This window comes from Sphingomonas longa (assembly GCF_016892685.1).
GTDB lineage: Bacteria > Pseudomonadota > Alphaproteobacteria > Sphingomonadales > Sphingomonadaceae > Sphingomonas > Sphingomonas longa.
This window is the reverse complement of the sequence record NZ_JAFEMC010000003.1, coordinates 55271-110925: the sequence shown is the minus strand read 5'-3', so window position 1 is coordinate 110925 and position 55655 is coordinate 55271. Positions and strand designations below refer to the sequence as shown.

Sequence of the window (55655 nt, the reverse complement as noted above, 5' to 3'; positions counted from 1 at the left end):
GCTGGCGGGCGGGCGGATGCGGCGGGAGCGCGCGCGCTGGGTCGCGACGGTGGAGTTTCAGGTGCGCGTGTACCGGGCTCAGTGATTTCGGCGGTGGGGGTGGTCGCCCTCACCCTTCCGGCGCTTTGCGCCTCCCTCCCTCTCCCAAAGGGATAGGGAAACGAAGGAATATCTATGGCGATCGAGAAGGGTTCGGCGTTCCTGCTGAAGGTGGGGGACGGCGCGGCGGTGCCGGTGTTCGCGACGGTGGCGGGGCTGCGCACGACGCAGTTGTCGGTCAACGGCGAGGCGGTGGTCGTGACCAACAAGGACAGCGGCGGCTGGCGGCAATTGTTGTCGGGGGCGGGGGTGCGCAGCGTCAGCGTGTCGGGGGCGGGCGTGTTCACCGGATCGGCGGCGGAGGCGCGGATCAAGGCGAGCGCGCTGTCGGGCGCGATCGACGATTACCGGCTGAGCTTCGAGGGCGGCGACCATATGACCGGGCGCTTCCTGGTGACGCGGCTGGATTACGCCGGGGATTTCAACGGCGAGCGTTCGTACACGCTGTCGCTGGAGAGTTCGGGGGCGGTGGTGGTGGGCTGACGGTCGAGAGTGCGTGGCACTCGGCCTCACCCCGCGCCGCCGTTGGCGGCTTGCCCCTCTCCCAAGGGGAGAGGGGAGAAAGGAGATATCATGAACGATGCGAACCCGGTTCGGGGGGAGGCTTCGTTGCGCGTGCGCGGCGAGGGGGTGGTGTTGCGGCCGTCGTTTGCGGCGTTGGTCGCGGCGGAGGTGGAGCTGGGGCCGCTATTTGCGCTGGTGGAGCGGGCGGCGGACGGCCGGCTGGCGCTGGCGGAGATGGTCGGGCTGTTCTGGCACTGTGTGCGGGAGCGGCCGGAGTGGCTGACGCGCGAGGTGCTGGGCGAGGCGGTGGCGGAGAGTGGCTTGGCGAAGGCGACGCCGGTGCTGCGCGCTTTGCTGGGCCAGATATTGAGCGGGCGGTGACGTTCGCGGACGCCGCTGGGCGGCTGGCGGGGATGGCGGGCGCGGTGCTGGGGTGGTCGCCGGATGCGTTCTGGCGGGCGACGCCGGCGGAACTGGGCGCGGTGGTGCGGGCGATGTCGGGCGAGGCGGGTGCGGGTGGGGGCGAGCCGCCCGACGCTGGCCTGATCGCGCGGATGCGGGAGGCGTTTCCGGATGGATGAGCTGGACGAGACGGTGGTGGCGGTGCGCGCCGATACGGCGGCGTTCGCGCGGGACGTGGCGATGATGCGGGACGAACTGATCGATTGCATGGGCGATGCTGCCGAACGGGCGAGGATGCGACTGGAGATGTCGCTGTTGACCGCAGCACGGACCGGCTCATTTGCTTTCAACGACCTGAAGAACTTTGCAATCCAAGCACTGGATCAAATCGCGGCGCGAGCTTTGCGGATGGGGTTGGACAGTATCTTCGGTGGCGGTTCATCGGGACCTATCGGATCGCTGGGGTCGGTGCTGGGTGGACTGCTCGGTGCGCCGGGGCGGGCGACGGGCGGGCCGGTGTCGCCGGGGCGGGTCTATACGGTCGGCGAACGCGGGCCGGAGGTGTTCGTGCCGACATCGAGCGGGCGGATCGAGACGCTGTCCGGTGGTGCGACCGGCGGTTTCGGGCGGGAGGTTCGGGTGGCGATCAGCGTTCACGCCGGGGCGGGCGAGTCGGCGGAGGTGCTGCGGCGATCCGGACGGCAGGTGGCGCGCGCGGTGCGGGGGGCACTGGAGGGGTAGAGGGCTTTTCGTCCGGGGCGATGGTTCGGGGGCGCGGCAAGGTAGGCGTTCTCCGTCATGCCGGGCCTGTCCCGGCATGAGGGGGGCTGCGTGTCCGTGGGGCACGGCGCGGATCGCTATGGGGCGAGGCCGGAGACAAGGGGATTGTCGGCGGTCGACATCCTGTCGGCCAACTGGGCTCCCGCCTTCGCGGGAGCACAGGGGTGGAGCAGGGTCGCGGGCGTAGGCAGGGGCCTCACCCTTCCCTCTCCCGAGGGCAGAGGGAGATTTTGGCGTTCGCTCCTCTACACCTCCCCGGCGGAGGCCGGGGTCCAGCTTGGCGTTTGTGGTGAGACTCACTCGATTGGCGGCAACTGGGCCCCGGCCTTCGCCGGGGAGGTGCGAAGTTACGATCGTCCGGGTGTCGGGGCGGATCGAGTGCGCAGGCGCGACGAAGCACGACAAAGAGGGGGGCGAGCATGGGGCATTGGTTGTGCGCGAAGCGGGGCGTGCAGGCGGAGGGCGTGGTGACGCGGTTCGATGCGCGGTTCTGGACGGTGGATTTTCCGCGGCCGATGATGGCGGCGGTGACGACGGTTGCGGCGGATGGCCTGCGCGTCGATTGCACGTTCCAGCGGCAGGACGATCTGGCGGGGCTGATCTGGGCGAGCGAGGATCGCTGGGATCATCCGCTGCTGGCGTATCAGACCAGTCGCGATTTCCGGGCGTGCCGGTTGCGGTTCCGGTGGCGGTCCTTTGGCGTGCGGGCGCTGGATGCCGTCAATGGTCCGGTGCTCACGATCGAGGGGCGCGACGCGGGCGGCGTGGCGCGGGCCTGGTATGTGCGGTTGTGGAACTATGCGGTCGGTGCGGCGGAGGATGCGGTGGTGTCGCTGGACTTCGCCGATCTGGACGGCGGATTCCTGTTGCCGGGGGAGGCGGACCCGGTGTTCGCGGGCGATGTCGACCGGATGTTCGTGTCGCTGGTCGCGCCGGGCTATACCGGTATGGCGGTCGATCTGCCGGTGGCGGCGGAGGGCTGGGTCGAGCTGACCGACATCGCCTGCGACGGGCCGGGATCGGTACTGGCGATCGGCGAGGCGGTGGTGCCCGAGCATGAGCTGGGCATCGCGAGCGGATACGACGACAGTTACAACCTGACGCCGGCGCGGCTGCTGCGGAATGCGCTGCACCTGGGGTACCGTGGGGCGATCGTCCATTATGTCGGGATGAGCCATTATTTCCGGCTCTCCGGTGGTGTCGTGACGCTGACGGGTGGCGCGCTGAACAGACCGTGCGCGGCGTGGCACCGGGATTTCGCCAGACGGGCGAAGGCGCTGGGGTACGGCGTGATCTGGTCGCTGTCGTACGAGCTGTTCGACGCGCATTGTCCGGCGGCGTGGAAGCAGCGCGCGGCGGACGGCTCGCCGGCGCTGACCGGCTGGGTGCCGCCGTCGACGCTCCTGAGCCCGGCCAATGGCGCGGCGATGGCGTATCTGCAGGCCGTGGCGCGGGCGTTCATGGGGGTCGCGCTGGAGGCTGGGCTGCCGCCGAAGTTCCAGGTGGGGGAGCCGTGGTGGTGGGTGCAGCCCGCGAACCACGCGCCGTGCCTGTACGATGCGGCGGCGGTCGCGGCGTTCGCGCCGGTGCCGATCGTATCGATGCGGGGGCCGAAGACGGCGGCGGAGCGTGCGACGCTGGACCGGGCGGGGGCGTGTCTGGCGGCATCGACGGCGGCGCTGACGGCGGCGGCGCGGGATGCCGCGCCGGGGTGCGAGACGCATCTGCTGGCGTATCTGCCGACGATACTCGACCCGCTGTCGCCCGAGGCGAAGCGCGCGAACATGCCGGTGGGCTGGGCCAGCCCGGCGTTCGATGTCCTGCAGCTGGAGGATTACGACTGGGCGGCGACGGGCGACACCGCCTCGACCCGCGCGGGTGTCGCGGCAGCGGAGGCGCGGCTGGGCTATCCGGCGGCGCGGCAACATTATCTGTCGGGCTTCGTGCTGCGGCGCGAGGATGCCGGGCAATGGGCGGCGATCGATGCCGCGGCGGGGGCGGCGCAAGCGCGGGGCGTAGCGGCGACGGTCCTGTGGGCGCTGCCGCAGGTGATGCGCGACGGATTCATCCACTTTCGGGGAGACGAGGACGTGCAGGCGTTCGACGACGTGATGTTCCCGCTGGCGCTGGGACGCGAGGCGGAGGTGGCGCCGGGATTCTCCACCGCGATCCTGACCTCGGCGGGCGGCACTGAACAGCGCAACGCCGGCTGGGCGGAGGCGCTGACCCGTTACGATGTCGGGCCGGGGGTGCGGTCGGAGGCGGATATCGCGACCCTGCTGGCGTTCTTTCGCGCACGGATGGGGCCGGCGCGCGGGTTCCGGTTGCGCGATCCGTTCGATTTCGCGGGCACCGGCGAGCGGATCGGGGTGGGTGACGGTGCGATCCGGCGGTTCGCGCTGGTGAAGCATTATGGCGCGAGCGTGCGGCGGATCACGCGGCCGGAGGCTGGGAGCGTCGCCGTCGCAGTCGACGGGGTCGCGGCGGGGTTCGCGATCGAGGCCGGCGGCTGGGTGACGCTGGACATCGCCCCGGCGGCGGGCCGGGTCGTGACCGCCAGCTTTCGGTTCGACGTGCCGGTGCGGTTCGCGGAGGACCGGCTGAGCGTGCAGCGGCAGACGTTCGGTGCGGGGGCGGCGGCGTCGGTCCCGCTGGTCGAACTGCGCGAGGTGGTGGCGTGAACTGGCTGGCGGAGCCGTTGGCCACGGTGGCCTTGTGCTGGCGGCTGGAGCGGCGCGACGGGGTGACGATCGGGCTGACCGCGCATGACCGCGATCTGGCGGTGAACGGGCTGGTGCACCGCGCCGCGCCCGGGATGCTGCCCTCGGCGATCGTACGCAGCGATGGGCTGGAGCCGGATACGATGGACGTTTCGGGCGCGCTGACGGGCGCGGCGATCGGCGAGGCGGATTTGCTGGCGGGCCGCTGGGACGGCGCGCGGGTGAGCGTGTTCGCAGTCGACTGGAGCGGCGGTGGGGGACGCGTCGATCTGGGCAGCGGGACGATCGGGGAGGTGGCGATGGCGGATGGCGGCTTCACCGCGGAGTTGCGCGGGATCGCGGGGGTGCTCGACCGGCCGGTGGCGGAGGAGACGAGTGCGGCGTGCCGCGCGGAACTGGGCGATGCGCGGTGCCGGGTGGCGATGGCCGGTCGCGTGCGGTTCGCAAGGGTGGTGGCGAGCGACGGCGCGGTGGTGACGCTGGACGCGGCGGCGGAGGGGTGCGCGGGCGGGCGGCTGCGCTGGTTCGGCGGCGCGAACAGCGGACTGGAGGCGCGGATCGCGGGGGCGACGGGTCCGATCGTGACGCTGGTGGAGCTGCCGCGGCTGGCGGTCGCGGCCGGCGCGTTGGTCGAGGTGACCGAGGGTTGCGACAAGACGCTGGCGACGTGCGCGGCGCGGTTCGGGAACGCCGTAAATTTTCGCGGGGAGCCGCATCTGCCGGGGATCGACCTGCTGACGCGGTATCCGGGCGCGTGAGCCGGGTCGTGGACGCCGCCCGCAGCATGGTGGGCGTGCGGTTCCGGTTGCACGGGCGCGATCCGGCGACCGGGCTGGACTGCGTCGGGCTGGTGGCGCTGGCGACGGGGTGCGCCGCGCCGACGGGCTATCCGCTGCGGGGCGGGGAGCCGGGGCGGATCGCCGCGATGCTGGATGCGGTGATGGGACGGGGGACGCTGGCGCCGGGGGCGGTGCTGCTGACGCGGACCGGGCCGGGGCAACTGCATCTGGGCGTGTGGACGGGGAGCGGGCTGATCCACGCCGATGTCGGGCTGCGGCGGGTGGTCGAGCGGCCGGGGGCGGTGGCGTGGCCGGTCTTGGGGATCTGGCGGGGGGAATAGACGATGGCGACATTGGTGCTGACGGGGCTGGGGACGGCGATCGGCGGACCGGTCGGGGGCGCGATCGGCAGCTTGCTGGGCAATGCGATCGATCACGCGACCTGGGCGCGGCCGAGGGGGCGGACAGGACCGCGGCTAACCGAGTTGCGGGTGCAGACCTCCTCCTATGGAAGCGCGATCCCGCTGTTGTTCGGGACGATGCGGGTGGCGGGAACGGTGATCTGGTCGACCGACCTGATCGAGAGCCGCGGCCGCGCGGGTGGCGGCAAGGGCCAGCCCACAACGACGAGCTACAGCTATTCGGCGTCATTCGCGGTGCTGCTGTCCGCGCGGGCGATCCGGGGCGTGGGGCGGATTTGGGCGGACGGGAAGCTGCTGCGCGGGGCGGCGGGCGACATGAAGGCAGCGGGCGTCCTGCGGGTGCATTCGGGTGGGGAAGATCAGGCGGTCGATCCGCTGATCGCCTCGGCCGATCCGGTGACGCCGGCGTATCGCGGCATGGCCTATGCGGTGTTCGAGGGGCTGGCCCTGGCGGATTTCGGCAATCGCATCCCGTCGCTGACATTCGAGGTGATCGCCGACGAGGGGGCGGTGACGGTGGGCGCGATCGGGGCGGCGTGCGGGCCGGTGACGGGCGGCGGCACGGCGACGCTCGACGGGTTCGCCGCCAGCGGGACGGCGCGAGACGTGCTGGCGCTGATGGCGCAGGCGGGCAGCGGCTGGTGGGCCGCGGACGGCGATACGGTGCGCTGGCATCAGGACGGCGAGGCGGTGCTGGAGATCGCCGATCCGGGCGTCAGCGCGCCGGGGCTGGACGGGGCGGCGCGACAGCGAACGACCGCGCCCGCGGACACGGTGCCGGGCGTGGTCTCGGTCAGCCACTACGATCCGGCGCGCGACTGGCAGGCGGGGTTGCAGCGGGCGCGCGGTCTGGCGGGATCGCGGCGCGAGGAGCGGGTGGAGATGCCGGCCGCGCTGGGCGCGGATGCGGCGCGGACGCTGGCGGAGGCGATGCTGGCGCGGGCACGGACCGAGCGGGTGCGGCGGGTGGTGACGCTGGGGCTGGACGGGATGGCGATCGTGCCGGGCCGGATCGTGCGGGTTGCCGGTGAGACGGGGCGCTGGCGGGTGATGGAGGCGGCGGTCGAGGGGCTGGCGATGCGGCTGACGCTGGTGCCGGTCACGGCGGCGACGATGTCTGTCGCGGGGACGAGCGGGCGGGTGGCGGGGGCGGCGGATGAGCGGATCGGCGCGACGCTGCTGGTGCTGGCGGAGACGTTGCCGCTGGACGACACGCTGCTCAATCAGCCACGTCTGACGGTGATCGCGGCGGGCGAGGGGCGCGGGTGGCGGTCAGCGGCGTTGTTGTGGAGTGCCGACGACGGCGCGAGCTGGACGCCGGCGGGCGGTACCGCGGCATCGGGGATCGTCGGGATCGTGGAACAGGCGCCGGGCGAGGCGCCGGCGACGCTGTTCGACACCGCAGGCGCGATCGTGGTGCGGCTGGCGCGGGGCGACATGATGCTGACGGACGCGGACGAGGCGGCGCTGGATCGCGGTGCCAATCTGGCGGTGGCGGGCGACGAGCTGGTGCAGTTCGGGCGTGCCGAACCATTGGGGGAGGGGCGCTGGCGCCTGTCGCGGCTGCTGCGCGGACGCCGTGCGAGCGGACGGATGGCGACGGGCGACGCCTTTGCGGTGCTCGACGGGGAGACGGCCCGGACGATCGACCTGCCGATCGCGGCGATGGGGCGGACGGTGCGCATTCTGGCGACTGGACTCGGCGATGGCGCGGCGGTGGAGGGACGGCTGCGGTTGAGCGGTACGTCCGTGCGCCCGCCCTCGCCGGTAGGGGCTCGGGTGGAGCCTATGCCGGATGGCGGCGCGGTGGTGCGCTGGACGCGACGGAGCCGGCTCGGGTGGCGCTGGATCGACGGGGTGGATGTGCCGCGGGGGGAGGAAAGCGAGCGCTGGGCCGTGACGCTGGATCGTGGCGGCGCCGTCGAGGAGCGGGTTCTGGATACGGCGATGCTGACGCTGACCGCGGCGGAATGCGCGGGCGGCCCGACGATGGCGGTGCGGCAACAGGGTATGTGGGGAGACTCCGCGCCCCTAACGATCACCCTCGGCTGACGTTAAAATTGGGAGACTGACGATGGAAACGACCGCAAGACTGGGGATGCCGCTGATCGAGCCGGGACAGGCGCAGAAGGAGATGGTGCACAACGAGGCGCTGACGTTGCTCGATGCGGGCGTGCAGTCGAGCGTCCTGGCCGCCGGAGTCGACGTGCCGCCGTCGGTTCCGATGCCGGGGCAATGCTGGATCGTCGGGCATGTGCCCGAGGGCAGCTGGGCGGGGAACGCTTCGAGCATCGCGATGTGGACCGAAGGTGGCTGGCGGTTCCTTCGACCCACGGAAGGATGGTCCGTGTGGGATGCCAGCGCGCAGCAGGTCCTTCGCTACGTCGCGGGTTCCTGGGAAACCGGTATTATTTCGGCACGGCGCATCGTCATCGGCGGAACGCCGGTGCTGGGCGCGCAGCAGCCCGCTGTTCCGACGCCAAGTGGCGGAAATGTAATCGATATCGAGGTGCGTCGAGCGATAGCCGCAATGCTGGTGGCGCTCCGCACGCACGGGCTGATCGCCCCCTGAGCGAAAATTGGTGTTGCGCTGCGGCAACAGTCGCGGAACAATGTCGCCTTGTCTGGAAACCATCCGCGGGATAGTGAGTTTGCCCTGTCCGTAGTGACACTTTAAGAAAGGGGAATATGATGCGGAAGCTTGCCATCGTACTGGCACTTGCATCCACCGCACTCGCCGCACCTGCCATGGCCCGCGATAACTCGTGGTACATCGGCATCGAGGGCGGCGCGATGGTGGTCGAGGATATCGACTATGACATCGGGACGCTCAGCAATGCTGGCACCGTCGATCACAAGTATGGCTATGACGTCGACGGCGTGATCGGTTACGACTTCGGCGGTTTCCGTCTGGAGACGGAAGTCGGTTACCGCGTTGCGGACGTCGACAGCTATTCGTCGACCACCACGACGCCGTTTGCCAACCGTGCAGGCACCCGCCTGAACGCTCCGGCCGGCGTTTATGACTCGGCTGGCGGCCGCACCTCGGCGCTCAGCTTCATGGTCAACGCGCTGCTCGACTTCGGTGAAGACGACGGCATCCAGGGCTTCGTCGGCGGCGGTGTCGGTGTCGCTCGCGTGAAGCAGAGCCTCGCGCTGAACCAGAACCTCGACTCGGTGTCCGATTCGGACACGGTGTTCGCGTATCAGGGCCTTGCGGGCATCCGCGCGCCGCTGACCGATCACATCGACGTCAGCCTGAAGTACCGCTTCTTCAACGCCGAGAGCGTTGGGCTGGTGGACGTTGCGAACCGCAATCTCGATGGCCGTTTCCGTTCGCACAGCATCCTGGGCGGCGTGACGTACAACTTCGGTTCGCCGACGCCTCCTCCTCCCCCGCCGCCGCCGCCGCCGCCGCCGCCGCCTCCCCCGCCGCCGCCTCCTCCGCCGGAGCCGATCGCATGCTCGCCGGGACCGTTCATCGTGTTCTTCGAGTGGGACAAGTCGGACATCACGCCGGAAGCAGCGTCGATCCTCGACAACGCCGTGACCCAGTACCAGACCTGCGGCAACGCACAGGTCCAGCTGGCCGGTTACACCGACACCTCGGGTTCGTCGCAGTACAACCAGGGCCTGTCGCAGCGCCGTGCAGACGCGGTGAAGGCGTACATGTCCTCGCGTTCGATCCCGGACGGCGTCATCACGACGAGCGCGTTCGGCGAGACGAACCTGCGCGTGCAGACTGCCGATGGCGTCCGCGAAGTGCAGAACCGTCGCGTGGAGATCACTTACGGTCCGGGTTCGGGCCAGTAAGTCTCTCCTCTCGGAGCAAGATCGGGGAGGTCGGCGCAAGCCGGCCTCCCTTTTCTTTTGTGCCGGGTCTGTGGATTGTCGCTGGCATGCCGGAGATGGTTGGCTGCGGGTCGATTAGTAGGCCGGCCCCGTCTTCCCGAACTCGTTAGGTACTCACCCCGTCGGACATTGATCGGCCATGTGTCCCCGCGAAGGCGGGGATCCGGTACTGGGCTCCCGCCTTCGCGGGAGTACATGCGAGGATAGTTGAGACGTGTCCCGATCCGAAGGGGTGAGCATCGGCTCATTCCAAGGTGCATGGCCTAACGGGCATGGGGTATAAGCCTTGTGCCGATCGACCCGCCCCCCGGGAAACCCCCGTACGGGGTCCGGGGTGACGGTGTCGGGGCGCCTTTCATGCGCCTGCCGGACGGCGGTCGCGCTGAGCGTCTGACGACAGGAAATCGAACCGACCCGATCCTCCCTTGTGCGGAGACGGAGGGTGCTCGAGAGCGATGGACCCTTGAAGCGCTCCACCTTTAGCTGTTTGATGACGGAATTCCTGCGCAACCTCTTCTGCCATCCCAGTGAGGAGCTCAGTTGCGGTGTCTCCAGTCATCGACGGAGTGCGTTACCGAACTGGACCCCGGCCTTCGCCGGGGTGGTGGTTTGGTGACGGCCAGGAAAGCTCCTCCCGACGGTACCCTGAAGGAAGGGGCGTTTCGACGCTTCGGCTCGTCATTCAACCCCGCGTCTGTCAGTCGGGTCGCTCGGCCCGGCGGGCTTACAAACCGCTGCCACGAATGCTGCGGCGTACCGTCAGGCCGGCCGAAACTTCCCCGGAGGGAGATCGGCCAGCGTCCAGTCGCCGATGCTCCAGCGGATCAGGCGGAGCGTCGGGTGGCCGACGGCGGCGGTCATGCGGCGGACCTGACGGTTGCGGCCCTCGCGGATCGTCAGTCGCAGCCAGCAATCCGGGATCGCGGCGCGGACGCGGATCGGGGGATCGCGCGGCCATAGGTGGGGCCGATCGATGCGCTCGACCTCGGCCGGGCGTGTCTTGCCATCCTTCAGCGCGACGCCGCTGCGAAGGCGGTCGAGTGCGTCCGGCGCGGGTTCGCCCTCGACCTGCACCAGGTAAGTCTTGGCCAGCTTGAAGCGAGGGTCGGCGATACGCGCCTGAAGCCGCCCGTCGTCGGTCAGCAGCAGCAGGCCCTCGCTATCGCGATCGAGCCGGCCGGCGGGATAGATGCCGGGCAGGTCGATGAAGTCCGACAGCGTCCGGCGCGGCGTGTCGGTGCCGCGATCTGTGAACTGGCTGAGCACGTCATAGGGCTTGTTGAACAGGATCAGCCGGGTCATCGCCGCGGCTGTGCCATCGTGTGCTGGCGATGTCGCGTGCGATCGCTGTGGCGATGAGGCCGGTATGCCGGCGGCGTCAGGAGCCCCCCCCTTCTTTCCGAGCAGGGAGGGCGTCTCGGCGAATTGGACCACCAAGGTTTCACCCCACCCCAACCCTCCCCCGAAGGGGAGGGGAGTCAGCAGTTCGACCTCCCCGAAGGGAGATCGAGGACCGTCAGCTGACGACGAGCGCCAGCTTCCCGTCGCCTTCGTCGACATGGACGGTCGATCCGTCCCTGACGTCGCCGCGCAGGATCAGGTCGGCGAGCGGGTCCTGAAGGTGGCGCTGGACGGCGCGCTTCAGCGGGCGGGCGCCGTAGACGGGGTCGTAGCCGACGCGGCCGAGCCATGCGCGGGCGGCATCGGTCAGGTCGAGCGCGACCTTGCGATCCGCGAGCAGCTTGCCGACGCGACCGACCTGGATGTCGACGATCGGGCCCATATGCGCCTGCCCCAGACGGTGGAAGAGGATGATCTCGTCCAGCCGGTTGAGGAATTCGGGGCGGAAATGCCCGCGCACGATCTCCATCACCTGCGGCTCGACCGCCTCGACATCCTGCCCCTCGTCGAGGTTCGCGAGATACTGGCTCCCGAGATTGCTGGTCAGGATGATGAGCGTGTTGGAGAAGTCGACGGTGCGACCCTGCCCGTCGGTCAGGCGGCCGTCATCGAGCACCTGCAACAGCACGTTGAATACGTCGCCATGCGCCTTTTCGACCTCGTCGAAGAGCACCACCTGATAGGGGCGGCGGCGAACGGCCTCCGTCAGGACGCCGCCTTCCTCATAGCCGACATAGCCGGGAGGGGCACCGATCAGGCGGGCGACGGCGTGCTTCTCCATGAATTCGCTCATGTCGATGCGGACCATCGCGGCGGGATCGTCGAACAGGAATTCGGCGAGAGCCTTGGTCAGTTCGGTCTTGCCGACGCCGGTCGGCCCGAGGAACAGGAACGAGCCGAGCGGACGGTTCGGGTCCTGTAGCCCGGCGCGTGCACGGCGGACGGCGGTGGAGACGGCGCGCACCGCATCGGCCTGACCGATGACGCGCTGGCCAATGACCTCCTCCATCTTCAGCAGCTTGTCGCGCTCCCCCTCCAGCATGCGGTCGACGGGGATGCCGGTCCAGCGGCTGACGACGCCGGCGATGTCGTCGGCGGTCACCTCCTCGCGCAGCATCGCGCCCTTGGTCGCGCCGGCGGCTTCGGCCAGTTGCTTCTCTAGCTGCGGGATGGTGCCGTAGGACAGCTCGCCGGCGCGGGCGAGATCGCCCTGACGCTGCGCCTGATCGAGCGCGACGCGGGCGGCGTCGAGCTGTTCCTTGAGCTTGGACTCGGCGCCGATCTTCTCCTTTTCCGCCTGCCAGCGGGCGGTGAGTTCGGCGGATTGCTGTTCGAGATTGGCGAGATCGTGCTCGATCGTCTCCAGCCGGTCGAGCGACGCGGCGTCGGTTTCGCGGCGCAGGCCCTCGCGCTCGATCTTCAGGCGCAGGATACGGCGATCGAGCGTCTCGATCTCCTCGGGCTTGGATTCCACTTCCATGCGGATGCGGCTGGCGGCTTCGTCCATCAGGTCGATCGCCTTGTCAGGCAGGAAGCGGTCGGTGATGTAGCGGTTCGACAGCGTCGCCGCCGACACGAGCGCGCCGTCGGTGATGCGGACGCCGTGGTGGAGTTCGTATTTCTCCTTCAGGCCGCGCAGGATCGAGATCGTGTCCTCGACCGTGGGTTCGCCGACGAAGACCGGCTGGAAGCGGCGCTGCAACGCCGGGTCCTTCTCGACATATTTGCGATATTCGTCGAGCGTGGTCGCGCCCACGCAATGCAGCTCGCCGCGCGCCAAGGCGGGTTTGAGCAGGTTGCCCGCGTCCATCGCGCCTTCAGATTTCCCTGCACCGATCAACTGGTGCATCTCGTCGATGAACAGGACGATGTCGCCGTCGGCGGCCTTTACCTCGTCGATGACGCCCTTCAGCCGCTCTTCGAACTCGCCGCGGTATTTCGCGCCGGCGATCAGCGCGCCCATGTCGAGCGCCATCAGCGTCTTGTCCTTCAGGCCGTCGGGTACATCGCCATTGGCCATGCGCAGCGCGAGCCCCTCGACGATCGCGGTCTTGCCGACGCCGGGTTCGCCGATCAGGACGGGATTGTTCTTCGTGCGGCGGGCGAGCACCTGGATCGTGCGGCGAATTTCCTCGTCGCGGCCGATCACGGGATCGAGCTTGCCGTCGCGCGCCGCCTGCGTCAGGTCGCGCGCGAACTTCTTGAGCGCGTCGTAACGATCCTCCGCCCCGGCAGTGTCGGCGGTGCGGCCCTGACGCAGTTGGTTGATCGCGGTGTTCAGCCCCTCCGGCGTGACTCCGGCGCCCTTCAGCGCCTTGCCGGCCGCGGTGGTGAGCGACAGCGCGAGCGCGACGAGCAGGCGTTCGACGGTGACGAAGCTGTCGCCGGCCTTTTGCGCGATCTGTTCCGCCGTATCGAGAACGCGGACGGTGTCGTTGTCGAGACCGGGGCTCTGCTGCGCGCCCGAGCCGCTGACCGCCGGAATTTTCGCGAGCGTCGTGTCGGTGTCGGCCACCGCGCGCTTCGCATCGCCGCCCGCCGCCTGGATCAGGCCGGTGGCCATGCCCTGCTCGTCCTCCAGCAGCGCCTTCAGCAGATGTTCGGGGGCGATGCGCTGATGGCTCATGCGGATCGCAACGGTTTGCGCGGACTGGAGAAAGCCTTTTGCGCGGTCGGTGAATCGTTCGAGGTTCATGGATGATCCCTGTCTGTTGGCGATCACATGGTGTTGTATTCGGGCAACACAAGAGGGTGGATATACGAAACTGGACGCTCCATTGCGTCGTTCTAAACTGCGTTATAGGCTCCCGTCTTCTGCATTGGAGACCCTTTCCGACATGACCATCACATCCGTCGCGCTCGCGGGCGTGGCAGCGATCGCGCTCGCGAGTCCTGCGGTCGCGCAAATGGCGCAGCCGGTGCCGGCGGCGACGCTCGTGAAGGCGGTGAACCTGCCATATGAGGAATTCACGCTGCCGAACGGATTGCGGGTCGTGGTGCATACCGATCGCAAGGCGCCGGTGGTGGCGCTGTCGGTGTGGTACGATGTCGGCGCGAAGCACGAACCGGCGGGGAAGACGGGGTTCGCGCATCTGTTCGAGCATCTGATGTTCAACGGTTCGGAGAATGCGCCGGACGATTTCTTCGAACCGCTGAAGCAGGTCGGCGCGACCGACTTCAACGGCACGACCAATCTCGACCGGACCAACTATTACGAGACGGTGCCGACCGCGGCGCTGGAGCGGGCGCTGTTCCTGGAGAGCGACCGGATGGGCTATCTGCTCGGCGCGGTGACGCAGGCCAAGCTCGATGAGCAGCGCGGTGTCGTCCAGAACGAAAAGCGGCAGGGCGACAATCAGCCCTACGGTTTGGTCGACTACAAGATCACCGCCGGGTTGTTGGCGGTCACCCACCCCTATGGCCACGACACGATCGGGTCGATGGCGGATCTGGACGCGGCGACGCTGACGACGGTGCGCGACTGGTTCCGCAGCCATTATGGGCCGAACAATGCGGTTTTGGCGCTGGCGGGCGATATCGACGTTGCAACCGCGCGGCGGCTGGTCACGAAGTATTTCGGTGCGATTCCGAGCGGGCCGAAGACGGCGGCGCGGGTGGTGCCGGTGACGACGCTGACTGCACCGAAGGTCGAGACGATGAAGGACCGTGTCGCGGCGGTCATGATCTCGCGCAGTTGGACGGTGCCGGGGTCCAACGATCCGCAATCGGTGAACCTCGACATTGCGGCGAACGTGCTCGGCGGCCTCGCCAGTTCACGGTTGCAGGAGGCGCTGGTCCGGCAGGAGAAGCTGGCGACCAGCGTATCGGCGTACAATTACGGCTATAACCAGATTGGCCAGTTCACGATCCAGGTGGTCGTGAAGGAGGGCGTCGATCCGGCGAAGGTGATGCAGCGGCTGGATGCGATCACCGCCGATTTCCTGAAGAACGGTCCAACCGCGGACGAGGTGAGCCGCGTCGTCACGAACGAGGCGACGGGGCGCATCGCCTCGCTGGAATCGGTCAACGGTCAGGCGCGGGTGCTGGCGAGCGGTGCGCTATTGGCGAACGATCCCGGTTTCGCGAAGAAGGAGCTGGAGCGGCTGGCGGGCGCGACGCCCGCGTCGGTGAAGGCGGCGGCGGACCAGTGGCTGACCAAGCCGTCCTACACGCTGACCGTCGTGCCGGGACCGCGCGACGCGTATGAGGAGGCGAAGGTACCACCCCCCGCCACCGTGACCGCTGCGCCGGAGACGCCGGTGAAGGGAACACGCGGCGGCTTGCCCGCGCTCGGCACGATCGGCGAATTGAAGTTTCCGGCGGTGCAACGCGCGAAGCTGTCGAACGGGATCGAGCTGATCTATGCGCAGCAGGCGGCGGTGCCGATGACGCAGATGTCGCTGAGCTTCGACGCGGGTGCGGCGGCGGACGTGCCCGGCAAGTCGGGGACGCAGCAACTGACGCTGTCGTCGATGGACGAGGGCACGGCGACCCTGTCGGCGGCGCAGCTCGCGATCGCCAAGGAGCGGTTGGGCGCGAGCATCAACACCAGTTTCGGCGCGGATCGCACCTATGTGACGCTGGGCGTGCCAAGCGCGAACCTGTCGCCGGCGACGGCGCTGTTCGCCGACATCGTGCGTCGTCCCGCCTTTGCCGATGCCGAAGTCGCGCGAGTCCGCGACCAGCAGATCGCGCAGATCGCGCAGGAACTGACCAATCCCGGCGGACTGTCGCAACGTGCGTTGCCGCCGTTGCTGTATGGCGCGAACTCCCCCTATGCGCGCACCGCCGGCAGCGGCGACGCGCGTGCGGTCGCGGGCCTGACCCGCGCCGATCTGATCGCGTTCCAGCAGGCATGGCTGCGACCGGACAAGGCGAAGCTGTTCGTCGTCAGCGACCGGCCGCTGGCCGAGGTGCAGGCGGCGCTGGAGCCGGTCTTCGGCGACTGGAAGGCGAGCGGGACGGCGGGCGTGAAGCGGTTCGAGGGGGCGGGGACGCCGGCTGCTCCCAAGATCGTGCTGATCGATCGGCCCGACAGTCCGCAGTCGGTGATCGTTGCCGGTATCCCCAACGCGCTGACGGGAACGGAGGATCTGCTGCCGATCCAGACCGCCAACGACGCGCTGGGCGGAGGTTTCCTGGGCCGGTTGAACATGGACCTGCGCGAGGGCAAGCACTGGTCGTACGGCGTGTACGGCATTTTCCGTCAGCTGGAGCATGCCGCGCCCTTTTACGTGCAGGCACCCGTGCAGGCGGACAAGACCGGACCGTCGATCGCCGCGCTGCGCGGCGACCTGAGCGGCTTCGTGGGCGCGGAGCCGATGACGCAGGTGGAGTTCGACCGTGCGATCAGCGGCGCGGTGCGCTCGCTCAGCGGTAATTTCGAAACCGGCGGCGCGGTGCTGGGCGCGATGCAGAACAACGACCTGTATCGCCGGCCCGACGATTATTATGCCACGATCGCACAGCGGTACCGCGGCATGACGTTGCCGCAGCTGAATACCGCGATGAAGGCGGCACTGGACCCTTCCCGCGCGATCTGGGTCGTGATCGGCGATGCCAAGGTCGTGCGGCCGCAGCTTGACACGCTGGGCTTGCCGGTCGAGTCCGTGACGGCAGCGTCCGTAACGGGCGCAAAACAGGAGACGAAGTGATGGCTGGGGTGGACGGCACCTATGATTGCGTCGTGAAGTCGCCGCTGGGCGACCAGAAGATGACGCTGACCGTGAAGAGCGACGGCGGGACCTTCACCGGCGACGTGTCCGGCGCGATGGGCAGCATGGCCGTGAACGGGACGGTCGACGGCAATACCGTCGCCTGGAAGCAGAGCGTCAGCGTGCCGATGCCGATGACGCTGGATTGCGAAGGCACGGTCGACGGCGACACGCTGGTCGGGTCGGTCGGAGCCGGCGCGTTCGGCAGCTTTCCGATGTCGGGCACGCGCACCGCGTGATCGCCACCGCCTGATGCACTGTTTCGCGGCCCGCCCATCCTGTCAGGATCGGCGGGCCGTTTCCGTTGGAGGAATGACCGGATGATCCGTACCCTGCTGGCCGCGACCGCGATCGCGGCGATCGCCACGTCGCTGCCCGCGCAGACCAAGCCCGCTCCGCAATCCAAGGCCGCGCAGGCGAAGGCGCTGAAGGAGTTCGACGAACGTCCGGCCAAGTACGTGCCGGCGGTCGAGAAATACGGATACATCCGGCGCGTCGTCGACATCCCGATGCGCGACGGTGTCAAGCTGCACACGATCATCGCGATCCCGCGCGGGGCGAAGGACGTGGGCATGTTGATGACGCGCACGCCGTACGACGCGGAAAGCTCCGCCAGCGACCGGCCGGGCATCTACGCGTCCCTGCCCGGCGCGGCGGCGACGGGCGAGGATGCGATCACCGCCTCGGGCTATATCCGCGTGTTCCAGGACGTGCGCGGCATGCACGGGTCGGAGGGGCAGTATTCGATGAACCCGGCCCCGGTCGGCACGCCGTTCAACCCCACCAGGACCGACGATTCCACCGACACGTACGACACGATCGACTGGCTGGTGAAGAACGTCCCCGAATCGAACAAGCGGGTCGGCATCATCGGCATCAGCTATGACGGGTTCCTGTCGCTGATGCCGCTCATCAATCCGCATCCCGCGCTGAAGGTCGCGGTGCCGATGAACCCGATGGTCGACGGCTGGCGCGGCGACGACTGGTTCCATAACGGCGCGTTCCGCCAGACGATGATGGGATACATGCTGGGGCAGGAGGCGACGCGCGACGCCTCCGCCGAATGGATCCAGGACATCAGCGACGATTACGACTGGTATCTGAAGGGCGGCTCCGCTGGCGACATCGCAAAGAAGCAGGGGCTGGAGCAGGTCGGTTTCTGGCGCAAGGTCGCGGCACACCCCGCCTACGACACCTATTGGCAGTCGCAGGCGATGGATCAGGTGCTGGCGAAGCAGCCGCTAAAGGTGCCGGTGATGGTCGTTCACAGCCTGTGGGATCAGGAGGACATCTATGGCGGCCCTGCGGTCTACAAGGCGTTGGAGGCCAAGGACGCGAACAACGACATGGTGTTCCTGACGATGGGGCCGTGGTTCCACGGGCAGGGCGCCGGCGACGGCAGCGCGCTCGGCGGCGTAAAGTGGAGCGCCGACACGGCGTTGTGGTGGCGGCGCAACGTGCTCGCGCCGTTCCTCGCGCACTATCTGAAGAGCGACCAGCCGGCGATGGACGTCGCCCCGGTGACGGCGTTCCAGTCGGGCGCGAACGAGTGGCAGCGGTTGCAGGGATGGCCGGCAGCAGGTGCGGCGGCACCGGCGAAGCTGTACCTCAAGCCGGCCGGCGGGCTCGGCTTCGATGCGGCGACCGGCGGGGCGGCGACGGCGCAGTATATTTCCGATCCTGCCGCGCCGGTCGGGTACCGCGCGCGCCCACTGCCCAAGTCCGATTCGGGGAATGGCTGGCGCAACTGGCTGGGCGGCGACCAGCGAATGGTGTCGGGGCGACCCGATGTGCTCGTCTTCCAGACCGAGCCGCTGACGCAGGCGGTCACCGTCGCGGGCGTTCCTGAGGTGAACCTCAACGCCGCCACCACCGGCACCGACAGCGACTGGGTGGTGAAGCTGATCGACGTGTACCCTGATGGGCGCACCGGCGATGCGGAGATGGCGGGCTATCAGTTCGGCGTGGCGATGGACATCTTCCGCGGCCGCTATCGCGAAAGCCTGTCGGAGGCGAAGCCGATCGCCGCCAACGTGCCGCTGACGTACCGCTTCGCATTGCCGACGACGAACCACGTGTTCCGGCCGGGGCACCGCATCATGGTGCAGGTCCAGTCGAGCTGGTTCCCGCTCTACGACCGCAACCCGCAGACCTTCGTGCCGAACATCATGTTCGCCAAACCGGCGGATTACGTGAAGGCGACGCAGACGGTCACCGTCGGTGGGCCGGACGAGAGTTTCGTGACCTTGCCGGTGGTGCGGTGAGGGGAATGCCGCATTAGGTCCGACATTGCGAGTGTAGCGAAGCCATCCGGTGCGTCGTTCGGAACCCTGGATTGCGTCGCTATGCTCGCAACGACAGTGGCTTTGGGGTAGGTGCGGTGGAGCAGTTGCCTTAGGTGCGTTGCCACGCACAAGCGTTCCATCCGTCTTTCCCTCTCCCCGTTCGGCCTGAGCGCAGTCGAAGGCCATGCCTTGAACGAGGTGCTTAGACTGCGCTCAGCACGCGCGGTTTCGAGATCCCGTAACAAATGCGCGACGGGCATGAATAACGGCGGACAAGCCGACTGATCGTAGCGCGACTCCCGTCTTATCCTCCGTCATACCGGTGTTGTCTCGCTCGCCGTCCAGCCTCGCACCTACGGCACGATGGTTAAGTGGAACCATCGAGCTGGACGAGCCCGGCAAGGCGTCTGATCGTCGAGCAGCGGTAGTCCCGACGCGGAGGTATGTCCTTCCGCGGTGCCCCGCCCGCCTCAGCGCCAGACGCGCGTGACGTGGCCCATCTTGCGGCCGGGGCGGGGTGTGCCCTTGCCGTAGAGGTGCAGGTGCGCGCCGGGTTCGGCCAGCACGGGCTGCCAGGCATCGTCGCCGATCAGGTTCTGCATTTCCACGCGCGCACCCGTCAGCCCGGTGCTGCCAAGCGGCAGGCCGCAGATCGCGCGGATGTGGTTTTCGAACTGCGAGCATTCCGCACCCTCGATCGTCCAGTGCCCGGAATTGTGCACGCGGGGCGCCATTTCGTTGAACACCGGCCCGTCCACGCCGACGAAGAACTCGCACGCCAGCACGCCGACATAGTCGAGCCGCGCGGCAATGCGGCAGGCCAAGTCGGTCGCCTCCCCGACCTGCGCCAGCACGGCGGCGGGTGCGGGCAACGTCGACGTTCGCAGGATCGCGTCGTGGTGGACGTTGAGCGGCGCGTCGTAGCGCGCGGTCGTGCCGTCCTGTCCACGAACGATCAGGACCGAGAATTCATGCTCGAACGGCACGAACGCCTCCAGCACCGCGGGACCGCCGATCGCCTCCCAGGCGGCATCCGCGTCCGCTGGGGTGTGCAGCCGGACCTGACCCTTGCCGTCATAGCCGAAGCGCGCGGTCTTCAGGACGGCGGGGGTGCCGACGCTGGCGACGGCCGCCTCCAGCTCCTCGCGGCTCGCCACGGCGGCCCAGCGTGCGGGGCGACCGCCGACCTCCTCGACGAAGCGCTTCTCGGCGATCCGCTCCTGCGCGGCGGCGAGGGCGCGGGGGTGCGGATGCACGGGAACGCGCTCGGCCAGCCATTCGACGGGGCCGATCGCGATGTTCTCGAATTCGTACGTGACGACGTCGCAGGACGCGGCGAAATCGGCGAGGACGATGCGGTTGTGGTAATCGGCGCGCGTCAGGCTGGACGCCGTCTGCGCGGCGACACTCTGGCGGTCGGGGGCGAGGACGTGGGTGCGATAGCCGAGCTGCGCGGCGGCCACCGCCAGCATGCGGCCGAGCTGGCCGCCGCCGAGGATGCCGATCGTCGCGCCGGGTTGCAGCATCAGCCGACGGGGACGGGATCGGTCGAGACGGACTCGGTCTGCTTCGCGCGCCACGCCTTCAGCCGCTCGGCCAGCGCGTCGTCGTGTGTCGCGAGGATCGCGGCGGCGAGCAGCCCCGCGTTGATCGCCCCGGCCTTCCCGATCGCCAGCGTGCCGACCGGGATGCCGCCAGGCATCTGAACGATCGACAACAGGCTATCCATCCCCGACAGCGCCTTGGATTCGACGGGTACGCCCAGTACCGGTAGATGCGTCATCGCCGCGGCCATGCCCGGCAGATGCGCCGCACCGCCCGCACCCGCGATCACGACCTTCAGCCCGCGGTCGGCGGCACCGGTGGCGTAATCGTACAGACGCTGCGGCGTTCGATGCGCGGACACGACCTGCGTCTCGTGCGCGACACCCAGTGCCGCCAGCGTCTCGGCGGCGTGGCGCATCGTCTCCCAATCGGACGTCGAACCCATGATGATGCCGACCAGCGCGGTCACGTCGCCCTCCATCGAAGCGCGCTGCCTAGCGATGCCGGGGGCATCCGGCAACGCCTGCTTTTCAGGTCCAAATTGGATCGGGTTGCGGCTGCATCGCGCCGTGCGAGCTGCGATGGCACTCGTAAGGAGACACATGATGATGACGCCGCCTTCGGTTCAGATCGACACGACGAAAGATATGGCTAGCGTTTCCCTTACGACGGAGGACGGCAGTGCAGTGTTCATTCACCAGATAAAGCTGGGCGAGACGGCGATGATGACGATGGATCAGGTCGAGGCCCACGCGCGCGAGCTGGCGAAGGAAGCGCTGAAGGCTGCCATCGCCATGCTCTGACCGCACGTCACCGATCGCGCAAATAATAGCGGTCGGTGGCGTTCAGCGCGTCGTCCAGTTCGTAGACGATCGGCTGGCCGGTGGGGATCTCCAGACCGGTGATCTCCTCGTCGGAGATGTGCGACAGGTGCTTGACCAGCGCGCGCAGCGAATTGCCGTGTGCGGAGATGAGCACGCGGTTGCCGGCCTTCAGCGCGGGTGCGATGCGATCGTCCCAATAGGGCAGGACGCGCGCGATCGTGTCTTTCAGGCTTTCGGTGTTCGGGATCGCAATGCCGCGGTACCGGATGTCGTTCGACAGGTCGAACTCGCTGCCGGCCTCCTGCGCGGGCGGCGGAATGTCGAAGCTGCGGCGCCAGATCTTCACCTGATCCTCGCCGTGCTTTGCCGCCGTCTCCGCCTTGTCGAGGCCGGTGAGGCCGCCGTAATGCCGCTCGTTCAGCCGCCAGCTCTTCTCGGTCGGCAGCCAGAGGCGACCCATCGCCTCCAGCGCGAGGTTCAACGTCTTGATCGCGCGCAGTTGCAGGCTGGTGAAGGTCAGGTCGAAGTCGAGGCCCTTCGCCGCCATCAACTCGCCCGCCGCCTTCGCCTCCGCCGCGCCCTGCTCGGTGACGTCGACATCCCACCAGCCGGTAAAGCGGTTCTCTAGGTTCCACGAGGATTGGCCGTGACGGATGAGGACGAGTTGCGGCATCGGAATTCCTTAGAGCGCAAGGGTCATGAAGCGGTTGTGCGGGCTGGCACGATAGTCGGCGAAGGGTGGGCAGTCCACGAAACCGGTGTTGCGATACAGGGCGACCGCGGCGTCATGGCTGGCGGCGGTGCCCGTCTCCAGGCTGAGCCGGGTATACCCGTCCGCCCGTGCCGCCGCGACGATGTGATCCATCAGGGCGCGGCCGACGCCGCGACCGACGAACACGGGATCGGCGCGCATCGATTTCACCTCGGCATGGTCGGCGTCGAGCCTCTTCAGCGCCCCGAATCCGGCCAGCGCGCCGTCGATCCACGCCGTACAGAACGTCACGCCCGGTTCCGACAGGCCGCGCGCATCCAGCGCAAAGGCGAACTCGCCCGACATCACGGCGCGCAGTTCCGACAGGTGGAACGCCAGCAACGGCGCGACATGAGGCGCGTTCGGATCGTCCCGCCGTATGTTCATGGACCGCGTCGCCCCTTCGGTGGTTGTGTCGCGGCGGCTCTAGGACAGGAACAGCTATATGGGAATTCGACGGGAAACGATCGTGTACGAAGGGCCGGGCGGCCCGTTCGAGGGCGTTGCCGCATGGGACGACGCCACCGACGATCGGCGACCCGGCGTGCTCGTCATCCCCAACATCCTCGGCCAGAAGGAAAGCGACAACGTCGTCGCCGAACGGCTGGCGGAACTCGGCTACGTTGCGTTCGCCTGCGACGTGTTCGGGCAGGGCAAGCGAACCGAGCGGAACACGCCGGAAACCTCGAAATATATGGACGAACTGAACGCCGACCGGCCGCTGCTGCGGGGGCGGCTGGAGGCGTCGTTGGCGGCGTTGAAGGCGTTGCCCGTGGTCGACGGCGATCGCTGCGCCGCGATCGGCTTCTGTTTCGGCGGCAAGGCGGCGCTGGATATCGCGCGGTTCGGGGCCGGCGTGCTCGCGGTGGTGTCGTTCCACGGCGTCTATGACCGGCCGGACTATGACAGCGTTTCCCCGATCGCGGCCAAGGTGCTGGTCTGCCACGGATGGAACGATCCGCTTGGGCCGCCCGATGCCGTGACGGCGCTGGGCGAGGAACTGACGGACGCGAACGCGGACTGGCAAATCCACGCTTACGGCGGTGCAGGGCACGCCTTCACCGATCGCGAGATGGAGGATACGGGCAGCGGCTTCGGCTTCAACGCCGATGCCGACCGGCGTAGCTGGCAGGCGATGAAGGACCTGTTCGCGGAAGTGTTCGGGTAACGCGTACGCGTCGATAGCCGACCCGTGCTCCCGCCTTTGCGGGAGCACGGGATCCTCGACTGTGCGCTCAAACCCGGTCGATCATGTCCGCCAGGGTTTCCAGCATCGCGTGCGCCAGTTGCTTGGAGCGTTCGGGCGACCAGCCGAACTCCGGGTCCGGGTTCGGGTCGTGGTCCTTGAACGGCATCTCCAGTGTCATCGACAGCGCGCCGAACCGCTCCGCCACCTGATTGGTCGACATCGACAGGTTGGCGTTGCCGGCCGACGACTTCTCATAGCCCTTCTCGGTCTGAAAATCGGGCGTATGCGCGGCGAGGCGGCGGCCGAATTCGTAGAACTTCGCGCCGTGATCCTCCGTCCAGGACGGTATGCCTTCGTAACCGGCGATGAAGTTCGCCGGGATCGCCTCGTCGCCGTGGATGTCCATCGCGACATGGACGCCGGTCGCGTCCATCGCATTGCGGACGCAGAGCACCTCCGGGCTGCGCTCCGCCGACGGCGCATGCCATTCGCGGTTGAGGTTCACACCGGCGGCGTTGGTGCGCAGGTGGCCGCGGCGCGTGCCGTCCGGGTTCATGTTGGGCACGACGTGGAACGTGGCCTTGTCGAGCAGCGCGGCGGTGATCGGATCGGTCGCGTCCGTCAGCCGCTCCAGCGCGCCCTCCATCCACCATTCCGTCATCGATTCGCCGGGGTGCTGACGGCCGTAGAGCCAGACCTGCTTGACGCCGGTACCGATCGTGAAAGCGTCGATCGCCTGCCCGTCGAGGCTGACGCCAAGTTCGCGGTGGGTGACGCCCGGCTGCGCAGCAGTGCGCGTCACCAGCGCGTCGTGCATCTCCATCGTGTACGGCGCGAAATAGGCGAACCACGCGAGCTGCGTGTCGGCCGTCCAGTTCCATTCCAGCACGCCGTCGAGGTAGCGCGTCTCCGTCATCCGCCACGCGACGCGATCGGTGGAGGCGCGCACCTTGTAGCCCGGCCAGCCGAAGGGGTAGGCCGACTGGCCCGCGTTCACGATGCGAAAGGTCAGCGTCCGGCCCGCCGCGGCGGCGACGCGGAACGAGAACCACTGGAAGAAGTCCGACAGGTGATCGCGAGCGATCTCCAGGTCGATGCGATCGCCGTCGATCGCGACGACACGGATGTTGCCGCCGTCGAAGGCGGCGTTGATGCTGATGGTCATTTCACCTCGATAGTGCGGCCCGACTCTCCGGGAAACCCCGTGAACAGCGCGGCAGCCAAGCGGGCGGCCATCGCGTCGGCGGTGCCGTCCGGCCCCTGCGCCTGCGAGATCATGTGGGCGCGACCCTCCCAGACCGGCGACTGGTCGACGCGGCGCTTGATCGTGACCGCCAGTTCGCTTTCGATCAGCGCACGGTTGCCGCCGCCGCCGATCGGGAAGCCGATGCCGCCGCCGAGACCGACACCGCCGCCCCTGCGTCCGCCGCTGAACCCACCCCCGCCGAGGCCGATGGAGATCGGCGAGCGCTTGGGCGGGCCGACACGGTTCTGGCGGGTGAACGCGACCGTCGCGATCAGTTGCGGCGGCGAGCCGGCGGTGGCGACCGTATAGCCGTTGCGCAGCAACTGCGTCTCGACCGCGGCGGCATAGGTCTTGAATTCGAGGCTGGCGGGCGCGCCCGGCGTCGACTGCGGCTCGACGGCGATCGTGCCGCGGTCGATCGGCTCGCCGAGATGGTAGCGGACGACTTCGGCGGGCGGCAGCGTGTAGCCAGTGGCGCACCCCGCCAATGCCAGCGCGACGGTGGCGAGAAGAGCGGCGGAGCGATAGGACATGAAAGCCTCACTGGATGGACGTTGCGGAGTCGAAACGCCCGACGGGCGCCCGCGTTGCTTGACTTAGGCGGCCCCCATCTCTACCCGCCAGCGCTTTCCAGCACCATCCAGACAGAAGCGCGCCATGAAGATTCGCAACAGCCTGAAGTCGCTCAAGGATCGCCACCGCGACAATCGCGTGATCCGTCGTCGCGGCCGTACCTACGTCATCAACAAGACCAACCGTCGTTTCAAGGCGCGCCAGGGCTGAGCATCGCGCCCAGCGCCGTTATCTTTGATATCGGCCGCGTTCTATACGATTGGGACCCCAGGTTCCTGTACGAGCGTCTCGTCCCCAAGGGCGAGGCGCTCGATGCGTTCCTGCGCGATGTGCTGACGCATGAGTGGCATTTTCAGCATGATGCGGGACGCGACTTCGCCGAAACCTCGGCGGAGCTGATCGCGCTGCATCCGCAGCATGCCGAGCTGATCGCAGCGTGGCAGCCGCGCTTCCTCGACAGCATCCCCGGCCCGATCGCGGGCATGCACGCGCTGGTCGAGGAACTGGACGCGGCAGGTATCCCGTTGTTCGCAATAACCAATTTCAGCCACGAGTTCTGGCCGCCGTTCCGTGCGCGGGAAGCCCGCCTGTTTGACCGGTTTCGCGACGTCGTCGTGTCCGGCGAGGAGAAGCTGGTGAAGCCCGATGCGGCGATCTACCGGCTGGCGCTGTCGCGATTCGGGCTGAACGCCGACGAGGCGGTCTTCATCGACGACAATGCCGCGAACGTCGCGGGGGCGGAGGCGATCGGGTTGCCGGCGATCCTGTTCACCGATGCCGGGTCGTTGCGCGTGTCACTGCGAGCGATGGGGTTGCCGGTCTAAGGTTAGGCTAAGGTTAGTCCAACGCGGTGTTTTGATGGGCCGCGGTTTCGTCCAGTTCGAGCGGTTTATGGGATTCGGAGGGTGTAGGACAGCGGCTTCGTTCAGGGAGGTATGAGGCAGTCGTTCTGCCCCACCCCGGCCCTCCCCGTGCAGGGGAGGGAGCAGAAGCGTTTACTGGCCCAGCATCGCGAGTTGTTCGGCGTTGGCGCGCGAGGCTTCGGTTTCGAGCAGGCTGCGGTCGAGCTGGTTGCCGACGACGTCCATGTCCGTCACGACCACCGTCGTCCCGAGTTGCGTGATCCCGAACAGCTTCTTGGCGAAGGCGGCGGGCAGGCGGACGCAACCATGCGAATCCGGAAAGCCGGGATTACGACCGGCGTGGAGCGCGATGCCGTCCCAGGTCAGACGCTGCATGAACGGCATCGGTGCGGCGTTGTAGAGGTTGGACTTATGATCCTCGTTCTTCTGGAGGATCGGGTAGACGCCCACCGGCGTCTCCTTGCCATCCTTGCCGGTCGACACGCTGGACGCGGCGACCAGCGCGTCGCCGCGATAGACGAAGGCGCGCTGCTGCGGGATGCTGACCACCACGGTAACGGGTTCCGCAGAAATCGCTTCCGGCGCGGCGTCGTTCCATATATAGCGGTTGGGCATCAGCGTCGCGGCGGCTTCGTCCACGGCGACCGCGCTGCCATTGGCCGCATAGGCCGGACCTGTCGTGGCGATCGCCGCCGCGAGGGCTGTGGCCATGATCCACGTCTTCATCGTCGTCCCTTTCGCTTCGGACCGCTTGCTCCAGATCAAACGCGCGACGTTGCGGTTGGTGCCGAGCGCTGTTCGTGCCGATTCTGGACAGGCCGTTTTGTGAGGCGGCTGTCGGGTTCGCGACGAAACGTGGGGCGGGTGCGGCAGATTGGCGAGAACCACCCGCAAATGGCGGGAACCGCTACAGAAAAGTCATTCATAATCCGCTATATCGAATCCGGCGGGGTTTGAACGGCAAGTCGGAGCGTCAATGCACGAGCAACAGGTGAACGACGGATCGGGTCTGGGTCGGCGCATGCTGATCCGCAACGGTCTGGTCATGGCGGGAGCTCTGGCGATCCCAGGGACAGTGTCGTCCGCGACGCGCAAGCTGACCTCCCGCGACCTGAAGCCCGTCGGTCAGCCGCCCATGCCGGCGGAGGCGACGACGCTGGTATCCCCCCGCGTGGTGCGTCCCGAATTGTTCCGGCGGGCTTTGGCCTCGCTTCAGCAGCATGGCAGCCGCGTGGCGCAGCGCGACCGTATGGCGATCGCCGATTTTACGGCCGGATCGTCGCAGCCCCGCTTCCATTTCGTCGATCTCGTCAGCGGCAAGACCACGACGTTGCTCGTCTCGCATGGCAGTGGGTCGGACCCGTCGCACACCGGCTATCTGAAGCGCTTCTCCAACGACTTCGGCTCCAACGCTTCGTCGGAGGGCGCATTCGCGACCGCCGATTACTATGTCGGCAAACATGGTCGGTCTCAGCGGCTGATCGGACTGGACCCGACCAACAACAATGCGCTGGGCCGGGCGATCGTGGTTCACTCGGCGTGGTACGCTAATCCGGACATGATCAAGACGCATGGCATGCTCGGTCGCAGCCAGGGTTGCTTCGCGGTCGGCGAGCGTGACCTGGATCAGGTGTTCGCGCGGCTGGGGCCGGGCCGGATGATCTTCGCCGCCAAGGTCTGAACCCCCAGATTGCGCGCCGCGCCGACCAGCCGCGACCAGGCGGGGGCGGGCGGCGCGGGGCTGCCGAGCGGACCGTGGCGCATCGCCGCCATATCCGCGAGCGTCAATGTTCCCTCCCGCAACGCGATACGGCCGATCCGCGTCCAGCGATCGGCGGTATGCCAGTGGATCAGGCGACGGTCCGCCTCGCCGGGCCGCGCTTCCGCCAGATAGGCATCGCGCAACTGGGCCAGCACGCTACCGAGCAGCGCCAGCGTCGCGCGGTCCTGCACCGGACGTCCCCCCATATTGTGCACGACGAGCGCCCTCGCGGCCGCTTCCGCGCGCTTGCCCAACAGGGACGCATGGCGGGCAGTCAGAACCGCAGTGGCGCTCACCTCCATCTGGTCGCGATACCGGCGGGAGATGCCGCCGGCATGCTGGCGATACAGCACCAGCGGCGTGTCGAGGCGGGCGATCCCGCCAAAGGGCGCGACGCGGTGGTACAGGTCGAAATCCTCCGCATAGAGGATGTCGGGACGTGTGAACGGGTCGAGCGCGCGGGCGACATCGGCGCGGACCATCACCGACGACCATGCCAGCGGGTTCTCGATCCATGCCAGCCAGCCGGTCAGCACCGGTGAGGTGACAGCCGGATAGGTCGAGGGCAGGACGCGGCCGTCGCGCAGGAACTCTACTGCAGTACCCGCGAGTGCGACGTGGGGATGGGCGTCGAGGAACGCGACCTGCGCCGCGAATCGGTCCGGGCGGCAGAGGTCGTCCTGATCGAGTCCCGCGATGTAGCGCCCCGTGGCGTGGCGCAGCGCTTCGTTGCGCGCGCGGACGGGGCCACCATTTTGCGGCAGTGCGATCAGGCGCACGCGCGGGTCGGGCCATGACGATACGATGTCCCGCGTCGCGTCGCTCGATCCGTCGTCGACGACGATCGCTTCCCAATCGGGGAGCGTCTGGTCGCGCAGGCTGGCCAGCGTCTCCCCGATCAGGCCGGCACCGTTATAGGCGGCCATGACGACGCTGACGGTCGGCGGATTGACGGTCCCCGGTTCGGTCATGCCGCGGCGCGCGCAGCCTGCGCGAGGACCTGATCGACGATCATCAACCCGACGTCGTTCTGCCACAGCCACAGGCCGTTGGCCTGCCCGACGAAGCTCGCCTCGCCGCCGAGCGCGCCCCAGGGCACGAAGCCGGCGGCGAGGCCGATGCCATAGGCGTCGGGGACCGGCTGGCCGTCCGCACCGACGACCCGGCAGTGGCGGTCGACCATCGGCGCGCCCTCGTCCGCCGCCAGCGCCAGCGGCCGGCCGTCGATGCCGGAAAGCGGCAGGCCGATCGGGCGGTAGCCGAGCGCGGCGACGACGAGGTCGGCGTCGCGGACGATCGCGCGCGCCTCCGCATCCTCGTCGCCCGTGATGCGGTGGAGCGCGACGCGCGGATCGGGTGCGCGCCCGTCGATGCCGAGCATGCGCAGCACGAGGTCGCGCGCCTCCAGCCGGAAGCCGGCGAGGCGATAGACGAAGCCCGACACCGGGCAGATGTCGTCGGGGCTGAAATCGGTGAACCCTTCCGCCTGCGCCGCCTCCACGCTATGGTAGAAGGGGCGCAGAGGCCGGCGGTGCAGCAGCGTGATCGCGCCCGCACCGAGCGGCAGCGCCGGTTGCCCCTTCAGCAGCAGGGCGACGCTGGTCAGCGCGCTGGTCGAGCCGCCGATGACGGCGATCTTCGGGGCGCGCTTGCGCGAGAGGATGTCGGCGATCTGCGCGAAGCCGCCCAGCGTCAGCACCGCGTCGGACTGCATCAGCCGTTCGCCGGCGAGCTCGACCAGCGGTGCGCCGGCGATGCGTTGCGCCGTCAGGCGGTCGAGCGGCTGGTGGCCGCCGGTCGCGATCACCAGCGCACGGGTCAGGCGCTGTACGGTCGCGCCGTCGCGCAGACGGCGGAGCGTCACGCGCCACAGTCCGTCCGTGGTGCGCTCCGCGCCGAGCGCCTCGTGCCCGGTCAAGACGGTACCGCCGTGATCGCGCACGACGTCGGCCAGCCGCTCGCCGGTGGCGCGCAGCAACGGCCCCACTTCGACCAGCGGCACGCCGAGCGCGTCGGCGTGCGCCGCGACGGCGCGACCCTCCGGCGCGTCGTGCAACGCGGCGATCGATGGATGGGCGTTGTCCTTCACCGCCGACAGGAAGGTCTGCGCGGTCGAGTCGGAGGTGATGGCGTAACGACCCAGCCGTCCGCCGCCGACATGCGGGTCGCGCTCCACCACGATTAGGCCGCGTGCGAACTCGGGCAGCAGGCCACGCTTGGTGGCGGCGGTCAGCAATGCGGTGCCGGCGGGGCCACCGCCGACGATCATCAGCGGCGCGACCGCAGGCGTGGCCTGAACGCGGGCGGGAATGCGCGCGATGTCGGTCAGCGCTGCACAGACCGAATCGAGCGCGGCGGCGGCGCGGCGTGCGTCGGCGGACGTCATCGCGTCGGTGATCGGCAGCGACAGCATGCGCGCCGCGATCGCGTCGGCGGACGGGGTCGGCTGGCAATCGCCGACCTCGCGCAGCCAGGGCTGCTGGCCCAGATGCGGGCTGAAATAGGTGCCACAACCGATCCCGTCCGCGGCAAGCGCTCCGACGACCGCATCGCGCTGCGGCGCGAGCGACTCCGGCAGCAGGACGGGCATGAACTGCATCGCGCGGCGGCGTCCGGCGACCGACTGGAGCGCCGATCCCTGGAGCGCGTCCCGATACGCCTGCTCCACCACGGCGCGATTGTCGCAGACCGCGTCGAACCCGCTCAGCTTCTCGCGCGCCATGACGGCCAGCACTTCGGGCAGTTTGGCGTTGATGCCGGGCAGCGTCGCCGAGCGCGCGCCGGTGAAGCCGAAATTGGTCATCGCGCGAAGGCGCTCGATCAGGTCGGCGTCGCCGCTGTGGATCAGGCCACCCTCCGCCACCGCGAAGGTTTTCGTGGCGTGCATCGAATAGACGACCGCGAACGGTGCGTCCGCGCCGAAGCCGACGCCGCAATCGTCCAGCGTGCCGAGCGAGGCGGCGGCGTCGATCACCACGCCCACGCCGTAACGCTGCCGCAGCCACGCATAGCGATGGAGGTCGATGGCGTTGCCGAACGTCGCATAGGGCACGATCACCGCAATGCGGCCGGGCCGCTCGCGCAACATGCGCTCCTCTTCGGCCGCGGCCATTGCCCAGTCGTCCGGATCGACATCGACGATCAGCGGCTGGAGCCCGGCCCATTCCGCCGCCTGCGCCGTCGCGGCAAAGGTCAAAGCGGGCATCAACGCCTGCGCACCGGCACGATGGCGCAGGCCCGCCGCCTCGCGAATCGCGATCATCAGGCCGAGCGTGGCGTTGGCGACGGCGAGGCTTGCGCCGCGACCGGCGAACAGGTGCGTGGTCGCCTCGGCCTCGAACGCGCGCGCCTCCGGCCCGTGATTGCTGTAGATTCCCGACGCCTCCACCCGCGCGAACGCCGCGCCGAGCAGGCTGGCGCGCGGCGGATTGGGAGCGATCAGCGGGAGCGGGTTCATCGGCGACATCCGGACAGGAGAAGTCCGATGCCTATGCGGCGGCGCCCCCTAAGAAGCGGTTACGCGGTTAACCGAGGATAAGTCGGGAAAATGAGCTTTGTAGGGGGAAGTGGTGCCCGGGGACGGGGTCGAACCGCCGACACTGCGATTTTCAGTCGCATGCTCTACCAACTGAGCTACCCGGGCCACGCCGTGGATCACGGCGAAGCGCGGCCTTAGTCGGGCTCGCGAGGCTTGTCCAGCCCGTCTTCGCCATCCTCGTCGGCGGGACCGGCGGGGATGCGATAGCCTTCGCCCAGCCATTGCAGCAGGTCGCGGTCGCGGTGGCGCGCGGAGCAGAAGGGGCGGACGGCAGGGTCCGCGGGTTCGCCGCAGATCGGGCAGGTGATCTCGGCCATCAGCCGCTCTCCCATTCGTGAGTGATGCCGGTACGCCGCGCGAGTTCGGCGAGCCAGTCCGGACGTGCGCGCAGCTTCGCGTGGACGGCAGGGCTGACGCGCTGCCCGCGGGGTGCGCCGGGCGGCTCCCGCTCCAGCCGGCGCAGCAAGGCGCGGGCTGCCGCTCCTGCCGGATCGGCGCGGAGGCGTTCGGGCAGCGAGGCACGCGGACGCGGCCGGACGATCTGGAGGAAGCCGAAGCCGTTGACGGCGGTCCGTTCGAACGGTTGCGGCAGCGCCTCGTCGATCGCGGCGGCGACGGCGTTGCGCAGCGTCTTGCCCTCGATCGTCGGGAAGTCGACGCCGATCGATCCGCCGATGTCGTGGCGCACGATCGCGGCGGCGATCTGCGGCGCGGCAGTAAGCGCGAGCGCGTCGGCGGGCGGCGGTCCGTCGATGTCGAACAATGTCATCGCCGGCGTCGCGTACATCAGCAGCATGCCGCCAGCGAAGACGATGTCGCCGGTGCGTGCTTCCTCCAGCACCTCCGACCAGCCCGCCTGTTCGAGCCGGTCCGTCTCGTGCGCGCGGCATTCGCGCACCGGGTGGCCGGTCGCGGCGATGCGATCGCGCAGCGTCGGGGCGGGGGCGGGGGGCAGGTCGGTGGCGTAGGCGCGGGGCGGCTTGGTACGGCCGGGCTCCGGAATCGATTCGCGGACGATCTCGACCGTCAGCGCCTTGCCCTGCGTAATGCTGGCGGGCAGTTTCGGCAGCCAGACCTCCTCGCCGGTCGCCAGCGTCGCGCGACCGCTGCGGCCCGGCAGGATCTCGGTCAGGCGGGCAGGATGGATGCCGCCGACCAGCGGGCCGGTGTCGTCGGGCTCGATCGCGGCGACGATGATGCGATCGTCATCGACCAGCGCGGCGCGCGCCTCGCCGATCCCGCTTTCGTACAGCCATTCAGGCAAGCGGCAGTCCGGCCGCCTTGAGCAGCGCGCGCGTCTCCGTCAGCGGCAGGCCGACCACGCCCGAATGGCTGCCGTGGAGGAAGCGCACGAAGGCCTCGGCGCGCCCCTGGATCGCATAGCCGCCGGCTTTCCCCTGCCCCTCGCCGCACGCGACATAGGCGTCGATCTCGGCGGGCGTCAGTGGACGGAACGCGACGACCGTGTCGGACAGGCGGCTGCGGACGCGACCCTCCGCGTCGATCACGCTCACCGCGGACAGGCAGTGATGGCGGCGGCCCGACAACAGGCGCAGCATCGCCGCCAGTTCGACGTCGTCCGAAGGTTTGCCGAGGATGCGGCGGCCGGCGGCGATCGTCGTGTCGCCCGCCAGCACGACCTCATGGTTGTGGCGCTCCACGGCGTGCGCCTTGGCCAGCGCGATGCGCGCGGCATAGGCGCGCGGGTCCTCGTCACGCAGCGGCGTCTCATCGACATCCGGTGCGGCGATGCGATCGGGGGTGAGACCCAGCCGGCCGAGCAGTTCCAGACGGCGCGGCGAGGTGGAGGCGAGAACCAGTTCGGGCATCGTCGCCCGCCCCTATTCTACGACGGTCCAGGACCGCCGCGGCCGGGCATGAAGCGATAGGTGATGCGACCCTTGGTCAGGTCGTACGGGGTCAGTTCGACCAGCACCTCGTCACCGACCAGCACACGGATGCGGTTCTTGCGCATCTTGCCGGCGGTATGCCCCAGAATCTCGTGATCGTTCTCGAGCTGCACGCGGAACATCGCGTTGGGGAGCAATTCCACCACGCGGCCGCGCATCTCGAGCAGTTCTTCCTTGGCCAAACAAACCTCGTCAAAATGGAATATATCGCGCCGCCCTTACGCCGATCGCGCCACAAAGGAAAGGCGAGCGCGGGACGCGGGCGATCCGGGGGCGGGAAGTCTGACGAAGATCAGGCGATGACGCCGTTTCTACGACGCGACAGCGATATAGTGCGCGCCCGCGCCGCTACAATGACGCGCGCGCCGCGCTCACAACAACCGTTCCTGTCGTGTCGTATCTTCGCGCCCCGCCCGGCGAAAGGCGGCGGCGCGGTTGACGATCGGCAGGCGCGGGCGCTTGCCGTCCATCAGCTCCTGCAAGGTGATGATCTGCAGCCGCGAGAACGCCTGATCGGTCAGCGGATCGCGCCAGGTGCCGGCGGACGCCGCCTCCTCGCGCATCGGCCGGGTCGGGGGCGTCACGGTCAGGAACAGGCCGAACGGCGCCTTTTCGCGCTCCATCGTGCCCTTCAGGTCGCGGATCATCGCGACGTTGACGTTCGCGCCGGCCTTGACCGACACCAGCGCGCGGTCCGCCTTGCCGGTGGCGGACAGTTGCAGCCAGATCACGCCGTCGATGCCGCCGTCCGCACCCTTCCTGCGGCCGCCATAGGGCTGGGCGTCGACCAGCGACACCGCCCACCACTGGAACTGGTATTTGTCGCGCGCCGCCAGGTCGAGCGCGGAGGCGAGGTCGCGCGGCGTCCCCTCCACGGTGAAGGCGATGTCCGGAAACGCGTCCTTCAGCCGTTTCTCGATCAGCGAGATGGCGAGATGCGTGACGTCGATCCCGATCCAGCGCCGGCCCATCTTCTGCGCGGCGTGGATTGCCGTGCCGCAGCCGCAGAACGGGTCGAGGACGACGGCATCGCCATCGGACGAGGCCGCGATGATCCGCTCCAGCAGGGCCACCGGCTTCTGCGTAGGATAGCCGAGGCGCCGGTCGACCGTGGAATTCGCCTGCACGGGGGCGATGTCGCTCCAGACATCGTCGAGCGGATTGCCCTCCTGCTCGTCCAGATAGCGCTTCAATCGAGGCACGCTGCCCGCGCGCGACTGGACGATCAAGCCCGCGGCATCGGCGGCCGCCATCCGGTCGCGTGTCCATCGCCACACCCGCGTCACTCCGCGGAACTCATAGGTGAGGTTCGCGCGATCCTTGTTGGGGTTGGTCAGGTCGGCCAGTTGATAGCGGCGGCCGTCGGCATCCTCGAACCGGTAGAACGCATCCGTGTAGCTGATGTCATGAGGACGGTAGGCGGCATTCCACACCCACTCGTCTGATTTCGTATAGCGCAGGATCACGTCGTGATTGCGCGCGAAGCGGGTCGAGGCGAGACCCTTCGCATTCTGTCGCTTCCAGATGATTTCGTTGCCGAAATTGCGAACGCCGAACACCCCGTCCAGCAGCAGCTTCAGGTAGTGGCTCGCGGTGGGATCGCAGTGGAGGTAGAGCGAGCCGGTTGGCTTCAGCACGCGGTGGAGTTCGATCAGGCGCACCGCCATCATCGCCAGATAGGCCATCATGTCGTTGTCGCCGAGAAAGCCGCGCATCGCATGCAGCAGGTCGAAGGTGCGGGCGTGGCCGCTGCGCCGGACGTCGTCGAACGCCTCCTCCGCCACGGCATTCCAGTGCCAGCTATCTTCGAACGCGGCGATCTGTGCGTCGGCATGGCCGCCGGTCGGCGACCTGAAGAGGATGTTGTAGGTGGCGTTCGAATTGAACGGCGGGTCGAGATAGATCAGGTCGACACTCTCGTCGGCGATCTCGCGGCGCAGGACGACGAGGTTGTCGCCGTAGAAGAGCTGATTGGCGGGGCGATTGCGCGGGGGCGTCATGCGCCACAGACAATCGCGGCGGCGGGCTCAGGTCACGGGCAACCGGCTCGGTTCCGGAGCATTCGACGCCGCAGACGCCGCCAATTCGGAGGCAAATCGCGCAGGCGGCGGAGCGTCGCCCCGCCACCCGCGCATGCGCTTCACCCCGCACCACCGCCCGACAGCGCCGCGAGCAGCAGCAGAGCGACGATGTTGGTGATCTTGATCATCGGGTTCACGGCGGGGCCGGCCGTGTCCTTGTACGGATCGCCGACGGTGTCGCCGGTGACCGCGGCCTTGTGCGCTTCCGATCCCTTGCCGCCGTGATTGCCGTCCTCGATATACTTCTTGGCATTGTCCCAGGCGCCGCCGCCGCTGGTCATCGAGATCGCGACGAACAGGCCGGAGACGATGACGCCCAGCAGCATCGCACCGAGCGCGGCAAAGCCCTGCGCCTGACCGGCGACGGCGGTGATGATGAAGTACAGGGCGATCGGGCTGACGACCGGGAGCAGCGACGGGATGATCATTTCCTTGATCGCCGCGCGCGTGACGAGGTCGACGGTACGGCCGTAATTGGGACGTACGGTGCCTTCCATGATCCCCGGATTGTCGCGGAACTGGCCGCGGACTTCCTCCACCACGGCGCCCGCCGCACGGCCCACGGCGGTCATGCCGAACGCGCCGAACAGGTACGGCAACAGCGCGCCGAGCAGCAGGCCCACGATGACGTACGGGTTCGACAGGCTGAAATCGACCGTCAGGTTCGGGAAATACGTCGCGAGATCGGTCGTGTACGCACCAAAAAGTACCAGCGCCGCGAGCCCGGCCGAACCGATCGCATAGCCCTTCGTCACGGCCTTGGTCGTGTTGCCCACCGCGTCGAGCGCATCGGTGCGGTGGCGGACGTCGTCGGGCAGGCCCGCCATCTCGGCGATGCCGCCCGCATTGTCGGTGACCGGGCCATAGGCGTCGAGGGCGACGACCATGCCCGCCTGCGACAGCATGGCGGTGGCGGCGAAGGCGATGCCGATGATGCCGGCAAGCTGATAGGCCACGACGACGGCGACGACGATCACCAGCGTCGGCAGCGCGGTCGATTCGAGGCTGATCGCCAGCCCTTGGATGACGTTGGTGCCGTGGCCGGTTTCGGACGCCTTTGCGATCGACTTGACCGGACGATAGGCGGTGCCGGTGTAGTATTCGGTGATCCACACGATCAGGCCGGTGACGGCCAGCCCGACGAGCATCGACCAGAACAGGTCCATGCCGGTGAACGACGCGGCGGTGGACGGTGCGACGCTGGTGGTCAGGTCGTCGGTCGCGGCGTCGAGGAAGCCCGCGCCGCCGATCACGGCGTTGAGGTCGCCCAGCGTGTAGACGCACGCGACGTAGATCGCCGGGATCGACAGCAGCGCGGAGGTCCAGAACCCCTTGTACAGCGCGCCCATGATCGAGCCCTTCGCCCCCAGCCGGACCATGTAGGTGCCGATGATCGAGGTGATGATGCAGACGCCGCCGACGATCAGCGGCAGGCTCATCAGGCGCAGCAGCTCGGTCGCGCTCGCCTGGATCAATAGCGCGATCGAGATCATCGTGACGCCGAGCGTGACGACGTACGTCTCGAACAGATCGGCGGCCATGCCCGCGCAATCGCCGACATTGTCGCCGACGTTATCGGCGATGACGGCGGGGTTGCGGGGGTCGTCCTCCGGAATGCCCGCCTCGACCTTGCCGACGAGGTCCGCGCCGACGTCCGCCGCCTTGGTGAAGATGCCGCCGCCCAGTCGCGCGAAGATGGAGATCAGCGATGCGCCGAACGCCAGCGCGGTCAGCGCCTCGACGATGATGCGGTCGTTGGGCGCTTGGCCGGCGGGGCCGACCAGATACCAGAAGAACATGCAGATCGAGAGCAGGCCGAGACCGGCGACGAGCAGGCCCGTCACCGCGCCCGAGCGGAAGGCGGTGGTGAGTCCCCCTTGCAGAGAGGTGCGTGCCGCCTCCGCCGTGCGGACGTTCGCGCGGACCGAGATGTGCATGCCGACATAACCGGCGACACCCGACAGGATCGCGCCGATCAGGAAGCCGACCGTCGACAGCAGGCCGAGGGTGAAGGCAAGGATGACGGCGACGATCGCGCCGACGATGGCGATGGTGGTGTATTGCCGGCCCAGATAGGCTTTCGCCCCTTCCTGGATGGCGGCGGCGATGTCCTGCATCTTCGCGTCGCCGGCGGGTTGGCGCAGCACCTGGCCGCTGGTCACGAAACCGTAGAGTACGGCGATCAGGCCGCAGATCATGGCGATATACACCGTCGTCATGCCAATCCTTCCCCTGCTGGGCGCCGTCCCCGCGGTCTGTGCCGCGCGGATCGTTCGCCGAGATTACGGGAAGGTATCAGCGAAGGACGCTAACGCAAGCGGCTTGGCACGTCGTGCAACCAGCCGAGCCGATCGGGGAGCGGGATCGCGACACCGTCCGCGTGCAGGGACAGGCCGGCGCCCGCGGCGAACGCGCCGATGCGGGTGGCCGCGACGGGCGGCGGGCGATCGGTGGCGAACAGCAGTTGGTAATCGTCGCCGGCCGTCGCCGCGCCAAGCCGGTCGTCCCCGGCGAAGGCGATATAGTCGGCGGACAGCGGCACGGCGGCGAGGTCGATCGCGACCGCGAGCCCGCTCGCATCTGCCATGCGCGCGGCGTCGATCAACAGGCCGTCGGACACGTCCATCATCGCGTGGACCACCGGGCCGAGCGCGCGACCGTCTGCGAGTCGCGGCTGCGGGCGGCGGTACGCGGCGAGAAGCGACGATGGCCCCGCTTGTCCCTGCGCGATCGCGAGCCCCGCGCCGGCATCGCCGATCGTGCCGGTAACCCAGAGCGAATCGCCTGCCCGCGCGCCGGATCGTGGCGGCGCGGCGGCATCTCTGCCGATCGCGGTGCAAGTCAGCACGCGCGCCGCGCCGGGCGGCAGCGATACCGTGTCGCCGCCGATCAGTCGCACGTCATGGGCGGTCATGACCTCCGCCAGACCGGACAGCAGATCGCGATCCCAGACGGGATCGGACAGCGGCAGGTTGAGCAGGATGCCCTCGACCTGCGCACCCTTGGCGGCAAGGTCGGACAGGTTCGTCGCGACCAGCTTCCATGCCACGTCGGCGGCGGGGTCGGTCGACAGGACATGCACGCCCTCGACCAGCGTGTCGGTCGTCATCACCAGTCCGCCGACGACGGCGGTATCGTCGGTCAGCCCGCGCGCGCCGGGGTGGAGCGGCAGGGTGCGCAGGGCGGCGATGAAGTCGGCTTCGGTCACCCACGCGGGTGTAGGGCGGGGCGGGGCGTCACGCCACCGCCCCGCCGGTTCGATCATCCCTCCACGAACACGAATTCGTGCTGGCCGTCGCGCGCGGTCAGGGTGCGCTTGCCGTCCTGCGTGCCGACCACCAGCGGGAAGAACAGCAAAGTGGGATCGAGCGCGACGAAGCTGGTCGTGCCGTCGTCGTTGCGGCGCGTGCCCATCGGCGAGGCGATGGAGCGGAAGTCGAAGGTGACGCCTCCGCCCTTGCGCGTCACCGTCACGGGGCCGAGATCGGCGTTCCTGTAGGCCGGCGCCAGCGCGGCGACCGCGGTTGCGTCGGGTGTAGGGGCGACGCGCTTGCGCTCTTCCGCGATCTCCGCGCGGATGCGCTTGGCGGTCGCGGCCATGTCGCCCGCTGCCTCCGGCTTGCCGTCGTAGAGCAGCTCCAGCAGGCGGCGTATAAATGGGCGCAGCATGCCCTGGCCGTTTTCGGAATTGGTCAGGATCACCGCGCCGATATCCGCGCCGGGGATGATGACGATGTCGGTCTTGTACCCGGCCAGGCTGCCGCCGTGATGCACCACGTCGATCCCGTAGTCGCGGTCCACTTGCAGGCCCATGCCATAGACGCGGTCCTCGCCGACGGGCACGTTGGCGACCCGGCGCTGGAGCAGGTTCTTCGCGGAGACATATTGGCGACCGTCGTCCAGCTTGCCCTCGTTCAGTTCGAACCGGACGTAACGGATCATGTCGTTGGCAGTCGACCACGCGCCGCCCGCCGCGCCGTAGCGCGTGAAGGCGTAGTTCAGGCGCATGCCCTGTTCGAGGATCGGCTGGGGTACGCCGTCGATCGAATCGCCGTGCGGGCGCGCCCAGTCGCCCTTGGTCGCCTTGTCGAAGTCGAGCGTGGTGCGCGTCATGCCGAGCGGTGCCCACACCTTGTCGGTCATCGCCTTCGACAGCGCCGCGTCGAGGTTCATCGACGGATAATAGAGGTGCCCGCCGATATAGCCGGCGGCAGACGCCATCAGGTTGTTGTACTGGAACACCTCACCAAAGCCGCTGGTCGGCTCCGTCGCGGCGAGTTGCCGGAACGTATCCGCCGCGCCGCTTTTCGGGTCGGAGTTCAGGATCACCTGCATGTCCTTGCGCGGCAAGCCGGTGCACGCGCAGACGAGGTGGCGGACGAGCACCTTGCTGGTCGTCTGTGCGCTGCCGAGCCGGAACGGCGCATAGACCTGCGTCACCGGCTGGTTCCAGGCCAGCTTGCCCTCGTCGACCAGCTTGGCGAGCATCAGCGTCGCCATGCCCTTGGTATTCGACGCGACGGCGAACTCGCTGTCGGCGTCGATCGGCGTCGGATCGCCGAGCAGGCGCACGCCAAGCCCGGTCGCGTAGATCGTCTTCGCGCGCGTCGTCAGCGCGAACGCCGCGCCGGGCACGCCGAGTTCCTTCATCCCCTGCTCGACGAAGCTGCGCAGTTCCGCGATCCGGGCGGCATCCATCGGATGTGCGGTCCGGCCGGCGAAGCTCTCGCGCGAATAGCCGGCGGGGCGGATGCTCTGCTGCATCAGCCCGAGCGCCGCGCCGCGCTTTTCCGCGGTCGCTTCCGATCCGTCGGCCAGCATCACCGTCCAGCCCGTACCCTTGCGCAGCGCCATCGCCACCAGCACGCGCCGCTCGTTGGGCGACACTTCGTAATCGAGCAGTTGCCGGTCCTCCCAGCCGTTACGGGGCGGACGCGCGGTGACCAGCTTGGGCGCACGCGTCTGGGCGGGATGCCATGCCTGCCATGCAGCGAGTGCTGCGGCCTTGGCATCCGCAGCGGTACCGACATCCACCACGGCGAGGCGCAGGTCGGACTCCGGTGCAGCCAGCTCGATGAAGGTCGGCCCGGTTTTCGAGGTCCAACCCACTGGCGCGGTAAGCGTGACGCCGCCCGGCGTCTTTTCCGGCCGGTCGCCGGCGGCGGGCGACGGTGCCGCGGCGGACGCCGGCACGGCCGGTGTGGCGGCGGTCTGCGCGACCGCAACGGACGCGGTTCCCGCGAGCAGGACCGCGCAGGTGGCATGAACAAGACGCATCGATGTGACTCCCCCCAGAGTGATGCGGCAGTTTACGCCGCGATCGGGGCGCTGGCAATTGTTCGGGCGGAGAGCCGGAGATTTGGGGTTCGTCGACGACAGGTTCGGAGATCAGGCCTGCTGTTGAACGCTTCGACTTTGTTCAGTGGGGGTGGACATACAAGACGATCGCGAACCACCGTTAGTCTCCGTTGGCGGTCGAGCGTAGTCAAGACTGCGTATCGAAAGCTTGGGACAGGCTCTCGATGCAGGCTCCCGACTGCGCTCGATCCCTACTCAGCGAACGGAGCGGGGGTAGGGGCCGGAGCCTACTCGCGGTCCAGCTTCGCGCCGTCGAGCAGCGCCTTGCGGCGTTCGGCATCCGCCGTATCCGCGGCTTTCTGCACCTTGTTGCGGCCGAAGGCGATGCTGTTCCTATCGGCGGTGGCCTTCGCCGTCGCGCGCGCTTTCGCCTTGCGGGCGCGGTTGAGGTTGACGATGTCGGCCACCGGAAGCCCTCGTTCAGCCCTGCGCCCGCGCGTCCTTGGCGATCGCGTCGAGCAGGCCGTTGACGAAGCCCGTCTCGCGCTTTTCGTAAAAGGCATGGGCGACATCGACATATTCGCTGATGACCGCGCCGACCGGCACGTCGCGGCGCGCGAGCAGTTCGTAGGTGCCCGCGCGCAGGATCGCCTTCATCGGCTTGTCGAGTCGCGCGAGCGTCCAGCTGGTGGTCAGCTTCTCCTCGATCAGGCGATCGACTTCGCCCAGCCGCGCCGCCGCGCCCTTCACCAGATCGTCGAAGAACAGGATGTCGGCTTCGGCGTATTCCACGTCCTCGATCGTCGCGCCGAGACGGTGATGATGGAATTCGTGGAGCAGCGCGGGAATCGCCGTCGACTCCATGTCATGCTGGTAGAGCGCCTGGACGGCGGCAAGGCGAGCGGCGGCGCGCGCCTTGGTTCGGGCGGAGGTACGGGACATGCGCGCGCTGTAAGCCGATGCGCGGGCGGCGTCACCCCCACCGCAAGGCCGGCGGGGGAGGGACAGGGTTGAGAGCTTGTTAACCACCACGCGGTAATCCGGCCCGGACGATTTCCCGGGACAGGACTCACCGATGCGCGCGACGATCATTGCCCTTGCTGCACTCCCGCTGGTCGCCTGTGGCGGCTCCGGCGGCGGCGGTGTCGCATCGATCGGTTCCTCGGCCGGCTCGACCGGCGGTACGCCGACACCCACCGCGACGCCGACGCCGACCGCCACGCCGACCCCCACCGCGACCCCGACCCCGACGGCGCCGACCAGTTCGCAGGCCAACCTGTTCGACGTGAAGACCGCGACGACGTTCGACGCGGTCGGCGCGATGCATTCGTTGACGATCAACGCCAATGGATCATCGTTGTACCGCGGCAACGCCAGCACCGTGGCGGCGCCGTCCGGCACGATCAGCTATGATCCGCGCGACGGCATCTTCGTGATGTCGTTGGCCGACGACAAGGCGGGCGTCACACGCGATATCAGGTTCCAGGATCCTGGCCATCGCACGACGACCGACGCCGATCATGTCGAGCGGCAGGTGCCGCTGCTCACCGGCTTCAACTATCTCAACGTCTTCGAGGGCGAGGGCGTCTTCGTGAACTTCTTCTACCAGCGTCCCAACACGGACGGAGCGTTCGTGTCGCTGGCCGGATATGAGCGCAATCAGGCGGGCACGGACGGTTCTTCCGTATCCGAGCAAGGTGTCTTCGTATTCGGATCGCGGAGCACGGTCTTGCAGACGCCGACCAAGGGCACCGCACGCTTCGACGGTCAGTTCCTGGCGACGATGGTGATGCAGCAGGACGGCAGCATCCCCGTGCAACAATGGTTGAGCGGCACCAGCGGCGTCGACGTGGACTTCGGCAAGCGCAGCCTGACGCTCGGCCTGTCGGGCACCGTCGGACCGGCGTTCTTCAAGGATGCGCCGATCGCCGACTCGACGCTGTCGATCCCCTCGGGGTCGACCTTCACCGCGAACGGATCGGCAAGCTGGACGGCGGCGTCGACCGCGTTCGCCGGCACCTTCGCGTCGGCCGGCTTCTCGAACAACGGCGCGGCGGTGCCGATCGATTTTACCGCGGTCAGCGCGGGCACGACCAGCGCCGGCGCGAGTTCGATCGACGGCACCTTCTATGGCCCCGACGCCAAGAATATCGGCGGCAATTTCCGCATCGTCGGCGGCATTCCGAACCAGCGCGTCGACATCATGGGCGGCTTCGTCGGCGGCAAGAAGTAAGCGCCGGCACCGGAAGGTAGTGGCGATGCGGATCGCGGCATCGGTCGCGGGAGCGGCCGTGGCGGGGTTGTGGGCCACGGCGGCTCCCGCGCTGGCCGCGCCCGAGCGGACCTGCGCGGACGGCACCTGCCGGATCACCCTGACGCCGCCGCAGTTGCTGGCGGCGGCGGAGCGGCTGATCGGCGAGCAGCATTTCGCCGAAGCGAAGCCGCTGGTCGAGGCGCTGCGCCTCGCGCCCGGCTTCAAGCTGCAGACGCGCTTTCTCGGTGGCCTGATCGCGGCGCGGACGGGCGATTACGCCAGTGCGGCCGACGCGTTCATGGCGATTCTGGCCGACGATCCGCGCCAGACGCGCGTACGTTTGGAGCTGGCGCAGGCGCTCATGGCTCTGAAGAAGACGGCCAGCGCGGACCGGCAGCTGCGGATCGCGCAACAGGATGCCGATCTGCCGCAACAGATCGCCCGCACGATCCGCACCGTGCGCGACACGATCCGCAGCGGGCGGGCGTGGCGGCTGGACTTCAACATCGGCATCGCGCCCGACACCAACATCAACAACGCCACCACCGCGCAGTCGATCACGGTCCTGCTCGGCGATCAGGCGTATCAGGCCGACCTGAACGAGGACGCGAAGGCCAAGTCCGGTCTGGGCCAGACCGCGCAGCTTTCCGCCGGGCTGCGCCTGCCGGTGGCGCCGAACGTGTCGGCATTGGCCGAACTGGATGCGAACGGCACCAATTACGGTGGCCGGCACTTCGACGATTACGCCGTGCAGCTGGCGGGCGGGGCCGAGTACCGGCTGACCCCGACGAGCAGCGTGTCGCTGGAGGGGGTGTATGCGCGCCGCTGGTACGGCGGCAACGCCACCACGGAGCAGGTCGGGGTCCGCACCGGCGGGCAGATGGTGCTCGGGACGCGCGACCGCTTCGGCTACCAGATCGACGTGCGGCACGTCCGCGCGTTCTTCGATCGCGGCTATGACGGCTGGCAGGGGGGCGTGTACGGCACGCTGGAACATGCGCTGACCCGGACGATCGTGATGTCGGCGGGGCCGTTCGTGCGCCGCGACTGGCTGCGCGAGAAGCCATTCTCCAACACCGAGATCGGCGGCAATGTCGGTGTGGGCGGCGAACTGCCCTATGGGTTCAACGTCGGCGGCAGCCTCGGCCTGTCGCGCGCGATGTTCGATGCGCCGCTACCGATCTTCGACCTCAAGTCGCGTCGCGATACGCGGCTGGTGGTGCGGACGACGCTCGGCAACCGCAAGATCCGGCTGTTCGGCTTCTCGCCGCAGGTGAACTGGACCTACAACGACATCGATTCGTCCCTGAAGCTGTACGGGATCGAGCGCAGCCGGTTCGAGGTGACGCTGGCGCGGTATTTCTGAACGGCCCGAGAAGCCCCTCCCCTTCAGGGGAATCACTGCGAAAAAGCTTTGCTGCCTGCCACCAAGCCACCACCCCGGCGGAGGCCGGGGTCCAGTTGGTTGACGTTCTCAGCAGATTACAGCCGACATCTCGACTGGACCCCGGCCTTCGCCGGGGTGGCAGAAGAGGGCTTGCAACGATCCTCCTCAGGGGAGGGGTTGGGGTGGGGCCTCTCCACCAGCGTACGGCTCGCGGCACCGCCCCTCCCCTCCCCTGAAGGGGAGGGGAGGGGAGGAATGAGATTGTCAGATCCCCCAATCCCGCATCGCGCGGATCACGGCGTCGGGGTTCTGCCACGGTACGAAGTGACCGGCATCGACCTTCGCAACGGTCAGGTCCGGCACCAGTTCATCGAGGCCGTCCACCTGCACGGGCAGCAACGCCTTGTCCTGCGTACCCCAGACGACCAGCGTTCTTTGCGTCACCGGCGGGAAGGGGCGGTCGAGAAACGCTGGCCGCGGCGCATCCTCGCCCGGCGCGGGCACGACGATGCTCGACGCGCGGTACCAGTTGAGCATGGCGGTCAGCGCGCCGGGTTGCGACCATTCGTCGAGATACGCCGCCTTGTCCTCGCCGGCGATCGCCGTCGCGACGTGGCCGGCGAAGCTGGTCGAGAGGAAATGCTCCAGCCCCTTCGCCAGAATGCTGCGGTCGAGGTTCGTGTCGCGGAAGCGGGTGATGTACTGGCTGGCGGTGCGCTGCTCCGCGTCCTCGAACAGCGAGCGCTGGAAGACATAGGGGTGCGGCGCGTTGACGATCACCAGCCGCTCGACGCGGTCGGGCCGGGTCAGCGCCGCCATCCACGCCACCGCACCGCCCCAGTCGTGCCCGACCAGCGTGAAACGGCCGATGCCGAGTTCGTCGGCCAGCGCGAGCAGGTCGCCGACGATCCGGTCGGGCGCGTAATCCTCGACCGCGGCCGGCTTGGACGAGCGGGCGTAGCCGCGCTGGTCGGGTGCGACGACGAAATGATCGCGTGCGAGATCGGGAACGATGTGCCGCCATGTCCGGTGCGATTCGGGAAAGCCGTGGAGCAGGATCACCGGCGGCGCGGCGCGGTCGCCCGCGGTCTGGACGTCGAGGTCTACGCCGGTCGAGAGCGGATAACGCGTCAGGGTCATGCCACGACTGCCTGTGTTGTTGTCAGGAGATCGGCCAAGTCGGCCGGGTAGATCATCTCGTCCCAGGTCGAGAGTTCTGCGATCGTGAACCACCGCCAGCTATCCAGCACCCGCGTTTCCATTTCCGTCAACGCGGCCGCGGCGATGTCGCAGGTATCCACGTCGATGCGAAAATAGCGCTCGTCGGCATCGACCGGTTGCCCCTCGAACGTCACGAATTGCACTTGCCTGCGCGCCACTTGCGGCCCGCAGTCGAGTGTCAGGCCGGTTTCCTCCCAAAGCTCGCGCGACGCCGCCGCTTCGTAGGTTTCGCCTTCATCGACCTTGCCACCGGGTGTGCACCACAGAGGCGGCCGGTCGTCGGGCGTGAACCGGAACAACAGCACGCGGCCCTGCCCATCGATTAGCAGGATGCGCGCCGCGGGGCGTGGCTCTCGGGTCATGCCGCGTCCAATTCGGGATAGTGGCGGAAGATGCCGTCCTCGTTGAACGCCAGTCGGCGGTCGCTCTTCAGATAGGCGCGGATGCCGGGCAGTGCGGCGACGCGGTCGTGGAGCGCCACCAGACCGGGATAATCCGGCTCCAGCGTCGCCATCCGCTGCGGGAACATATAGCGCAGCCCCGCGATCACCTGGAACAGCGACGTGTCGGCATAGGTCCAGCGATGATCGACCAGCCAGTCCGCGCCGTTCAACGCACTCTCGAAATAGGTCAGGAATTTGGGCAGGCGCTCCTCGCGGAACTGCGCGGCGGTGCGGGCGGCTTCGGGTTTCTGGTCCTCGTAATAGTCGCCGGTCGCGACCGGGTGGTGGACGTCGTGCACCTCCGCGACGAGGTCGGTGATCGTCAGCTGGATCTGGTTCAGCCACAGCCGGTCGGCGATCGACGACGGCGCGAGGCCATGCCGCTCGCCCAGATACATCAGGATGTTGGCGACCTGCGCGATGACGAGCCCGTCGCAGTCGAGATAGGGCGGCGCGAACGGCGCCCGGCCCTGCCGCGCCTCCATATCGTCCAGCAGCGCCTCCGCCCCGTCGTCGCGCGCCCGGTCGCGGTAGGGGATGCCGCCGCCCTCCAGCGCGAGCCGCACGAACTCGCCGCGGCCCTGAATCGACGGCCAATACCAGAGGTCGTAGGCCATCAGGCGTCTCCGGGTGCGCGGGCGCGGATCGCGAGCGCGTGGATGCGGGTCGCAAGCAGGTCGGCGAGCGCGTGGTTGACGAGTCGCTGGCGGGCGACGCGCGACTGGCCGGCAAAGGCGTCGGCGACGATGTCGACGCTGAAATGCGTCTCCCCCGTGCCGTCGTCGCCCATATGGCCGCGGTGCTGCGCGCTGTCGTTGCTGACAGAGAGATGCGACGGGGCGAGCGCCTGGGTCAGGCGATCGGCGATGATCCGGTCGAGCGGGTCGGTAGCGGTGATGTCCATCGGCTCCTACATAGCCGCTTTGGCGACAGGGATCGAATACGTAAGGTCATGGAACGGAAGGAACGACCCGGCACCCGGTTCCACGGACGGGTCGACGCGAACGGACGAGCCTGCGCGCAGCCGGGCTGCGAGGAGCCCGGCGAATTCCGCGCGCCGCCGCTGGAGGGGGCGAGCGATGGCGGCCCGCCGCGCTTTCGCTGGATGTGCCTGGATCATGTCAGGGCGTTCAACGCGAAGTATAATTTCTTCGAGGGCATGACCGCGGACGAGATCCACGAGGCGCAGCGTCCGACCGCCGGCTGGGAGCGCGAGACGCGCGCCTTCGCCCGCGCGGGGGCGGGCGATCAGGCACCGCGCTGGGCCGATTTCCACGACCCGCTGGATGCGATCGCCGCGCGCTATCGCCGCGAAACCGCGCCCGAGCGTAATGACGGCAAGCCCCTGTCCGGGCAGGACCGCGCCAGCCTGAAGGTGCTGGGGCTGGCCCCCGATGCCGACCGCGCGGGACTGCGGCGGCGCTATTCGGAGCTGGTGCGCAAGTTCCACCCCGACCGGAACGGCGGCGACCGCAGCCACGAGGGCGAACTGCAACGGGTGATCGCGGCGTACCAGCAGTTGCGGCAGGCGCCGGCGTTCGCCTGACGACTGGCGCCTGACCACTGGCGCCTGACGACTGGCGCCTGACGACTATTCCGGGGCGCGGTCCAGCGGTTCGGGCCGCACCGATCGCCCGAGCAGCGCGAACGCCTGCGACGACGCCGTCGCCGCGTCGATCGTCGCCTCCAGCGCGCGATAGGCCGACAGGATCGTGCGGCCGTAATCGGTCAGACCCGCCCCGCGCCGCCCGTCGGTCGCCACCAGCCGCTCCGCCCAGCAGCGGTTCATCTCGTCGACCAGCAACCATGTCCGGCGATAGCTCATCCCGAGCGCGCGGCCGGCGGCGGAGATCGAGCCGTGCGCGCCGATCGCCTCCAGCAAATCGGCCTTGCCCGGTCCGAACGCGATGGCGTCGCCGCACAGGATCTGCGCCTTCAGTTTCAGCGGTCCGTGGCGCATCTGGTTCCCTTCTTCGCGGCAGGATAGGAGGACGGGAATGGCGGCTCGAGCGCCGGTGCGGAGTGGATGATATGGCGGGTCTGTGGTTCGATGAGTTCGTGGTGGGGCAGCGGTTCGTCCACGAGATCCGTCGCACGGTGACGGAGATGGACAATATGCTGTTCAGCTCGCTGACGTACAATCCTGCGCCGATCCACATCGATCACGATTACTGTTCGCGGACGGAGTTCGGACGGCCGCTCGTGAACTCGCTGTTCACGCTGGGTCTGGTCGTCGGGCTGACGGTCCAGGACACGACGATGGGCACGACCGTCGGCAACCTGGGCTTTCAGGAGACGCTGTTCCCCAGGCCGGTGTTCGCCGGCGATACGATCCGCGCCGAGACGGAGGTGACGGCGATCCGCGCCTCCCGGTCGCGGCCGGGGCAGGGGATCGTCACCTTCGTCCACTCCGGCCTGAACCAGCGCGACGAAGTCGTGTGCAGGGCGACGCGGGCGGCGCTGATGCTGGGGCGACCGGCCTAGCCGGCGGCGGCCACCGGCTCCCCCGCCAGCGCCAGCGCGTCCTCGACCGCGGCGCCCAGACTGCCGACATACAGGTCCGCGCCGAGCGTCCGCTGGATCTGCTCGTCGCTCAGTGCCGCCTCCCCTTCCGGCCACAACCCGACCATGATCCGCGCATGCGGGGCCTCGCGGTGCAGGCGGCGGACGAGATACCGCAGATGGCTGGGGGTGCCGCCGATCTCCAGATACGACAGGCAGATCAGGCGCGTGGCCGTATAGTCGATCCGTTCCAGCGCATCGCGCCCGACCGCGGCGTGGGTGACGCGGCGGACGCCGAAGCCGCGCTTCGCCAGCAACTGTTCCAGCATCGCCGTCACCGCATCGTCCAGGACGCCGCGCCCGGCGACGCAGGTCACGGTATCCGCTGCCGCCCACGCATCCGGCGCGCGCGGGAGGTCGCGCGGCGCGGTTTCGTCGATCGCGACATCGCCGCTGGCCGGCATCGGATTCAGCCGCTTGTCGGGCGCGGACGATGACAGCGCCGCAGTGTCGTCATGCTCGTCGAGTTCGCCGATCACGGTCAGCATCGACCGGACGATCCGGCCCGCACCGTCGCGGTCGATCGCACCGCGCCGTGTGTCCTCCGCCGCCAGCTTCAGCCCACCCAGTGCGACCTCGTCATAATAGGCGGTGAGCGAACGTTCGGTCAGCAGCGCCTCCGCCTGTTCCAGGGCCTCCTCCGGATCGGCGGCGAGCATCCGCTGGTAGAAGCTCTCGACCGGGGTCAGCGCGGGCTGGTCGCCGAGCAGGATGTCGACGAACTCCAGGCTGGGGACGTGCCGTCCCAGCACGACGAGGCACAGCGTCAGTGGCATCGACAGGACGAGGCCGACCGGCCCCCAGATCCACGTCCAGAACACCGCCGCGACCACCACCGACAGCGGCGACAGGCCGGTCGAATGGCCATACAGTAACGGCTCCACGACATAGCCGACCAGCGGCTCCACCACCGCGAACAGGATCGCGACGCCGATCACCATGCCCCAGCCGGGATCGACGCCCGCCGCCAGCACCAGCGGCAGGGCCGCACCGAGCAGCGCGCCGATATAGGGCACGAAGCGCAGGATGCCCGCGAGGATTCCCCAGAGCGCCGGCACGGGCAGCCCGATCGCCCACAGGCCGACGCCGATGACGGTGCCGAAGCTGGCGTTCACCGCCAGCTGCGACAGGAAATACCGCGACAGCCGCCCGCCGGCGTCATCCATCGCCAGCGTGGTGCGGTGCAGGTCGGACGACCCGAACACGCGGATCAGGCGGTCGCGCAGATCCTCCTTCTGCATGAGGATGAAGATCGCGACGACCAGCACGATCACGAACGTCTCGAACGGGCCGACGACGGGGCCGAGCACCTGTCCCGCCACCGACAGCGCGTCGGGTTCGGTCTCGGTCACGCGCACCGGCACCGGCTGGCGATCGCGGCCGGCCAGGACGCGTTCGGTGTTGTTGCGCGGCGAGCCCGATACCGTCGGGGCGGGGCGCGCCCTGTCCTGCGCGAAGAAGGCGACGCGGTCGGCGGCGAACCGCTTCGCCCCGTCCATCTTGCTTTCGATCTGGCGGACATAGCCGGGCGCGTCGTCTGACAGCGAGGCCGCCTGCATCCCGACCAGCGTGCCGATCCCCCCCACCAGACCCAACGCCGCCAGCACCGCAACCATCACCGCCAGCCCGCGCGGCAGTTTCAGCCGGCGCAGGAACCCGACGATCGGCGACAGCACGAACGACAACAGGATCGCCAGCGTGATCGGGATCAGCACGTCCTTGGCGAAGAACAGCCCGGCGATGACCACGACGCCGACCGCCAGTCCCAAAAGGCCGCTGATCCCCGGCACGTTGGCGGCGATGACCTGCGCCGGGTTGCCTGCGGCCGCACCGACGGTCTGGGCCGGCAGCGGGCGGCGGCCGCTGTCGACGAGCTTGCGATCGATGGCCACCCGGCTTTTTCCCCCTGTGATATGCGGCCAACGTGCCGTCGCCGCGTTTGTGTCCGAAGGATCAGAGCAGGGCGGCAATGAACAGCAAGATCAACGAGATAGCCGGGGCGCACGCGGCGAGCCCCTGGGCGATCCCCGCGCGTGGGTGGAAAGCGGTGCTGCTCCGCGCGTGGAACGAGGCCGGCGAGGACAATATCGGCCTGATCGCGGCGGGCGTCGCGTTCTATGCATTCCTGTCGATCGTGCCGCTGCTGGGGGCGACGGTGCTGGTCTACGGCCTTGCCGCTGATCCGCACACGGTGGGCGAGCATGTCGCGTCGCTGACGTCGGTGATGCCACGCGATGTCGCGAAGCTGATCGGCGACCAGTTGTTGCAGGTCGTGACCACGTCGGAGGGGAAAAAGGGCTTCGGCCTCATCATCGCCCTGGCGCTGGCGCTGTACGGGGCGATGAGCGGTGCGGGGGCAATCGTGACGGCGCTGAACGTGGCGTATGAGGAGCATGAGGATCGTAGCTTCGTGACGCAGAAGCTGCTGGCGCTGGGCGTCACCGCGGGCGCGGTCGTGCTGGTGTTGGGTGCGATGGGCACGGTGGCGGCGGTCGCGCTGCTCGGCGACCTGATGCCGTGGTCGCCGACCTGGCTGGTCGTGGGCATCCGCCTGTCGTCCTACGTACTGCTCGCCGGGCTGGCGGCGGCGGGGGCGGCGACGCTGTATCGCTACGGACCGGACCGGCGGCATGCGCAATGGACATGGCTGACGCCCGGATCGGTGGCGGCGACGGTGATCTGGCTGGCGATGACCACCGGGTTCGGCTTCTACGTCGCCAATTTCGGCAGCTACGATGCCACGTACGGGTCGCTGGGCGCGATCGTCGTGATGCTGACATGGCTGTCGCTGTCGGCCTATGTGTTCCTGCTCGGGGCGGAACTGAATTCGGAACTGGAGCGGCAGACGGATCGCGACACGACCGACGGCCCGGTGCGGCCGATGGGGCACCGCGGTGCATCGGTCGCCGACCAGCCGGCGGTGGGGCTGGCGACGACCCTGCCCAAGGATGATTCCGAGCCGAAGCAGCCGGTGACGGTGCCGCCGGTGGGGGCGGGAATGCTGCCGACGCTGATGGCGACGGGCGGGCTGGCGGCGCTGAAGCGGGGGCGTGGCTGGGGTGCGGGCCTGCTGGCGGCGGCGGGCGCGGTCGCATGGTTGCGACGAACATCGCGCTGACCGGCACATTTGTGCGACAATTGCCCTCTAGGCGCTGATCCCGATGACCATGATCTTGATGATGGCGGCCGCGCTGCCCACGCCCCAGACCGCTCCGGTCGCCGCCGCCGCGCAAGCGACGACGGCGCCAACCGGGTTGCAGACCGGGCAGCAACCGCAAACGACGCCTCAGCAATCGGGTGCCCAGCAACCGGGCGCGCAGCCGGAGCGCGAACGCGAGCCGTCTGGCGGGGCCGGCGGTGCGGCGGAAGAAGAGGGCGCGGGGGAAGACATCGTCGTCACCGGGTCCCGCCCGCGCGGATCGGTGGTCGGTGATATCCCGCCCGACCAGACGCTGGGTGCGGCGGATGTCCGCTCCTACGGGGTCAGCTCGATTTCCGACCTGCTGACGGAACTCGCGCCGCAGACGACCAGCGGGCGTGGCGGCGCACCGGTCACGTTGTTGAACGGCAAGCGCATCTCGGGTTTCCAGGAAATCCGCGACATCCCGACCGAGGCGATCGAGCGCGTCGAGATCCTGCCCGAGGAGGTCGCGCTGAAATACGGCTATCGCGCCGACAGCCGCGTCGTGAACATCGTCCTGCGCCGCCGTTTCCGCGCCGCCACCGTCGAGGCGGACGCACGCCTGTCGACCGAGGGCGGCCGTACCGCGCCGGAGGGTGAACTGGACCTGCTGTCGATCCAGCGCGACGGCCGCGCCAATCTGCATCTGGAATATAGCGAGGCGAGCGCACTGCTCGAGTCGCAGCGTAATATCTCCGCCGCCAGCAACGACGAGGGCACGGCCAATTTCGACCAGCGCGCCTACCGCACGCTGTTGCCGCAGACGCGCAATTTCGAGGCGAACGCCGTCTATGCGACGCCGCTGCTGGGTACGTCGGCGACGTTCAACGGGACGCTGGAACTGGCGGACACGACCGGGCAGTTCGGCCTGCCGGTGGTGACGCTGCCGGGCGATGTCGTCCGCCGGCTGGAGGACGGGTTCTCGCCGCTGACGCAGCGGGGCAGCACGCTGACCGGGCATCTCGGCACCACGCTGAACGGTGGTCTCGGCCAGTGGCAATGGTCGTTCACGGGCAATTACGACCGGGTCGAAAGCGATACGCGCACCGAGACGGGCGTCGATGCCAGCGGCTTCGCGGGCGATCCGAACGGCACGCTGGTCGCCAGCCAGTTCGGCGTGCTGCCGGCGAACCGCGCGCGCTCGACCAGCTCGACCGGCGGTGGCGACCTGTTGCTGACCGGCAGCCTGTTCGACCTGCCGGCGGGCGAGGTGACGACCAGCGTGCGCGTCGGCGCGAGCACCAGCGACTTCTCGTCGCGGTCGTTCCGCAATGCCACCAACTCGCTCGGCGACGTGTCGCGCGATATCGTCAACGGGCAGGTCAACATCGATCTGCCGATCGCCAGCCGATCACGCGACATCCTGTCGCCGCTGGGGCAATTGTCCGCGAATTTGAACGTCGGCGTCGATCACCTGTCGGATTTCGGCACGCTGCTGACGACCGGTTACGGTGCGAACTGGTCGCCGATCGACGGCGTGCGACTGATCGCGTCGGCGACCGACGAGGAGTCCGCGCCGTCCGCTCAGCAATTGGGCAACCCGACGATCACCACCCCCAACGTGCGCGTGTTCGACTATGTGCGCGGCACGACGGCGACGGTGACGACGATCAGCGGCGGCAACCCGCTGCTCGACGGGTTCGAGCGGCACGTGAAGAAGGTCGGGCTGACGCTGAAGCCGTGGAGTGCGCGCGACCTGTCGCTGACCGCCAACTACGTCGACACGCGTGTCGATAATCCGGTCGCCAGCTTCCCGGCGGCGACGGCGGCGATCGAGGCGGCGTTCCCCGATCGGTTCGTGCGCGATGCGGACGGGGAGCTGATCGGCATCGACACGCGGCCGGTGAACTTCGCGCGGACGGAACAGTCGCAGCTTCGCTGGGGCGTCAATTTCTCGATGCCGCTGAAGTCGAAGATCCAGAAACAGCTGGAGGCGTTCCGCGCCGGCACCGGCCCCAACCCGTTCGAGGGGTTGCGTCCGCCCGGCGGCGGCAGGACCCCCGGTGGGGAAGGAGCCGGCGCGGGTGGACCGGGTGCGGGTGGACCGGGTGCGGCTGGACCGGGCGCTGGTGGTCAGCGCGGGCCCGGCGGCTTCGGCGGTGGTCCCGGCGGGGGCCGCTTTGGTGGGCGTGGTGGGGGCGGCGGTCGGCTGAACTTCGCCGTCTATCACACGTGGCGCTTCACCGATCGCGTACTGGTGGCGGAGGGCGGACCGTCGCTCGACCTGCTGAACGGCGACGCGATCGGCTCCAGTGGTGGCCAGGCACGGCACCAGCTCGAGGGGCAGGCGGGCTACAGCAACAACGGGCTGGGCGCACGGCTGTCGGTGAATTACCGCACCGGCACGACCGTCAATGGCCTGACCTCCGCACAGGACCTGAACTTCGGCGGGCTCGCGACCGCCGATCTGCGGCTGTTCGCGGATTTCGGTGGCCGGCTGGACTGGGTGCGGGCGCATCCGTGGCTGCGCGGCGTGCGCGTGACGGCGGGGATCAGCAACCTGCTCAACACGCGTCAGCGGGTGACGGACGCGACGGGGGCGACGCCGATCACGTACCAGCCGGACTATCTCGATCCGCTCGGTCGGTCGGTGCGCGTGTCGATCCGGAAGCTGTTCTTCTGATCGGTCGACCCTACCGCCCGACCTTCGCCGACAGCCATTTCGCCGCCTGTTCCGGCGTGCGCTTGTCCGTCTCGCGATCGACCTGATAGTTTGCGGCGCGCATCGCCTCCACATCGATCCGGCCGACCAGTGGCTTCAGCGCCGCCGCGAACCGCGCGTCCCCGGCGCGTCCCGGCGACAACAGCAGGATCGCGTCGTAACCGGGAATGGCACGGCGCGGATCGGTCAGCACCGTCAGCCCGTCCGCAGCGATGCGCCCGTCCGACGAAAAGGCGGAGATCACATCGACCCGCCCGCTCGCCAGCGCCTGATACATGAAGGTCGGGCTGTACGGCGTCGCCGCGGCGAAGCGCATCGGATAGGCCGCCTTCACCGCCGCCCATTCCGGACGCTCCAGAAACTCCAGATCGCTGCCCAGCCGCAGCCGGGGCGAGGCGGCGGCGAGATCGTCGAGCGTGCGGATCGCGCCCGGCGCCTTCATCGCGAAGGCATAGGCGTTCTCGAACCCCAGCGCGCCCAGCAGCGTCACGTCGCGCCCCTTCGTCCACTGAGCCATCGCCGCCAGCATAGGTCCGCGCGCGGGCACGTCGGTGCGTTTCATCTCATTGGTCCAGATCGTGCCGGCATAATCGACATAGACATCGACATCCCCGCTCGCGACCGCACCGAAGATCACCGCCGACCCCAACCCGTCGCGGTACCGGACGGTGTAGCCCGCCTTTTCCAGTCGCGATCCGATCAATCGGGCGAGGATATATTGCTCGGCGAAGTTCTTCGCGCCGACAGTCACGACCTTGCCCTCGCCCCGCGGCCACAACGGCGCGGTTGCCGCCGAAGTGCCGATCGCGAGCAGCGCCAGCCCGGCGATCCACAGCCCGCGCCGCCGGCGAGCGATGCCACGCTCGACCAACCCGATCGCAGCGTCGACTGCCAGCGCCAGCCCCGCGGAGGCGAAACATCCGGCCAGCACCAGCGCCCAGCTTTGCGTCTGCAACCCGGCAAAGATCAGGTCGCCGAGGCTCGGTTGCCCGACGGTGGTGGACAGCGTCGCCGCACCGATCGTCCACACCGCCGCGGTCCGGAGCCCCGCGATCGCCACCGGCGCGGCGAGCGGCGCCTCCACCAACCGCAGCTTCTGCGCCGGCGTCATCCCCACCGCATCCGCCGCCTCGGTCACCGCGGGGTCGATCCCGGCCAGCCCGGCGACGCCGTTCCGCAGCAGCGGCAGCAGCGCGTACAGCGTCAGCGCGAGCAGCGACGGCAGGAAGCCCAGCGCCGGAATGCCGCCCCCGACCAGCGCCGACAGGCTGAGCAGCAGGGGAAAGAACAGCGCCAGCAACGCCAGCGACGGAATCGTCTGGATCAGGCTGGCGAACCCCAGCGCCACCCGCGCCACATTGGGGCGGCGGCTGGCGACGACGGCGAGCGGCGCGGCGATGACCAGCG

The 55655-nt window shown here is 68.7% G+C and carries 53 protein-coding genes and 1 tRNA gene (2 of these 54 running past the window's edge); 25 read left to right on the top strand and 29 right to left on the bottom strand.

The genetic code is table 11. The features are described 5' to 3' along the window. From gp17 to ILT43_RS10295, 11 genes are all read left to right on the top strand, one after another. Positions 1 to 85, top strand: partial view of a tail completion protein gp17 gene (gp17, locus tag ILT43_RS10345; protein WP_204198892.1) — the 3' portion only. It extends 299 nt beyond the left edge of the window; the window shows 85 of its 384 coding nt (coding positions 300–384); its start codon lies beyond the left edge, outside the window; it ends in the stop codon at positions 83 to 85. An 89-nt stretch (positions 86 to 174) separates the two neighbouring features. Further along, on the top strand, positions 175 to 582 hold the full coding sequence (locus ILT43_RS10340) for a phage major tail protein, TP901-1 family (RefSeq protein ID WP_204198891.1): 408 nt from the start codon (positions 175 to 177) through the stop codon (positions 580 to 582). A 90-nt stretch (positions 583 to 672) separates the two neighbouring features. Further along, a complete protein-coding gene (locus ILT43_RS10335) occupies positions 673 to 984 on the top strand; it encodes a gene transfer agent family protein (RefSeq protein WP_204198890.1) in 312 nt (103 codons plus the stop codon). A gap of 32 nt (positions 985 to 1016) precedes the next feature. Continuing rightward, positions 1017 to 1184: a phage tail assembly chaperone gene (locus ILT43_RS10330; protein ID WP_239474614.1), complete on the top strand. Its 168-nt coding sequence runs from the start codon at positions 1017 to 1019 to the stop codon at positions 1182 to 1184. Next, complete coding sequence (locus tag ILT43_RS10325) at positions 1177 to 1746, top strand: hypothetical protein (RefSeq protein WP_204198888.1); 570 nt, start codon at positions 1177 to 1179, stop codon at positions 1744 to 1746. The genes ILT43_RS10330 and ILT43_RS10325 overlap by 8 nt, the downstream gene beginning before the upstream one ends. Positions 1747 to 2204: 458 nt before the next feature. After that, positions 2205 to 4466 carry a DUF2460 domain-containing protein gene (locus tag ILT43_RS10320; protein ID WP_204198887.1) on the top strand — a complete coding sequence of 754 codons (2262 nt, stop codon included), beginning with the start codon at positions 2205 to 2207 and terminating at the stop codon, positions 4464 to 4466. Then, complete coding sequence (locus ILT43_RS10315; protein ID WP_204198886.1) at positions 4463 to 5263, top strand: baseplate hub domain-containing protein; 801 nt, start codon at positions 4463 to 4465, stop codon at positions 5261 to 5263. The genes ILT43_RS10320 and ILT43_RS10315 overlap by 4 nt, the downstream gene beginning before the upstream one ends. A 26-nt stretch (positions 5264 to 5289) precedes the next feature. After that, entirely contained in the window at positions 5290 to 5625 is a 336-nt protein-coding gene (locus ILT43_RS10310; protein WP_239474609.1) for a peptidoglycan endopeptidase, read from the top strand. Between the two features lie 3 nt (positions 5626 to 5628). Beyond that, positions 5629 to 7758 (top strand): phage tail protein, encoded by a 2130-nt coding sequence (locus ILT43_RS10305; protein ID WP_204198884.1) that lies wholly within the window; start codon positions 5629 to 5631, stop codon positions 7756 to 7758. Positions 7759 to 7780: 22 nt separating this feature from the next. Then, a complete protein-coding gene (locus tag ILT43_RS10300) occupies positions 7781 to 8278 on the top strand; it encodes a DUF2793 domain-containing protein (RefSeq protein ID WP_204198883.1) in 498 nt (165 codons plus the stop codon). Between the two features lie 119 nt (positions 8279 to 8397). Further along, a complete protein-coding gene (locus ILT43_RS10295) occupies positions 8398 to 9519 on the top strand; it encodes an OmpA family protein (protein WP_239474606.1) in 1122 nt (373 codons plus the stop codon). 798 nt (positions 9520 to 10317) lie between these two features. On the opposite strand, the gene ILT43_RS10290 is transcribed toward ILT43_RS10295, so the two are convergent. Continuing rightward, positions 10318 to 10860 (bottom strand): pseudouridine synthase, encoded by a 543-nt coding sequence (locus ILT43_RS10290; RefSeq protein ID WP_204198881.1) that lies wholly within the window; start codon positions 10858 to 10860, stop codon positions 10318 to 10320. 214 nt (positions 10861 to 11074) lie between these two features. Beyond that, positions 11075 to 13654: an ATP-dependent chaperone ClpB gene (gene clpB, locus ILT43_RS10285; protein WP_204198880.1), complete on the bottom strand. Its 2580-nt coding sequence runs from the start codon at positions 13652 to 13654 to the stop codon at positions 11075 to 11077. Positions 13655 to 13796: 142 nt separating this feature from the next. On the opposite strand from clpB, the gene ILT43_RS10280 reads away from it, so the two are divergent. From ILT43_RS10280 to ILT43_RS10270, 3 genes are all read left to right on the top strand, one after another. Continuing rightward, on the top strand, positions 13797 to 16613 hold the full coding sequence (locus tag ILT43_RS10280) for a M16 family metallopeptidase (protein ID WP_204198879.1): 2817 nt from the start codon (positions 13797 to 13799) through the stop codon (positions 16611 to 16613). Then, positions 16613 to 16912, top strand: coding sequence for a hypothetical protein (locus tag ILT43_RS10275; protein ID WP_204198878.1), 300 nt, complete (start codon positions 16613 to 16615; stop codon positions 16910 to 16912). The genes ILT43_RS10280 and ILT43_RS10275 overlap by 1 nt, the downstream gene beginning before the upstream one ends. A gap of 81 nt (positions 16913 to 16993) precedes the next feature. Beyond that, a complete protein-coding gene (locus ILT43_RS10270; RefSeq protein WP_204198877.1) occupies positions 16994 to 18937 on the top strand; it encodes a CocE/NonD family hydrolase in 1944 nt (647 codons plus the stop codon). A 491-nt stretch (positions 18938 to 19428) separates the two neighbouring features. Here ILT43_RS10270 and ILT43_RS10265 read toward each other — a convergent pair whose 3' ends face one another. Next, the gene (locus ILT43_RS10265; RefSeq protein WP_204198876.1) at positions 19429 to 20484 is read right to left on the bottom strand and encodes a 5-(carboxyamino)imidazole ribonucleotide synthase; all 1056 of its coding nucleotides are present in this window, start codon (positions 20482 to 20484) and stop codon (positions 19429 to 19431) included. Further along, complete coding sequence (gene purE / locus ILT43_RS10260; protein ID WP_425530297.1) at positions 20484 to 20984, bottom strand: 5-(carboxyamino)imidazole ribonucleotide mutase; 501 nt, start codon at positions 20982 to 20984, stop codon at positions 20484 to 20486. Before purE ends, ILT43_RS10265 begins: the two co-directional genes overlap by 1 nt. Positions 20985 to 21105: 121 nt before the next feature. Between purE and ILT43_RS10255 the strand changes: the two genes are divergently transcribed. Continuing rightward, on the top strand, positions 21106 to 21306 hold the full coding sequence (locus tag ILT43_RS10255; RefSeq protein ID WP_204198874.1) for a hypothetical protein: 201 nt from the start codon (positions 21106 to 21108) through the stop codon (positions 21304 to 21306). Between the two features lie 7 nt (positions 21307 to 21313). Here the strand turns inward: ILT43_RS10255 and gpmA are convergent, their stop codons facing one another. Further along, positions 21314 to 22000, bottom strand: a complete 687-nt coding sequence (gpmA, locus tag ILT43_RS10250) for a 2,3-diphosphoglycerate-dependent phosphoglycerate mutase (RefSeq protein ID WP_204198873.1) — start codon at positions 21998 to 22000, stop codon at positions 21314 to 21316. A 9-nt stretch (positions 22001 to 22009) separates the two neighbouring features. Beyond that, a complete protein-coding gene (locus ILT43_RS10245; RefSeq protein WP_204198872.1) occupies positions 22010 to 22465 on the bottom strand; it encodes a GNAT family N-acetyltransferase in 456 nt (151 codons plus the stop codon). Positions 22466 to 22523: 58 nt separating this feature from the next. On the opposite strand from ILT43_RS10245, the gene ILT43_RS10240 reads away from it, so the two are divergent. After that, on the top strand, positions 22524 to 23246 hold the full coding sequence (locus ILT43_RS10240; RefSeq protein WP_204198871.1) for a dienelactone hydrolase family protein: 723 nt from the start codon (positions 22524 to 22526) through the stop codon (positions 23244 to 23246). A 67-nt stretch (positions 23247 to 23313) separates the two neighbouring features. Here the strand turns inward: ILT43_RS10240 and ILT43_RS10235 are convergent, their stop codons facing one another. Next, complete coding sequence (locus ILT43_RS10235) at positions 23314 to 24432, bottom strand: M14 family metallopeptidase (protein WP_204198870.1); 1119 nt, start codon at positions 24430 to 24432, stop codon at positions 23314 to 23316. Continuing rightward, the gene (locus ILT43_RS10230; protein WP_204198869.1) at positions 24429 to 25046 is read right to left on the bottom strand and encodes a DUF4136 domain-containing protein; all 618 of its coding nucleotides are present in this window, start codon (positions 25044 to 25046) and stop codon (positions 24429 to 24431) included. The genes ILT43_RS10235 and ILT43_RS10230 overlap by 4 nt, the downstream gene beginning before the upstream one ends. A gap of 124 nt (positions 25047 to 25170) precedes the next feature. Between ILT43_RS10230 and ykgO the strand changes: the two genes are divergently transcribed. Further along, complete coding sequence (gene ykgO / locus ILT43_RS10225; RefSeq protein ID WP_003046794.1) at positions 25171 to 25296, top strand: type B 50S ribosomal protein L36; 126 nt, start codon at positions 25171 to 25173, stop codon at positions 25294 to 25296. Beyond that, a complete protein-coding gene (locus ILT43_RS10220; protein WP_211534488.1) occupies positions 25293 to 25910 on the top strand; it encodes an HAD family hydrolase in 618 nt (205 codons plus the stop codon). The genes ykgO and ILT43_RS10220 overlap by 4 nt, the downstream gene beginning before the upstream one ends. 171 nt (positions 25911 to 26081) lie before the next feature. On the opposite strand, the gene ILT43_RS10215 is transcribed toward ILT43_RS10220, so the two are convergent. Next, a complete protein-coding gene (locus tag ILT43_RS10215; protein WP_204198867.1) occupies positions 26082 to 26675 on the bottom strand; it encodes a L,D-transpeptidase family protein in 594 nt (197 codons plus the stop codon). A gap of 250 nt (positions 26676 to 26925) precedes the next feature. Here ILT43_RS10215 and ILT43_RS10210 point away from each other — a divergent pair, with 250 nt between their 5' ends. Continuing rightward, positions 26926 to 27630, top strand: a complete 705-nt coding sequence (locus tag ILT43_RS10210; protein ID WP_204198866.1) for a murein L,D-transpeptidase catalytic domain family protein — start codon at positions 26926 to 26928, stop codon at positions 27628 to 27630. Here the strand turns inward: ILT43_RS10210 and ILT43_RS10205 are convergent. The 13 genes from ILT43_RS10205 to nusB form a co-directional block, all read right to left on the bottom strand. After that, the gene (locus tag ILT43_RS10205; RefSeq protein ID WP_204198865.1) at positions 27576 to 28682 is read right to left on the bottom strand and encodes a glycosyltransferase family 2 protein; all 1107 of its coding nucleotides are present in this window, start codon (positions 28680 to 28682) and stop codon (positions 27576 to 27578) included. The genes ILT43_RS10210 and ILT43_RS10205 overlap by 55 nt on opposite strands. Beyond that, positions 28679 to 31168: a DegT/DnrJ/EryC1/StrS family aminotransferase gene (locus ILT43_RS10200; RefSeq protein ID WP_204198864.1), complete on the bottom strand. Its 2490-nt coding sequence runs from the start codon at positions 31166 to 31168 to the stop codon at positions 28679 to 28681. The genes ILT43_RS10205 and ILT43_RS10200 overlap by 4 nt, the downstream gene beginning before the upstream one ends. A gap of 110 nt (positions 31169 to 31278) precedes the next feature. Then, a tRNA-Phe gene (locus ILT43_RS10195) sits at positions 31279 to 31354 on the bottom strand. A 29-nt stretch (positions 31355 to 31383) separates the two neighbouring features. Beyond that, positions 31384 to 31566 (bottom strand): DNA gyrase inhibitor YacG, encoded by a 183-nt coding sequence (locus ILT43_RS10190; protein ID WP_204198863.1) that lies wholly within the window; start codon positions 31564 to 31566, stop codon positions 31384 to 31386. Continuing rightward, positions 31566 to 32513: an Rne/Rng family ribonuclease gene (locus tag ILT43_RS10185; RefSeq protein WP_204198862.1), complete on the bottom strand. Its 948-nt coding sequence runs from the start codon at positions 32511 to 32513 to the stop codon at positions 31566 to 31568. Before ILT43_RS10185 ends, ILT43_RS10190 begins: the two co-directional genes overlap by 1 nt. After that, on the bottom strand, positions 32506 to 33078 hold the full coding sequence (locus ILT43_RS10180) for a Maf family protein (protein WP_204198861.1): 573 nt from the start codon (positions 33076 to 33078) through the stop codon (positions 32506 to 32508). Before ILT43_RS10180 ends, ILT43_RS10185 begins: the two co-directional genes overlap by 8 nt. A gap of 17 nt (positions 33079 to 33095) precedes the next feature. Continuing rightward, entirely contained in the window at positions 33096 to 33341 is a 246-nt protein-coding gene (infA, locus tag ILT43_RS10175; RefSeq protein WP_055844981.1) for a translation initiation factor IF-1, read from the bottom strand. A 189-nt stretch (positions 33342 to 33530) separates the two neighbouring features. After that, entirely contained in the window at positions 33531 to 35159 is a 1629-nt protein-coding gene (locus ILT43_RS10170; protein WP_204198860.1) for a site-specific DNA-methyltransferase, read from the bottom strand. Between the two features lie 140 nt (positions 35160 to 35299). Further along, entirely contained in the window at positions 35300 to 37459 is a 2160-nt protein-coding gene (locus ILT43_RS10165) for a sodium-translocating pyrophosphatase (RefSeq protein WP_204198859.1), read from the bottom strand. 89 nt (positions 37460 to 37548) lie between these two features. Then, the gene (thiL, locus tag ILT43_RS10160; protein WP_204198858.1) at positions 37549 to 38448 is read right to left on the bottom strand and encodes a thiamine-phosphate kinase; all 900 of its coding nucleotides are present in this window, start codon (positions 38446 to 38448) and stop codon (positions 37549 to 37551) included. Between the two features lie 53 nt (positions 38449 to 38501). Next, positions 38502 to 40517 carry a serine hydrolase domain-containing protein gene (locus ILT43_RS10155; protein WP_204198857.1) on the bottom strand — a complete coding sequence of 672 codons (2016 nt, stop codon included), beginning with the start codon at positions 40515 to 40517 and terminating at the stop codon, positions 38502 to 38504. Positions 40518 to 40825: 308 nt separating this feature from the next. After that, the gene (locus ILT43_RS10150) at positions 40826 to 41005 is read right to left on the bottom strand and encodes a DUF4169 family protein (protein ID WP_204198856.1); all 180 of its coding nucleotides are present in this window, start codon (positions 41003 to 41005) and stop codon (positions 40826 to 40828) included. Positions 41006 to 41018: 13 nt separating this feature from the next. Beyond that, positions 41019 to 41480 carry a transcription antitermination factor NusB gene (gene nusB / locus ILT43_RS10145; RefSeq protein ID WP_204198855.1) on the bottom strand — a complete coding sequence of 154 codons (462 nt, stop codon included), beginning with the start codon at positions 41478 to 41480 and terminating at the stop codon, positions 41019 to 41021. 133 nt (positions 41481 to 41613) lie between these two features. On the opposite strand from nusB, the gene ILT43_RS10140 reads away from it, so the two are divergent. Continuing rightward, a complete protein-coding gene (locus ILT43_RS10140) occupies positions 41614 to 42771 on the top strand; it encodes a transferrin-binding protein-like solute binding protein (protein WP_204198854.1) in 1158 nt (385 codons plus the stop codon). Positions 42772 to 42796: 25 nt separating this feature from the next. Continuing rightward, positions 42797 to 44158 (top strand): surface lipoprotein assembly modifier, encoded by a 1362-nt coding sequence (locus ILT43_RS10135; protein WP_204198853.1) that lies wholly within the window; start codon positions 42797 to 42799, stop codon positions 44156 to 44158. Positions 44159 to 44443: 285 nt separating this feature from the next. Here ILT43_RS10135 and ILT43_RS10130 read toward each other — a convergent pair whose 3' ends face one another. Genes ILT43_RS10130 through ILT43_RS10115 form a run of 4 tightly spaced genes read right to left on the bottom strand, consistent with a single transcriptional unit; the run spans position 44444 to position 46747 of the window. Then, the gene (locus tag ILT43_RS10130; protein ID WP_204198852.1) at positions 44444 to 45319 is read right to left on the bottom strand and encodes an alpha/beta fold hydrolase; all 876 of its coding nucleotides are present in this window, start codon (positions 45317 to 45319) and stop codon (positions 44444 to 44446) included. Continuing rightward, a complete protein-coding gene (locus ILT43_RS10125) occupies positions 45316 to 45762 on the bottom strand; it encodes an NUDIX hydrolase (protein WP_204198851.1) in 447 nt (148 codons plus the stop codon). Before ILT43_RS10125 ends, ILT43_RS10130 begins: the two co-directional genes overlap by 4 nt. After that, a complete protein-coding gene (locus ILT43_RS10120) occupies positions 45759 to 46460 on the bottom strand; it encodes a glutathione S-transferase (RefSeq protein ID WP_204198850.1) in 702 nt (233 codons plus the stop codon). The genes ILT43_RS10125 and ILT43_RS10120 overlap by 4 nt, the downstream gene beginning before the upstream one ends. Beyond that, complete coding sequence (locus ILT43_RS10115; RefSeq protein WP_204198849.1) at positions 46460 to 46747, bottom strand: BolA family protein; 288 nt, start codon at positions 46745 to 46747, stop codon at positions 46460 to 46462. Before ILT43_RS10115 ends, ILT43_RS10120 begins: the two co-directional genes overlap by 1 nt. A 48-nt stretch (positions 46748 to 46795) precedes the next feature. Here ILT43_RS10115 and ILT43_RS10110 point away from each other — a divergent pair, with 48 nt between their 5' ends. Further along, on the top strand, positions 46796 to 47389 hold the full coding sequence (locus ILT43_RS10110) for a J domain-containing protein (protein WP_204198848.1): 594 nt from the start codon (positions 46796 to 46798) through the stop codon (positions 47387 to 47389). A gap of 45 nt (positions 47390 to 47434) precedes the next feature. Here the strand turns inward: ILT43_RS10110 and ILT43_RS10105 are convergent, their stop codons facing one another. Continuing rightward, positions 47435 to 47803, bottom strand: a complete 369-nt coding sequence (locus ILT43_RS10105) for a winged helix-turn-helix domain-containing protein (RefSeq protein ID WP_204198847.1) — start codon at positions 47801 to 47803, stop codon at positions 47435 to 47437. Between the two features lie 71 nt (positions 47804 to 47874). Here ILT43_RS10105 and ILT43_RS10100 point away from each other — a divergent pair, with 71 nt between their 5' ends. After that, positions 47875 to 48327 (top strand): MaoC family dehydratase, encoded by a 453-nt coding sequence (locus tag ILT43_RS10100; protein WP_204198846.1) that lies wholly within the window; start codon positions 47875 to 47877, stop codon positions 48325 to 48327. On the opposite strand, the gene ILT43_RS10095 is transcribed toward ILT43_RS10100, so the two are convergent. Continuing rightward, a complete protein-coding gene (locus tag ILT43_RS10095; protein ID WP_204198845.1) occupies positions 48324 to 50297 on the bottom strand; it encodes an AI-2E family transporter in 1974 nt (657 codons plus the stop codon). The genes ILT43_RS10100 and ILT43_RS10095 overlap by 4 nt on opposite strands. A gap of 77 nt (positions 50298 to 50374) precedes the next feature. On the opposite strand from ILT43_RS10095, the gene ILT43_RS10090 reads away from it, so the two are divergent. Together ILT43_RS10090 and ILT43_RS10085 are read left to right on the top strand one after the other, a co-directional pair. Continuing rightward, a complete protein-coding gene (locus tag ILT43_RS10090; protein ID WP_204198844.1) occupies positions 50375 to 51523 on the top strand; it encodes a YihY/virulence factor BrkB family protein in 1149 nt (382 codons plus the stop codon). A 43-nt stretch (positions 51524 to 51566) separates the two neighbouring features. Beyond that, complete coding sequence (locus ILT43_RS10085) at positions 51567 to 54209, top strand: TonB-dependent receptor (RefSeq protein ID WP_204198843.1); 2643 nt, start codon at positions 51567 to 51569, stop codon at positions 54207 to 54209. Positions 54210 to 54219: 10 nt separating this feature from the next. Here the strand turns inward: ILT43_RS10085 and ILT43_RS10080 are convergent, their stop codons facing one another. Next, a protein-coding gene (locus ILT43_RS10080) for a glycine betaine ABC transporter substrate-binding protein (protein ID WP_204198842.1) crosses the window boundary here: on the bottom strand, positions 54220 to 55655 show its 3' portion. The gene runs 85 nt beyond the window's last position; 1436 of the gene's 1521 nt are visible here — the last part of the coding sequence; the start codon falls outside the window, past its right edge — the gene reads right to left on this strand; the stop codon is at positions 54220 to 54222.

Excerpts from the sequence above, each read along its gene's own strand:
- ILT43_RS10340 (WP_204198891.1), top strand. The coding sequence starts at position 175 with ATGGCGATCGAGAAGGGTTCGGCGTTCCTGCTGAAGGTGGGGGACGGC.
- ILT43_RS10335 (WP_204198890.1), top strand. The coding sequence starts at position 673 with ATGAACGATGCGAACCCGGTTCGGGGGGAGGCTTCGTTGCGCGTGCGC.
- ILT43_RS10330 (WP_239474614.1), top strand. The coding sequence starts at position 1,017 with ATGGCGGGCGCGGTGCTGGGGTGGTCGCCGGATGCGTTCTGGCGGGCG.
- ILT43_RS10325 (WP_204198888.1), top strand. The coding sequence starts at position 1,177 with ATGGATGAGCTGGACGAGACGGTGGTGGCGGTGCGCGCCGATACGGCG.
- ILT43_RS10320 (WP_204198887.1), top strand. The coding sequence starts at position 2,205 with ATGGGGCATTGGTTGTGCGCGAAGCGGGGCGTGCAGGCGGAGGGCGTG.
- ILT43_RS10310 (WP_239474609.1), top strand. The coding sequence starts at position 5,290 with ATGGTGGGCGTGCGGTTCCGGTTGCACGGGCGCGATCCGGCGACCGGG.
- ILT43_RS10305 (WP_204198884.1), top strand. The coding sequence starts at position 5,629 with ATGGCGACATTGGTGCTGACGGGGCTGGGGACGGCGATCGGCGGACCG.
- ILT43_RS10300 (WP_204198883.1), top strand. The coding sequence starts at position 7,781 with ATGGAAACGACCGCAAGACTGGGGATGCCGCTGATCGAGCCGGGACAG.
- ILT43_RS10295 (WP_239474606.1), top strand. The coding sequence starts at position 8,398 with ATGCGGAAGCTTGCCATCGTACTGGCACTTGCATCCACCGCACTCGCC.
- ILT43_RS10290 (WP_204198881.1), bottom strand. The coding sequence starts at position 10,860 with ATGACCCGGCTGATCCTGTTCAACAAGCCCTATGACGTGCTCAGCCAG.
- clpB (WP_204198880.1), bottom strand. The coding sequence starts at position 13,654 with ATGAACCTCGAACGATTCACCGACCGCGCAAAAGGCTTTCTCCAGTCC.
- ILT43_RS10280 (WP_204198879.1), top strand. The coding sequence starts at position 13,797 with ATGACCATCACATCCGTCGCGCTCGCGGGCGTGGCAGCGATCGCGCTC.
- ILT43_RS10275 (WP_204198878.1), top strand. The coding sequence starts at position 16,613 with ATGGCTGGGGTGGACGGCACCTATGATTGCGTCGTGAAGTCGCCGCTG.
- ILT43_RS10270 (WP_204198877.1), top strand. The coding sequence starts at position 16,994 with ATGATCCGTACCCTGCTGGCCGCGACCGCGATCGCGGCGATCGCCACG.
- ILT43_RS10265 (WP_204198876.1), bottom strand. The coding sequence starts at position 20,484 with ATGCTGCAACCCGGCGCGACGATCGGCATCCTCGGCGGCGGCCAGCTC.
- purE (WP_425530297.1), bottom strand. The coding sequence starts at position 20,984 with ATGGAGGGCGACGTGACCGCGCTGGTCGGCATCATCATGGGTTCGACG.
- ILT43_RS10255 (WP_204198874.1), top strand. The coding sequence starts at position 21,106 with ATGATGATGACGCCGCCTTCGGTTCAGATCGACACGACGAAAGATATG.
- gpmA (WP_204198873.1), bottom strand. The coding sequence starts at position 22,000 with ATGCCGCAACTCGTCCTCATCCGTCACGGCCAATCCTCGTGGAACCTA.
- ILT43_RS10245 (WP_204198872.1), bottom strand. The coding sequence starts at position 22,465 with ATGAACATACGGCGGGACGATCCGAACGCGCCTCATGTCGCGCCGTTG.
- ILT43_RS10240 (WP_204198871.1), top strand. The coding sequence starts at position 22,524 with ATGGGAATTCGACGGGAAACGATCGTGTACGAAGGGCCGGGCGGCCCG.
- ILT43_RS10235 (WP_204198870.1), bottom strand. The coding sequence starts at position 24,432 with ATGACCATCAGCATCAACGCCGCCTTCGACGGCGGCAACATCCGTGTC.
- ILT43_RS10230 (WP_204198869.1), bottom strand. The coding sequence starts at position 25,046 with ATGTCCTATCGCTCCGCCGCTCTTCTCGCCACCGTCGCGCTGGCATTG.
- ykgO (WP_003046794.1), top strand. The coding sequence starts at position 25,171 with ATGAAGATTCGCAACAGCCTGAAGTCGCTCAAGGATCGCCACCGCGAC.
- ILT43_RS10215 (WP_204198867.1), bottom strand. The coding sequence starts at position 26,675 with ATGAAGACGTGGATCATGGCCACAGCCCTCGCGGCGGCGATCGCCACG.
- ILT43_RS10210 (WP_204198866.1), top strand. The coding sequence starts at position 26,926 with ATGCACGAGCAACAGGTGAACGACGGATCGGGTCTGGGTCGGCGCATG.
- ILT43_RS10205 (WP_204198865.1), bottom strand. The coding sequence starts at position 28,682 with ATGACCGAACCGGGGACCGTCAATCCGCCGACCGTCAGCGTCGTCATG.
- ILT43_RS10200 (WP_204198864.1), bottom strand. The coding sequence starts at position 31,168 with ATGAACCCGCTCCCGCTGATCGCTCCCAATCCGCCGCGCGCCAGCCTG.
- ILT43_RS10190 (WP_204198863.1), bottom strand. The coding sequence starts at position 31,566 with ATGGCCGAGATCACCTGCCCGATCTGCGGCGAACCCGCGGACCCTGCC.
- ILT43_RS10180 (WP_204198861.1), bottom strand. The coding sequence starts at position 33,078 with ATGCCCGAACTGGTTCTCGCCTCCACCTCGCCGCGCCGTCTGGAACTG.
- ILT43_RS10170 (WP_204198860.1), bottom strand. The coding sequence starts at position 35,159 with ATGACGCCCCCGCGCAATCGCCCCGCCAATCAGCTCTTCTACGGCGAC.
- ILT43_RS10165 (WP_204198859.1), bottom strand. The coding sequence starts at position 37,459 with ATGACGACGGTGTATATCGCCATGATCTGCGGCCTGATCGCCGTACTC.
- ILT43_RS10155 (WP_204198857.1), bottom strand. The coding sequence starts at position 40,517 with ATGCGTCTTGTTCATGCCACCTGCGCGGTCCTGCTCGCGGGAACCGCG.
- nusB (WP_204198855.1), bottom strand. The coding sequence starts at position 41,480 with ATGTCCCGTACCTCCGCCCGAACCAAGGCGCGCGCCGCCGCTCGCCTT.
- ILT43_RS10140 (WP_204198854.1), top strand. The coding sequence starts at position 41,614 with ATGCGCGCGACGATCATTGCCCTTGCTGCACTCCCGCTGGTCGCCTGT.
- ILT43_RS10135 (WP_204198853.1), top strand. The coding sequence starts at position 42,797 with ATGCGGATCGCGGCATCGGTCGCGGGAGCGGCCGTGGCGGGGTTGTGG.
- ILT43_RS10130 (WP_204198852.1), bottom strand. The coding sequence starts at position 45,319 with ATGACCCTGACGCGTTATCCGCTCTCGACCGGCGTAGACCTCGACGTC.
- ILT43_RS10125 (WP_204198851.1), bottom strand. The coding sequence starts at position 45,762 with ATGACCCGAGAGCCACGCCCCGCGGCGCGCATCCTGCTAATCGATGGG.
- ILT43_RS10120 (WP_204198850.1), bottom strand. The coding sequence starts at position 46,460 with ATGGCCTACGACCTCTGGTATTGGCCGTCGATTCAGGGCCGCGGCGAG.
- ILT43_RS10115 (WP_204198849.1), bottom strand. The coding sequence starts at position 46,747 with ATGGACATCACCGCTACCGACCCGCTCGACCGGATCATCGCCGATCGC.
- ILT43_RS10110 (WP_204198848.1), top strand. The coding sequence starts at position 46,796 with ATGGAACGGAAGGAACGACCCGGCACCCGGTTCCACGGACGGGTCGAC.
- ILT43_RS10105 (WP_204198847.1), bottom strand. The coding sequence starts at position 47,803 with ATGCGCCACGGACCGCTGAAACTGAAGGCGCAGATCCTGTGCGGCGAC.
- ILT43_RS10100 (WP_204198846.1), top strand. The coding sequence starts at position 47,875 with ATGGCGGGTCTGTGGTTCGATGAGTTCGTGGTGGGGCAGCGGTTCGTC.
- ILT43_RS10090 (WP_204198844.1), top strand. The coding sequence starts at position 50,375 with ATGAACAGCAAGATCAACGAGATAGCCGGGGCGCACGCGGCGAGCCCC.
- ILT43_RS10085 (WP_204198843.1), top strand. The coding sequence starts at position 51,567 with ATGACCATGATCTTGATGATGGCGGCCGCGCTGCCCACGCCCCAGACC.